The sequence below is a fragment of the uncultured Psychromonas sp. genome (genome assembly GCF_947489755.1).
Classification (GTDB): Bacteria; Pseudomonadota; Gammaproteobacteria; order Enterobacterales; family Psychromonadaceae; genus Psychromonas.
In genome coordinates, this window is the sequence record NZ_CANLFB010000019.1 from 1 (window position 1) to 57,671 (window position 57,671).

Here is a 57,671-nt window from a genome sequence, read left to right on the forward strand (position 1 = left end):
TTGCGCCTCCGTCCTTGTCTGTGCGGCGTATTATAGGGATAGCGAAACTATTCGCAAGCGTTTTATGATGATTATTTGTAAAAAAGTAACTAAATGGCTAATTAAACAACAAAGAGTTTGTTTTTCATTCTAAATAGTGGGATTTTTAGGTTTAAAGTGGAAGTTAATTGTATTTAATCGATATTAAAAATTAACTTTTATTGGCTATCAATGCTGATATTACAATAAATAATGCGTTATTCATTAATTTTAAAATAGTTAAACTTATAATTTAAGGCCTTTCACTTACATGAAAGACCTTAATGTCTATTAAGTTAGCTTATTGATCTAATGTTAATTGGTAAAAACTGACTTTTGCATAATCACCAGCTGCAATTCCATTGTTAGTACATTCAGATGATCCAACATTACATTGGTTATAGTTACCTGCTTTAAAGTACATCCAATCATTTGCATAACCTTCGTCGTATTCATTACCTCTATAATGTGGTTTCGACAAATCTATTTCTGCTGTTTTAACTTCTTCCCCTTGTTCTCCGATATTTTTAACAAAGGTTAAATGCATAATGCTATTTTCTACATTTACATTATATGAAAACACTTCACCTAACTTAATACCGTCCATTGGTTCAACTGAGCCTTCACGTAAATCATAAGCACCAAACACGTTATGATAAATATCTTTACGTTTTGAGTAATTATCACCTGTCGCATTTATTTCATAACGCCAATACAGTGAACCGTATTCATGACCGGGTAATTTACGGTATACAATTTTTAAAGGTTCGTTTTTTGAACCATGAATTTGGCCTATGACAGTAGAGAAAGCACCGTTTTTATCTGCGTTACCGCTCGTACTTACCCAATCTACTGATAATGTTGCAGATAACTCTCCACCGATTGAGCCATAATCTGCTGCATCGGGGTTAGCGGCGATTGCAAAATTGTTTTTTGGATCTTTATACGACTTGGCTAACATAGCACGTAATTCACTACGCGCATTTTTGCTGTTTGGTGTTGTCATTGCTTTGTTCGGAGTAGCAAAAACCATCGCCCCGGTTCTTGCATCTGTATAAAACCAATCAGAATGAGTATAAGGATTGGTAGTACTTCCTAGTTTTTGAGCAGAAATTTCCATGACTTTGCCTGCACGACCAGGTTTGTCATCTTCCATTGGTATATTAATTTTCCATTTTGTAAGGTCAAAGTTTTGAGATGGTGCTTTGTTAGGATCTAGTTTAGTAATTAATGCTGTTGTATTAGCAGATGGAGGTAAAGGCGTTGTTGCATTAGCAACTTGTCCTGTTACATAATCGCTTTTATTTACTTCATTAGCATCGTTACTTGCACAACCAACTAACAAACTTGCCACAAGCGCACTTAAATATATTTTTTTCATGAGAATGCCTACTCTATTAATATCAACAAAAAAACTTGAAAGGCAACTTATAATATTATTGTATTATTAATTGTGATCTTCTTGGAAAATATTAAGACTTAATATTCAATAGATAAGAGGTATATGATTTTTTGTTAACTGTGTGGCATTAATTATTTCTATTCAAAAAAGAAGAAGTAAATAAAAGCGAGGAAGGTTATTGGTTAGTAAAAAGGAGCCTAAGCCCCTTTATGATTTTCTAATATTAACAATGTGTTAAATATTATGCTTTATATAAGCAAAGGTAAGCAGTTTGAACGACAACTTTAACATCAAAGCTTGAATTTGCTTCTACTTCAAATGTTTCACCTGCTTTATAAGTTTTCCACTCAGTTGTATCAACTAAGCGCACTGTTAGGCTACCACTTACTACTGTCATATATTCATAAGCACTAGTACCAAATGTGTACTCACCAACTTCCATTACGCCTACTGTTGCAGGTAATGTTTCGCTTTGGAATGCGATTGATTTAACGTTACCATCGAAATATTCATTTGCTTCAAAACTCATTTTAATCCCTTTTTTATTTCATTTACTGGTGAATCATTGCGCAGAGAGTATGGCGAAGCTGCACCTAAAATTCAAGTTTCCAATTCTGATTGCAGTGTTTCTATCTGTTCTTGCGCATCCATCCATAATATTTCAGCTTCTTCCAACTGCTCTTTTACTTCGCCCTGCTCTTTTAAAAGATCGGTTAATTTCTTTTTATTCTCTTGCTCATAAAGCGAACTATCACTTAACTGCTCTTCAATCTCGGCTACACGAGCAGAATGAGTATCCATTTGCTTTTCAGCGCTGGTTAACTGCTTTTTAAAAGGCGTTAGTTTTTTACGAAATTCCGCTTCCAATCTTTTTTGATCTTTACGGTTTGCACTCACCGATACCACTTTTTCTTCACTTTGAGCGGCTTGTTTCTCAATACGTTGTTGGTCAGATAACCATTGATGGTAATCATCTAAATCACCAGAAAAAGGTTCTACTTTTTTATCGTGCACTAAATACAGGTCATCGATAGTTGTACGTAGTAAATGTCGATCATGCGAGACCACCACCATTGCACCTTCAAATGCTTGTAATGCGACGGTTAAAGCATGGCGCATTTCTAAATCAAGATGATTGGTTGGTTCATCGAGTAATAAAAGGTTAGGTTTTTGCCATACTAGTAAAGCTAAAACCAAACGTGCTTTTTCTCCGCCGGAAAATGGTGCAACAATATCAAAGGCTTTGTCACCTTGAAAACCAAAGCTACCTAAAAAGTTACGCAATGGCAGTTCTTTTTCATCTGGCGCTAAACGCATTAAATGCTGCATTGGGCTTTCGTCTAAATGTAAAAATTCTAATTGATGCTGTGCAAAGTAACCAATTTTTGCATTTGTGTTTATTTCAATCTTGCCGGATTTAGGCTGAAGCTGATTTGACAGTAATTTAACTAAGGTTGATTTACCCGCACCATTGCGACCTAACAAACCAATGCGACTACCAGGGACTAAGTTTAATTTTATTTCATCAAGAATTAATAGATCGTCGTATCCTGCACTGACTTTTTCCAATGTTAATAATGGCATTGGCAGTGCTTCAGGTTCTCGGAATGAAAAACTAAATTGATTATCGAGATGTGCAGGTAACAGCGCTTCCATTTTTTCAAGGGCTTTAATACGACTTTGCGCTTGCTTTGCTTTATTGGCTTTATAACGAAAGCGATCAATATAGCTTTGCATGTGATCCATTTGCGCTTGTTGTTTCTCGTAAGAAGATTGTTGCTGCATTAATTTTTCAGCGCGTTGACGCTCAAAGCTAGTGTAGTTACCGGTATATTCAAATAATTTATTTTGCTCGATATGAATAATTTTATCGACAATGCTATCAATAAAATCACGGTCATGAGAAATCAGTATTAATGTACCTTGATATTGGTGTAACCATTTTTCAAGCCAAATAACTGCATCTAAGTCGAGGTGATTGGTCGGTTCATCGAGTAATAATAAATCTGATGGACAAAGTAGCGCTTGCGCTAAGTTTAAACGCATACGCCAACCACCAGAGAAATCACTAACCGGCCTTCCTTGCGCTTGTTCGCTAAAACCTAACCCTGCTAATAATTCTGCAGCGCGAGACTCAATAGTATAACCACCAGCATTGTCCAATAAGATATGCATTTCAGCGATTTTAGTGCCGTTATCTTCAATTTCAGCCTGTGTTAACTTCGCTTGTAGGGCACGAAACTCAAGGTCACCATCGATAACATATTGCAATGCATTAGTATCTAAAGCAGGTGTTTCTTGAGCAACACTCGCTAAGCGCCAGTGATGTGGAATAGTTAAGTCGCCAGCATCAACTTGAGACTCTTGTTTTAATAAGGTGAAGAAGCTCGATTTGCCACAACCATTGGCACCGACTAAACCTACTTTTTGTTTTGGGTTGATGGTTGCACTGGCATTTTCAAGTAAGGCTTTTCCGCCTCGGATAAATTCGATATTAGTTGCAACAATCATAAATTCAGAGTCTCAATGTAAATCAGGTAAATTAGAGCAAGATAATAACGAACTTTACAAACTTGAGCCATAACTACTGAAAATGAGTGCTAATTTGTTTATCATTACGTACTTTTTGTCATTTGTGATTTATATATGCCTGTATCTAAAAATAAAAAACGCTTCATCGCTGGAGCTGAATGTCCACAATGTAAGACTATTGACAGTATTGCTTTGACACTGGAAAATGCAGTTGAGACTTTAACCTGCGTCGCTTGTGATTACACACAAACACAAACGCCTGATCAGGCTAAATCAGCAACACGTCAATTTGAACAAATAATTGGTGTTTTTGATCCCTCTGAACCCGATAAAGAATAGAGAGAAATAACAATGAAAATTGAAAAAAATTCAGTAGTAGCAATCCACTTTGGTGTTGCAGAAGTTGACGGTAATGCACTTGATAGTACAGAAAACGGTAGCCCACTTGAGTTTATTCAAGGTGCACAATATTTAGTACCTGGTTTAGAGAAAGAATTAGAAGGTAAAGAAGCGGGTTACAAATTTGATGTTAAATTAGAAGCTGAAGAAGCTTACGGCCCTTTCCAAGAAGAGTTAGTTCAAGAAGTACCTCGTACTTTATTTGAAGGCGTTGATGAAATTGAAGTCGGTATGTCATTTCAAGCAGAAACGGAGCAAGGTCCTCGTACTGTAGAAGTCACTGGCGTCACTGAAGAAAATGTAAGTATCGATGCAAATCATCCTCTAGCGGGTATGGCATTACAATTTGTTGGTGAAGTTGTTTCTGTTCGTGCCGCGACTGATGAAGAAATGTCACATGGACACATCCATTCAGCTGAAGGCTGTGGGCATTCTCACTAAATTTAATATCACTTTGATGATTAATAACTGCCTTATTAAATAGCTTTTATTAAATCACCTTAAAGTTATATTTAAAGCCTCTCATCTATACAGGTGAGAGGCTTTTTTTATGTCTATTAAAATAACGATAAAAAATGATGGGTAAACGGTTAGGTAAAGAAAAACTTATTAATAGCGGCTAAATACTGTGGCTCATCACAGGTTCAGGTATTGGTAATACAGCATTAGTATATTTAGCCTGAATCACTGACATCACTTGTTTGTAATCTGAAATACCACTTAACTCCACAGACAAAGAATCTATTTCCTGGGATGAAAGTTTCAATTTACTAGCAAAGAAAAAATCACGCCTTTGATTAGAATTAGTCGGCTGATCTTGTTGCTGAGAGCCTTTATGGTTGTCTTGAATGATTTGTGACGATTGATGGGCGACTTGTTCACGCTCTTGTTGATCTCGCATTTTAGCGTAAGCGTGTGCTTCTTCTGTTTTAGGAATAGCAGATTGTAAATGATTTTCTTGACGCAGTCCCTCGGCAGCTTGTGGAAAAGGCGCTGCAGCAATAGGGGGAAGTTGAACATTTACGTTAACCATAGTGGTTTAGGTTAAACGGACACATCGATAAGTGAACCAACCATTTCGTCAGCCGTCATAATGACTTTCACAGAAGCTTGAGCTTGTACTTCTGCCAATTTCATATTAATGACTTCTGCTGTAATAGGCCCAGAAACATAACTGTTTGCAGTTGGTGCTTCAGGCATCACATTTTGTGCTGTATTTTGGCTTGTCGGATTGGCAATACGCTGACTAGACTCAGTCATTTGTTGAGACGCATTATTCAAACCATTAACACCCGATGAAAATGCTGAATTTATTTCCATAAAGGACTCCTAATAAATAATAGCTATTACATTATGGCTATTATTTGAACAAAAATAAAGCTTAACTGTAAAACCTATCACTCAATAAAACTAATTAAAGTCGCTTTAAACAGATTAGATTCGCTGATAAATGGCATGTGGGAAGACCTCTCAAAAATAACCTGTTGATTAGATGGATTTAACTCAAGCAAAGTAGCCGCGTTATTCATTGGTACTAAATTATCTTTTTCCCCAAAAATACTTAAACATGGCATGGTTAATTCACTAAACTCCGTTCGTAAATCCACTTCATTTAATAAATCTAAGCCAGCAATGAGTGCAGATTGTTTAGGCTCAGGTTGATCCACTAATAGATTTTTAATCGTAGCAATATCGGTTTTAACGGAATCACTACCCATCGATTGTAAAGACAAAAATCGATTAAGCGTTTTTTGGGGCTGATTAGTTACCCCTACCTTAAATGCTTCAAATACTTCTTTTTTTACACCTGACCATTGCCCTTGCTCTACAAATTTTAATGATGCACAAACTTGAATCAACTTTTCAACGCGATCAGGAAAGTGGTAAGCGACATAAGTTGCTATTAACCCACCTAACGACCAACCACACCAAACGGCATTTTTAGGCAGTTTATCTAATAAGGTTTCAGCAATAGAAGCTAAGGAATAATCAGTCAATTCAGGCTGTTCACCAAACCCAGGTAAGTCGACTAAATGCACACAATAATGTTGGCTCAGTTGTTGAGCAATAGGTAACCAAACTGCACTATTAACACCCCAGCCGTGTATTAACACAAGATTTTGTCCTGAGCCTATTATCTTATAATTGACTTGCTGTTTTATCTGCTCATTAATTTTGTGTTCTATACTCACTATTACCTCATTCAATTATCACATTACTCAACTATTACCTAACTATCACTTTATTCAAAGGATCTGGTTTGCGATATTTTCTACGCCATGTTTATCAACAGAGTCGAAATTTATTGGAAGCTTGTTTACCAAGCCGCTGTCTACTGTGTCATTTATCGAGTAACCAATCACTTATCTGCCAATATTGTTATAGCGCTATATTAACAGAGAGACCTTGCTGTTTACATTGCGGTTGCGGATTAGTTAATTCGCAAGATTTTTGTGGGGAGTGTTTAAAGCATCCTTTTTATTTCCAACAACTACACGCGATCGCAAGTTATCAATCCCCCTTTCCTGAATTGATAAAACAATTAAAATATAACAATCAATTATTATATGCTGATCTATTGGGTTTATTACTCGCCAGTAGTATCAAACAACGCTACACCGCAGAGCAGCTCAAGGAAATTGATTTTATCATTCCAGTTCCTTTGCATATTACAAAGCAGAGAAAGCGAGGCTTCAATCAGGCACAGTTAATTGTTGATGCTTTAATTAAACACCTGCCTTTACCGACAATTGTTAACACACCACTTATTCGTAATAAATTGACTCATGCGCAAGAAGGCTTAAATCGAAAACAACGCACCTCTAATTTAAAGCATGCTTTTTCACTAAGCGAACAATCTTCGATAGCATTGAAGGGAAAGTATATTGTACTAATTGACGATGTAGTCACCACAGGTGCGACTATTAATAGCTTATGCCAGTGTTTATTAGCGGCTGATGTGAGTAGGATTGATGTATGGTGTATTTGCCGGACAGAGCTAGGGTAATCACACTAATCGATTGTATTAATAAAGAATACTGATTATAAAAGTGCATTAAAAGTCACTTAGAAAACAATCCTTTCTTTTATTATTTGTTGCAATTTCACTCTTTCCTTTCTTATTGTATTCAATTCTCGTTATAATGACCCAGTAAATTACTCAAGCATAAAGGTTTAACATGATCGAAATTACTCCAGTTGCACAGGCACACTTCGCAAAATTACTAGAGCCACAAAAAGAAGGCACTAACATCCGTGTGTTTGTTATTAATCCGGGCACACCAAAAGCAGAATGTGGTGTATCTTACTGCCCACCAGAAGCAGTTGAAAGTAGTGATACACGTTTGAGCTTTGAAAGTTTTGATGCATTAATTGATGAAGTTAGTTTGCCATTCTTAGATGATGCATTTGTTGACCTAGTTGAAGAAGACACAGGTACACAATTAACATTAAAAGCACCTAATGCAAAAATGCGCAAAGTAAAAGCAGATGCGCCATTATTAGAACGTGTTGAATACGTTATTCAAATACAAATCAACCCACAGCTAGCGAGCCACGGTGGTTTTATTAAGCTAATTGAAATTACAGAAGACAATGTCGCTATCATTGAATTTGGCGGTGGTTGTAATGGTTGTTCACAAGTTGATTTAACGTTAAAAGAAGGCATTGAAAAAGAGCTACTTGAAGAGTTTTCAGGTGAGCTAAATGCTGTACGTGATGTTACTGAACATGCTCAAGGCGATCACTCTTTCTATAAGTAATCCCTTAGCATGCTTTGATGCGGTTATTGGTTCTATAAATAGCCGCATAATATATTGCTAATATTGACACTAATATCAGTGCAAATATCATCTCCTTCCCCAACGCAATAAATAACACTAAGCAAGTGATACTTGCAATAACGGCCATCCACTTCCCTCTACCTTTTAACAATACAACGCCAGCAATACCAGCAGCTAAATAAATTAAAATAAACAAACCATTAGCATAAGCAATTAAAGTTTCTAATGAGACATCGAGAGATTGACTAGCCAACAACACGAGACAGCAAAGACTCACCGAAAAACTTAATCCCCAGTAAGCAACATTATGCTTATTGACACGGCTACAATTAGAATGAATTTGATCCTGTTTAGCCATGCTTTGTAATAAACGAGAGAAACCAACAAAATATAAGCTAATAGAAATAAAACAAGTACAGAAACCAACTAGGTTCACTAAGATATAACCTTTATTACCTAAGCTTGCTTCAACTAAATGAACAACAGAATTAAGATTTTTCTCTTGATCGCCATAAAATCCCATTTGCAATAAACTCAGACTGATCAATCCATAAACCACTAAGGTAATAGTAATACCGATAAATATAGTTAATGGAAAGTCTCGTTCTGGATGTTCAAAGTCATCGGCAATATGGGTAATGGCTTCAATACCTAAAAAGCACCAAAGAATAAAAGTCGCCGCTAATGCAATATCACTTATATTAAATTGAGTGTCAGGTAACTGTAATGAATGCGTGAATTGAGTATCAATAGAAGAAAATAGCAAAGTACTAACAATAACGACACTGAGTACAGATTGAATAATCGCCGCCGTTTTTAGCCCCAAGAGATTAATCATTAATACTAGAGACAAAATCGCTACCGCAATCATTAATCTAAAATCAGTTTCAATCGAGATAAGGCCGGCTTCTATTAAAGCATTCTGCAAAAAGTTAGACGCGGTCATAGTGATCACTGGCGTCCCTAACGCCACCACCCAAATAAATAACCAACTGACGAGCCTTGCACTACGTTCACCAAATGCTTGTTGCACAAAATAAGCGGTACCACCTGCATTAGGGTAAAACTTACCTAACTGCGCGAAGGTAAAAACAATCGGCACAATGAGAACGCCCATGATTGCCCATGCTAATAAAGACCAACTTCCTGCGATTTGTGCTGCAATGGCTGGAATAATAAAGACACCTGAACCTAATAATGCAGAAACCAGCATAGCAACACCTTGTGCTATCGATAACTTATGTGATGCTACTGCCACTTTTTCACCTATCCGTATGATTTAAAACGTTGCCTTTATAACCTACTTTGATATCAAATTAAATAAAAGAAAAATCAAGCGTTCCTCTAAATATAAAAACCACAATAAAATTATTGTAATTAATGTCCCTATACAGCAGTTAATTCATAAAAAACGTGCGGTTTGTCAAAATAAAGCGAGCATTTTATACACAAATACAGTAGAATGCGCCTCCCTCGCACACGGATCCATCTAAAGCGAAGCATAATATTCAGAGTAAACCTACTACGCGATTGATTTCGCAATAAATTAATGGACATGTTTAACGACATTTAACTTGTTAAACTGATGTAGGTATAGGCTGAATTTAACGCACATTCGAGTAATGTGCAGCATTTTATAAACTCATGAGGCCACTATGTCAGAGTCAGAAAACACACAAGTAGTAGAAGAAGTCGCAGGACCAACTTTTAAAGATTTAAACTTACCAGAAGCATTAGTTCAAGTTGTATCAGAAATGGGTTACGAAACACCATCTCCGATTCAAGCACAAACAATTCCTCACCTATTAAGAGGCGAAGATGTTTTAGGTCTTGCACAAACTGGTACGGGTAAAACAGGTGCATTTGCACTGCCTTTATTAGCAAACATTGATATCAGCAAGAATCACCCACAAGTATTGGTATTAGCACCAACTCGTGAATTAGCGATTCAAGTAGCAGAAGCATTTCAATCGTACTCTCGTCATATGCGTGGTTTCCACGTTATGCCTATTTACGGCGGTCAAAGCTACAACATCCAATTTAAACAACTAACTCGTGGTCCACACGTAGTTGTTGGTACGCCTGGTCGTATTATGGATCACCTAAAACGTAAAACATTAGATTTATCAAACCTAAAAACATTAGTACTTGATGAAGCTGATGAAATGTTACGCATGGGTTTCATTGATGACGTTGAAACGATCATGAAAGAAATGCCTGAAAAGCACCAAACTGCGCTTTTCTCAGCAACAATGCCTGATCAAATTAAACGCATTACTAAGCGTTACATGAACAACCCAACAGAAGTTAAGATCAAAGCTAAAACATCTACTGTTTCAAACATTGAACAAAAATGTTGGATCGTACGTGGTGTTAACAAGCTAGATGCATTAACACGTATGTTAGAAACTGAAGAGTTTGACGGCGTAATCATTTTTGCTCGTACTAAAACAGCAACCGTTGAATTAGCAGAACGTTTAGAAGCACGTGGTTACCGCAGTGCAGCACTAAACGGTGATATGAATCAACAAACACGTGAACGTACTATTGCACGCCTTAAATCAGGTGGCTTAGATATCTTAGTAGCAACAGATGTTGCTGCACGTGGTCTAGACGTTGAACGTATTAGCTTAGTAGTTAACTACGACATCCCAACAGATACTGAATCTTATGTTCACCGTATCGGTCGTACTGGTCGTGCTGGCCGTACTGGTAAAGCAATCTTATTTGCTGCACCACGTGAGCGTCGTTTATTACAAGCAATTGAACGTGCAACTCGCCAACCAATTACTATTATGGACCTACCAACACGTGATGAAGTAACTCAAACACGTATTGATAACTTCCAAAAAACATTATTTGCAACGTGTGAAAGTGAAGACTTAAGTTTCTTCCGCACATTGTTTGAGCAAATTAAAAATAACTCTGAAATCGATGAATCTGATATCGGTGCTGCATTGTTATTAATGGCTCAAAAAGAAAAACCATTACAACCGGTTGAAGAAAAATTTGTTGAACCTCGTAGTAATGATCGCAACGAACGTAGTGATCGCCCTCGTCGTGATCGCAACGACCGTAATGATCGTAGTGACCGCCCTCGTGGTGATCGTCCTGACCGTTCACGTAACGATCGCAACGAATCTCGTGGCGATGATAAACCGCGTGGTCGTGGACGTCCTACTGACGTTGAACTTGAAATGTTCCGTTTAGATGTTGGTCGTGAGCACGGTGTTCAAGTTAAAAACATCGTAGGTGCCATTGCAAATGAAGCAAATATCAATAGTCGCTTCATTGGTGATATTCGTCTAAATGACGATCACTCAACCATTGAATTACCAAAAGGTATGCCGGAAAACACATTAGCGCATCTTCGCAGTGTGCAAGTATGTAAACGTCCGTTAAACCTTAAAAAAGTCTAATTTAATTAGACTTTAGATGAAGGAGGCCTCGGCCTCCTTTTTTTATATCTGTCATTTCAGCTCTCCCTTTCAAACTCCCCTCTAGTCTAGACTCTCGATTTCTCATTAATTAAAATTGATTACGTAATTAATGATGCAACAAACAAGAATCAAAACCCCAAAAGAAAGTCGAATAAATATATCTATTAACCACAATCCAATAAAAAAGGCCGATAACCTACGTTACCGACCTTCTAAATATCTGACTAAAAGTGAAGTTTTATTTTTTCTTAACTGGACGCGTCCAACCTTCAATATTGCGTTGTTTAGTACGTGATACACATAATGTATTATCAGGAACATCACTCACGACTGTTGTTCCCGCACCTGTTGTCGCACCGTTACCAATCGTTACTGGAGCAACGATTTGACAATCACTGCCAACAAATACGTCGTCACCGATAATGGTTTGATGCTTATTAACACCATCGTAATTACAGGTGATCACACCTGCACCAATATTAACCCCGCTACCTACTTTACTATCGCCAATATAACTTAAGTGTCCACATTTAGTGCCAACGCCTAACGTTGATTTTTTCACTTCAACAAAGTTGCCAATATGTACTTCATTAGCAATCACAGTATCAGGGCGGAGTCGTGCGAAAGGCCCGATCGAAGCATTTTCACCAATACTGGCTCCTTCAATAATAGAGTTTGCTTTAATTTCAGTGTTATCAGCAATTTCACAGTTCTTTAGAATACAACCAGCACCAATTTTAACGCCATAACCTAACGTCACTTTACCTTCAATGATAACGTTGATATCGATATCAACATCTTGACCACACGTTAATTCACCACGTAAATCAAAACGAGTTGGATCACGTAACATCACGCCTTCTAATAATAAGTTATTCGCATTTTGTAACTGAAAAGCGCGTTCTAAATTAGCAAGTTGCAAACGGTTATTCACACCTTCAACTTCAAACGCATTTTCAGGCTGAACCGTTTCAATAGAACAGCCCGCTTCATGTGCCATTTTAATAATGTCAGTAATATAATATTCACCCGCCGCATTATCATTAGATAACGCAGGTAACCAACGGTTTAAATCGTTAGCGTTTGCGACAAGAATGCCCGTGTTCACTTCTTTAATCGCTAACTGCGCGGGGTTTGAATCTTTCTGTTCAACTATACCCACTACTTTATCGTCAAGACGTTCTATACGACCATAGCCTGTAGGATCGTCTAGCGTAATGGTTAACAATCCAATACCACCTTCTGGTTGTACTGCAATTAACTTCTCTAACGTAGTCGCTGATAATAAAGGCACATCACCGTAAACCATTAATATTTTTTCATCTGCTTTGAAGTGTGGTTGTGCAATTTGCATTGCATGTCCGGTACCCAATTGCTCAGTTTGCTCAATCCAATTTAAACGAGTATCTGCAATATTTTGCTTCATGATGTCGCCACCATGTCCGTAAATTAAGTGGATGTTGTCAGCACCAATACCTTTAACAGTATCGATAACATGTTGCACCATCGGTTTATCTGCAATTTTATGTAGCACCTTAGGTAAAAGAGAACGCATACGGGTACCTTTACCAGCGGCAAGAATAACAACACTTAAAGACATAATTGAAACCTTAATAAACGGAATAATAAAACATCTATTTTAGCTGAATTTCAACTAAGAACGTATAAGAAAATAAAATTAACAGGTTTGAATAAAGAACATAGAAGTTAAAAGGGGTCATGACCACAGAAACGTATTCCTGAACTCAAGCCATTCCCCTTTAAAAATAATTGAATAAAATGAGTTATAAAATATTAGAGAGGAATTTTTGTAGCCTTGGGTGATTTGCAACTTTACCAAAAATATTCTCTGGAATGTCATCAACCAATAATGCGCCGTCTTCCATAAAGATAACACGGTCTGCGACTTCATTTGCAAAGCCCATTTCATGCGTTACCACCACCATCGTCATACCTTCAGCAGCCAATGACTTCATTACATCCAACACTTCCCCTACCATTTCGGGATCAAGCGCTGAAGTCGGCTCATCAAATAACATCATATCTGGTTTCATTGCTAAGGCTCTGGCAATCGCTACCCTTTGCTGTTGCCCACCAGAAAGATGACTTGGGTAAATATCCATTTTCTCAGCAAGTCCAACACGTGTTAATAATGCTTCAGCTTCTAAAATCACCTCTGCTTTACTTCGACCCGTTACTTTCAATGGTGCTAACATGACATTTTCTTTCACTGAGAGATGAGGAAATAAGTTAAACGATTGAAATACCATACCGATATTTTCTCTTAACTTATTAATATTTGTTTCTCCACCGTACATTTTCACACCATCAACTATAATTTCACCGCTCGTGATAGTTTCTAATTGATTTAAAGTACGTAAGTAGGTGGATTTACCTGAACCCGAAGGACCAATAATCACAACCACTTCACCACGTTGAATATTGGTTGTGACTTTTTTTAATGCATGACAACCATTCGGATAAATTTTATCAACATCGACGGTCACAATCATATCGTTACCTTCATACTTTTTCTTATTAGTCATTAGTCGCTAACCTCTTTTCAATACGCTGAATGGCCCAAGATAACGTTGATGTTAATAATAAATATAACGCAGCAACCGTAAACCAAACCTCAAAAGTAGCAAAGCTACCACTCACTACTTCTCGTCCGGCTTTGGTTAGATCTGTAATTGAAATAACCGACACTAATGAGGAGTCTTTAATTAAATTAATCAATTGTCCAGCCATTGGTGGCAGTGTGCGTTTGAATGCTTGCGGTAAAATCACATACATCATCGCTTTAGGATAAGTCATCCCTAAAGATCGAGCAGCTTCCATCTGGCCAGCAGAAATAGACTGAATACCAGAACGTAAAATCTCAGCAACATAAGCCCCAGTAAAGACAGATAAAGCAACAACACCTGCCGTAAATCGGTCTAAATCAAAAATAGTGCCTAAGAAAAAGTAAACGATGAATATTTGCACCAATAAAGGCGTCCCTCGAATAACTTCTATGTATAAAATGGAGAGGTTCTTACTGAATGGATTATCTGAAATACGCATTAAAGCTGTCATCAAGCCAATCACAATGGAGAAAAACAGTGAGATCACTGAAATCTTCAACGTCATATATAAGCCATCAATTAAAAGGCCACTTTTGATGCTTTCAGAACGCGCAACAAGATCACCTTCAAAAATTAAATCACCATCATAAACAAGCACTTCACTTGCGTTAGTAATGATAGTGTCAGGGTCCCCATTATCATAAGTTAAGGTGATCTCTCCCTCAGCATTAATGGCTGCACTTGCATCACTTTGGGCAATAATATCAATAGGCGCTGTATCAACAATATACGGCCATACAAGATGCCATTGCCATTTATAATTAATACTTTGCGATGCAGAATAAATACCTGCAGCAAGTAGACCAATCGTAAAAATAAATAGCAGATGCCATTTTAATTTATTAGATTTTTCGTTCATTAAATTCACCGGTAACAGAAAAACAAAAACCAGAGATAGGCTCTGGCTTTAAAGGGTTTACTTAAAAGAAATTACTGAACTTGGCTTAACCAAGTATCGCTTTTAAACCATTTATCATAAATACGTTGGTAATCGCCATCGCCTTTAGTTTGTCTTAAGAAGTTATTAAGAAAATTTAAGATATCTGGATCGCCTTGCTTAACAGCCCAACCTAATGGCTCATAAGTAAATGGTTCAAGGATTGCCGTTGTTTTCCCTTCTGACTGCGCTGCATAAATTGAGATATATGGCATATCGTAAATCATTGCATCAGCTTTACCGTTAACCACTTCAAGTGCTGCATCTGTTTGTGTTTCAAAGGCATTGTAAGAGGCTTTTGACAGCATTCTTTTAATAGCTTGCTCGCCTGAAGTACCTAATTTAGCAGCAATAGTATACTCAGGACTGTTGAGGTCTTTATAGCTAAGTACTTTATCTTTATGTTTTGGATTCAATAAGATAGATTGCCCAACAACGATATACGGGTCAGCAAAGTTAACACGCATGTTGCGTTTTGCATTCACTGTCATACCGGCCATAATGATGTCACATTTACCCGTTAATAACGCAGGAATAATCCCATCCCATGCAGTATTTACAGGGACATATTTAACTCCCATTTGTTTCGCCATCAACTTACCTAAATCGATATCAAAACCAATGAAATTACCATTTTTAGCTTTCATTTCAAACGGCATATAACCCGCATCAAAACAGGCTCTCAACTCACCAGACTTACTTATATCATCTAATGTACCTGCATTTGCAAAGCCTGCCGATAATGCAAGAAAAGAAGTGGCTGTAACGAGTTTTCCAAGTTTGTTTTTCATTTAAAAAATCCTTTTTATTTTTAAGTTAAAATCAATAATACCGTTAAGCAAATGTGCTTTTTATTCAGTTTTTTTATTAATAGCAGCAATAAGCGCGCCAATAATAAAGGTGTTGCCATAGAAGTCATTGTTATAAATAATCAATTAAAATATCAAATTACGCAAGGTAAGAAGAATAAAAACTGAGCATAATCATGGATAATCTCAGTGTCACTCTACTACGTAAAAATGATTAACCTTTTACCTTAGCACCCAAAAGGTTCATACGCATCAATTCAGTGCGATCATTGTGAGGCAAAAGATCCAATGATGCGGATAAGCTTAGTTAATTAAAACGAGTTTTTCCTATAAAATAGAGTTATTTTTTTGCATAATAATTAATAACAACGCATTCACCTTCACACTAACGGACAACATCATGAAACAAAAAATACTGCAAGAGATGTGTGTTTTAGCAGACATCAATATAGAAAATGAAATTGAACGTCGTATTAGTTTTATTAAAAGCACACTAAAAAAAGCCTATTGTAAAACACTAGTCTTAGGTATCAGTGGTGGTGTTGACTCAAGTACTGCTGGGCGACTATGCCAGCTATCGATAGACCAATTAAATCAAGAAGAAGGCACTAACGACTATCAATTTGTAGCCGTTCGTTTACCTTACGCAGTACAGAAAGATGAAGATGAAGCACAACTAGCGGTTAGTTTTATTAAACCAACAAACTGCGTCACCGTTAACGTACAAACTGGCGCAGATGGTATCCATGAAACAACCGTAGCCGCTTTACAAAACAGCGAAGTAAAATTGGCTAACAATGCTAATTTTGATTTTGTAAAAGGTAATGTGAAAGCGCGAATGCGTATGATTGCGCAATATGAAATTGCAGGGTTAACTGGAGGCTTGGTTGTTGGGACCGACCACAGTGCAGAAAACATTACTGGTTTCTACACTAAACATGGCGATGGAGCTTGTGATTTAGCCCCTTTATTTGGTTTAAACAAACGTCAAGTCAGATCCCTTGCCAAGCATTTAGGCGCACCTAGCCTATTAGTTGAAAAAGCACCGACAGCAGATTTAGAAGAAGATCAGCCACAACTTGAAGACGAAATTGCATTAGGCATGACTTACGACCAGATTGACGATTTCTTAGAAGGCAAAGAAGTGGCAAAAGAGATTGAAGATAAACTCATTGCTATTTATTTACGCACTCAACATAAGCGCCAACCTATTCCAACAATTTACGACTAATAAAAGTCACTTTAACGCTGAATAGTTAATCATATTTATTCGCTGATATTAACTATTTTCAGCACACAGCTCCTAGCTTACCTTGATGATTTGATAAAAATTAAGCAATCGAGGTAAGTTTCTGCACTTTTTCCCCCGCAAACCATCAAATAACTAGCCTTAATCACGCCTCTAATGATAGATTCTCTGTTCGGTTAATGATTAACCGTTTTATTTAAACTAAAAAATTTAAGGAAATATAGACCATGAAAAAAGTGGGTTTAGTTGGTTGGCGCGGTATGGTTGGATCTGTTCTTATGCAAAGAATGCGTGAAGAGAATGATTTTGCAACGATTGAGCCAGTATTTTTCACCACCTCACAAGTTGGTCTAGCTTCTCCAGATATTGGTAAACAAACCGAAACCTTAAAAGATGCCTCTTCAATTGAAGACTTAGCAAAAATGGATATCATCATTACTTGTCAAGGTGGTGATTACACTAACGCTGTTTACCCTGCATTACGTGCAAGCGGTTGGGATGGTTACTGGATTGACGCAGCCTCTTCATTACGCATGAAAGACGACAGCATCATCGTATTAGATCCTGTAAACAAAGATGTGATTCAACAAGGCTTAGCTGACGGCGTAAAAACTTACGTTGGCGGTAACTGTACAGTTTCACTAATGTTATTAGCATTAGGTGGTTTATTCGAAGCAGACTTAATTGAGTGGGTTTCTCCTCACACTTACCAAGCAGCTTCAGGTGCTGGTGCACGTAATATGCGTGAATTAATTAGCCAAATGGGTGCAATTGAATCATCAGTAGCGGATGAGCTAGCAGATCCAGCTTCTGCTATTTTAGAAATAGACAAAAAAGTCGCTGAATTCATTCGTAGTGATGCATTACCAACTGAACAATTTGGTGCACCATTAGCAGGTAGCTTGATCCCATGGATTGATGTACCAATGCCTTCTGGTCAATCTAAAGAAGAGTGGAAAGCACAGGTTGAAGCGAACAAAATCTTAGGTACCTCTGACAACCAAACGCCAATTGACGGTTTATGTGTACGAATTGGTGCAATGCGTTGTCATAGCCAAGCAATCACAATGAAACTGAAAAAAGACGTATCAGTAGCTGAAATTGAAAAAATCTTAGCTTCTCATAACGAGTGGGTTAAAGTGATTCCAAATGAACGTGAAGCAACGGTTTCTGAGCTTTCTCCTGCAAAAGTAACAGGTACATTAAGCATTCCTGTTGGTCGTATCCGTAAACTAGCAATGGGGCCTGAATATATCAGTGCATTCACTGTTGGTGACCAACTACTATGGGGTGCTGCAGAGCCACTTCGTCGTATGTTGAACATCTTACAAGAAGCTTAATTTACATTAACTTTCTGAATTAAATTAAAAAAGGCCTCGAATGAGGCCTTTTTTGTATCTAGCTTTTAAAAACCAAAGTTAAACGCTTAAAGAAACGAGATGTTATTCGCCTTTCTTACTGCGTGATAACAAGTCCATCGCCGCTTCTTTTACCGCTTTACCTTGATAAAGCACGTAATATATTTGCTCACAAATCGGCATTTCAATATTAACGCGTTTAGCAAGATTATAAACTTCTTCGGTATTACGGTAACCTTCAACCACTTGGCCAATTTCAACCTGTGCTTCATCAATACCTTTACCAGATCCTAATGCTAAACCAAAACGACGGTTACGAGATTGATTATCTGTACAAGTTAAGACCAAATCACCTAAACCTGCCATGCCCATAAATGAAGCTTCCGTAGCACCTAAAGCGACACCTAAACGTGTTAACTCCGCTAAACCACGCGTAATTAAAGCAGTACGTGCATTTGCACCAAACCCTAATCCATCGGCTAAACCTGCGCCAATGGCAATAACATTTTTAACAGCGCCACCTAATTGCACGGCAGTGAAATCTTCCGAAATATACGTTCTAAAATTACTATTATTATGGAAAAGATCCGCAATATGTTGGGTAAAGTGCGTATCAGACCCTGCTACAGCAACCGCTGTTGGCAAACCTTTAGCCACTTCCATCGCGAAAGTAGGACCTGATAAAACAGCAAGTGGATAATGGTCACCGACGATATCTCTTGCGACTTCTTGTAATAAACGACCTGTTTCCGCTTCTAAGCCTTTTGTTGCCCAAGCAATACGATGCTCTGGACGCAATAGCGGTTTAACTTGAGATAATACCAAACCAAATACATGGCTAGGCACCACCAACAAAATAGTATCTGTTGCGGCAATACATTTTGCTAAATCACTTTCAGGTTGGAGACGTTCAGGAAATGTAACTCCTGGTAGAAATGCTTTGTTTTCACGATCGGTTTGTAGGCGTTTAATGTGGTCATCTGAGTGACCCCAAATTAACGTGTTATGTCCGTTACGAGCCAATGATACAGCAAGAGCAGAGCCGTATGACCCTGCTCCTAATACTGTAATGGCAGTTTTTTCAGCCATTAGATTACCTATTTAAGAAAAGACTTAATTAAGAGTTTAGTGTTTCTACTTCAGCTTGCTTACTTGCCATTGCTTGTTGAAATAAAGCATCAAAGTTTACAGGCGCTAAGTTTAACTGTGGGAAAGTACCACGTGTTACTAAGCTAGAAACGGCTTCACGAGCGTATGGGAATAAGATGTTTGGACAAAATGCATTCAAGCAATGAGCAAGTTGTGGACCTTCAAGGTCTGAAACAGAGAAAATACCTGCTTGTTGTACTTCACATAAGAACGCAACTTCGCCTTCAACGCTAGCTGTTGCTGTTAATGACAATGTCACTTCGTATACACCTTCTTCTAATTTCTTAGATTGTGTATCGATGTCCATTTTCACTTCTGGAGCCCATTCTTTTTTGAAGATTTCTGGTGAATTTGGGCATTCAAAAGAGATATCTTTAACATAAACACGTTGGATATTGAATTCTACTTGTTTTTCTTGTTGTTCTGGCATGATCTTCCCTTAATCGTTAAAAATATTTAATCGTAGTAAATTAGCTTAATAGTTTATCAAGTTCATTAGCGCGTTCTAAAGCGTATAACTCGTCACAACCACCTATCGGCTTATCATTAATGATAATTTGCGGAACCGTTGTACCGCCAGTGATTTTTGTCATATTAGGGCGAAGAGAACGATCTGACACATCAATTTCTTGATACTCAACTTCTTTGCTGTCTAATAATTGCTTTGCACGCATGCAATATGGGCAATACGGTGTAGTGTAAATAGTAATAGTAGCCATAATATAATTACTTCTTAGTTGTTGGTAAGTTCGCAGCCGTCCAGCCACTCATACCTGAAAAAAGATTGTTTACTTGCTCAAATCCAGCTTTAGCTAATTTATCGCCTGCTCCACCTGAACGAGTACCTGTTGCACATACAACTATAATGGGGGCCTGTTTGTCATTTTCAATAGCAGCAAACTTTCCTTCGTCGATTTGTGACACAGTTATGTTTTTAGCATTAACAATGTGGCCTTTTTTAAATTCTTCAGCAGAACGAACGTCAACAACGATAGCATCTTGTTTGTTGATTAATAATGTCGCTTCCTGAGGATTAATGTTATTTGTTTTACTTAACTTCGCTTTTACTACGCTATGGATTAGCATTGCGGCAATCACTACCCAAGCACCAGCTAACATTGGGTTATTAGTAACAAAATCAATATACTCTTGCATAACTTGTTTCTTCTTCTGTAAGGATAAATTCGAGTCTGAGTATACCCTGTGGAAAACAGAATATCAGCCTTGAGATTTAGAATAATAAATGAAAATGTCTTTTTTTTGTCTATTTCAACTTGCTTTGATCTAACACTAGGCTTTTTCAGTGACAAGCCGCACAAATGTTGTAAAATCAACAGCAGATAATTTGAACAATAAAGAGGTTTAATATGACAACTCCTAAGAAACCATTAGTACTATTAATTCTAGATGGATGGGGCTACCGTCCTGATATGCCAGATAACGCAGTATCAAATGCTAAAACACCTGTTCTAGACCAACTATGTAAAGATTATGCAAATAGTCTTATTTCAGCTTCGGGCATGGATGTAGGTTTACCAGACGGTCAAATGGGTAACTCAGAAGTAGGCCATACTAATATTGGTGCGGGTCGTACTGTTTACCAAAACCTAACTAAAGTGACTAAATCTATTGCTGACGGTGATTTTTTCGAAAATGCTAACTTTGTTGATGCAGTAGATAAAGCCGTTGCAGCTGATAAAGCAGTTCACATCATGGGCCTAGCTTCACCTGGTGGCGTTCACTCTCACGATGACCATATTTTAGCGGCAATTGAATTAGCAGCAAAACGCGGCGCGAAAAAAATATTCGTACATGCCTTCCTAGATGGCCGTGATACACCACCTCGTAGTGCAGCGGGTACACTGGCTAAATTCGAAGAAAAATATAAAGAAATGGGTGTCGGTCGTACGGTTTCATTAATCGGTCGTTACTTTGCAATGGATCGTGACAATCGTTGGGATCGTGTTGAGCAAGCTTACAGCCTATTAACAGAAGCAAAATCAGAATACACAGCAGAAAGTGCATTAGACGGTCTTGAAAACGCTTACGCTCGTGACGAAAATGATGAATTTGTTAAGGCAACAGTGATTGGCGAAGCAGCGCCAATGTCAGACGGTGATACGGTATTATTCTTAAACTTCCGTGCTGACCGAGCGCGTGAAATTACTTACACATTTACTGACGAAAAATTCAGTGGTTTTGAACGTGCTGTAACACCTAAGCTTAACTTTGTAACATTAACTGAATATGCAGCTAACATCACAGCGCCTGCAGCTTACCCAAGTGAAGAATTAACGAACACTTTAGGTGAATGGTTATCGAAAGAAAACAAAACACAGCTACGTATCTCTGAAACTGAAAAATACGCACATGTGACTTTCTTCTTTAACGGCGGCGTTGAAGATGAATTTTCTGGTGAGCACCGTACGCTAATCAGCTCTCCAGCAGTGGCGACTTACGACCTACAACCCGAAATGAGTTCTGTTGAATTAACAGAGAAACTAGTCAGTGCAATCAAGAGCAGCGAATACGATGTGATCATTTGTAACTACCCGAATGGCGATATGGTTGGTCATACTGGTATTTATGAAGCAGCAGTAAAAGCATGTGAAGCTGTTGATGCATGTATTGGTGAAATCGTAGGCGCATTAAAAGAAGTGGGCGGAGAATGTTTAATCACTGCTGACCACGGTAATGCAGAGCAAATGATTGACCCTGAAACAGGTGGTATCCATACTGCACATACTAACTTACCAGTACCGTTCATCTATGTTGGTCGTGAAGCAACTATCGCTGAAGGCGGTCGTTTATGCGATATCGCACCAACCATGTTATCGTTGATGGAAATGAATATTCCAGAACAGATGACAGGTAAGCCTTTAATTACCATTAAGTAATTAGCTTATTGTTAGATGCTCTATGTTTAATAGAGCATCTAAATTCGACCTTCCACCCTACGATAAATGATATTCAACTTAACTTTCACTTAATCACAACAATTTTTTCTTCCATCTAATACAATAGTCCTTTAATCTCAATTATTTTTAACTAACTTTTCCAAAATTTATTAGTCATATTTTGAAAGGGCTTGATTGATAATTTAATTATTAACCTACTTTAAAATATTGTTTCCGTTTATAAGGTCAAAAATTACAGTGATATTTAATCTACTTTCTTTAAATAAGCTAGGGCGTGTAAGCCAATTAATCTGTATCCCTTTTCTGATAGCAACTCTATTTAATGCTCAAGTCTCAGCTGCTAACCTGAATAATTTGCAGCAACAAATAAACGAAAGTAAACAAACAAAAGCACAAAAACTAAAACAACAAAGGTTACTTGAAGAAGCACTGTCCGAAAGTGAGCAAACGATTGCTAAAGTGTCTCAACAAGTTAACGAAACTAAAAACACCATCGAAGAAAAACGTGCCGCCTTAATTTCTTTAAAAAAGAGCACAGAGCAACTTGAAGAAGATAAAATAAAACAACAATCATTATTACAGCAGCAGTTAGTCAGTGCTTATATGACAGGTCAAAATGACCTCATCAAACTCATGCTAAATCAAGAAGACCTAAGCAAGATCGTCCGCGCTAAAAGCTATTATCAATACCTTAATGAAGCACGTGTAGACAGTATAGAATCCTTACACTCCACACAGCAAAAACTAATCAATAATGAAAAAGAGCAAAAAGCCACACTCATTACATTAGAAAAAATGTACCAAACTCAGAAAGAAAGACAAGAAACAGTGAGTACTCAAAAAAATAAACGAGACAAAGCACTGAAGTCATTAAGAAATGATATTAATTATCAAAATAAAAAACTAGCAGAGCTCGGAGATTCAGAAAAAGCATTACGCGAACGTCTCAAAAAAGCAGCTGAAGAACGTAAAATGCAAGCATTAGCAGCTGCTAAAGCACAAGCAGCTAAAGAGCTTGAAGATCAGAAGAAAGCAAAAACACAGTTTCTCTCACAAACAAAACAGAAGACTATCTCTAAGTTAGCTAACCAAAAAGGCAAATTACAATGGCCTATCCGTGGTAGTGTTTTACACCGTTTTGGCAGCTCACGCAGTCGCAGCAGCCAAGTAAAATGGAAAGGGATAGCAATAGCCGCGAATGAAGGTGAAAAAGTCAGAGCAGTGGCGACGGGGCGAGTGTTATTTGCAGGTTACTTTAAAGGTTACGGAATGGTCATCGCACTTGACCATAGTGATAATTACATCACTCTATACGGTTACAACCAAACAGTATTACAAAAAGCCGGAGATGTAGTATTACAAGGTGATGCTATTGCATTAGCAGGACACAGTGGTGGGCAAGACAGAACAAGCTTATATTTCGAGTTAAGCCATAAAGGCAAAGCAGAAGATCCTTTACGCTGGTTAACGAGAAACAAATAAGTGCTAACATTTTTTAATATAATGAAGAAAATACTATTCTGCTTTTACTTATTGAGTTGCACAGCTAATACAGCAGCGGCAGCAACAATAGGTAAAATTGCGATTATTATCGATGACATGGGCTACAACCGTCATAACCAAGCATTTGCTAAACTCCCTAATCCGGTCACTTTTGCGATTTTACCTTTCACACCTTACTCTCAAAAAATAGCTAACGCGGCTCATCAGCAAAAAAGAGAAGTCATATTACATATTCCTATGCAGGCACAATCCCACAATCATTTGTTAGGAAAAGGTGCATTAATGGTACAGATGACTAAGCAAAATTTTCAACATGTATTAAGTCATGGCTTAGCCGATATTCCCTATGCGATTGGCGTTAATAATCACATGGGCAGTAAACTGACCGAAGAAATCATTCCGATGCAATGGACAATGGAGTTGCTGTCTAAACGTGGTTTATTCTTTGTTGATAGTCTCACCACTGCACACAGTGTGGCAGAAAGTAGTGCCGTATCCGCTGGATTACCATCATTAAGAAGACATATATTTTTAGATAACATTCGCACGTCTGCAGCAATGGATAAACAGTTTCAACAAGCCATTGCTCATAGCTTAAAAGCGCCCTACACCATTCTTATTGGCCACCCTTACCCTGAAACGTTACAGTACTTGTCTCGACGTTTAGGTGCACCTAATAAAGATTTTCAGCTGGTCAAGTTAAGTCAATTAATCCCAGAAAAGCAACGTGTCATGTTAGAAAATAAAAAAGAACAATATCAACAAACAAAACAATTTAACCCGCTTTACCCAATAACAAACATCGAAAAAATCCAATAATATAATAGTGAGTTCTCCATGCGATTATCCGTTTTTATTGCCAACACCGTATCAACCCAACTGGTTATAGATTTACAAAAGATCTATGCAAATTACCTCCCTGAAGCATCATTAACAGAGCAAGCACTTGCTCAGCTTGTAACACAAACAACCTCTCGACTTTATATGACGATGTTTAACGAACGTCATATTGGTGCCGTTAAAGTGCAAATAAACGCAACTCAAGCAACCTTGTCGCAATTAACCATTAGAGATCTAACTCGTCGTCGTGGCGTCGGTAAAAACCTGTTAAAACAGCTAGAAAAGTCTTTAACGACAGAAGGAATTACTGATATTGAATATAACTTGGAAGAAGTAGCAGAAGTTGAATTGTTAGCAACCCAAGCATTTTTATCAGATAGCGGATATCAACTGAATAACCATATCGCAACTAAAAAATTGTAATAAAAACGCTAAACACGATCCATAAAAAAACCACACAATTGTGTGGTTTTTATTAACAGTATGATTGAATAAGCTTTAATGACTTATTGACCCGCTTCAGGAAAATCTTTCAGCATCATATTTAAAATCCCCTGCATCCGAGTTGAACCAGACTCCACTCTATCTTTCTCTAAATCCACAAATCCTTGAACGGCTGATCGCCAATAAATAGTCTTTTGCTGATTATCTAACACCGTTAATAATAAAGAACCTTTTTCATAACGAGGGTCGCTCGCTTTAGCACGTCTCAAACCAGGCAACAAACCAAAACGCTGTTGAATAGTTTGGTCAGCAATCGCATCCTCTAACGCAAACAAAAAACCAACAACAACGTCAGCTTGTTGAGGATCTGCTTTATATTCGTAGCCTTTAGTACTTAAATAAGCTTGTATTTGTTCGCGAATATAAGCCTTAAACTCTTGTTTATTTTGCCCTGGAACACTCGATAAAACCTGATTGTATTCTTCACTCCAACTGTAAGTCGTAAATGCAGGTAATACCTTAGAAGGTTTACCACTACTTACAATCATTAAACGTTGTGTCTCAACTTTTTCTTGTACTTCTTTTACTGGTGTTGACGCTGTTTGCGTACTACAACCAACAAGGGTAAGTTGCATACCAACTAGTACGAATAAAAAATATAATTTCTTCATATTATGACCTTATTCTTCGTTAACAAATGACGCCGCTTTTTGCATTACTTCAATACCTGAACCTGGTATATGGCCATTTTCACTTAGATGGCGTCGCCACGCGCGTGCGCCAGGTAAACCTTGAAACAATCCTAACATATGTCGAGCAACTCGGTTTAAATGTACACCATCAGTCAATTGAGATTCAATATAAGGGTACATTTTTTCTAATACTTCAAAACGAGTTAATGGCACTTTATCACAACCAAATAACTGTTGATCGACTTGGCTTAGAATATAAGGATTAGCATAAACCTCTCGCCCCAACATCACTCCATCAAGGTGTTGCAGATGTGTTTGACAATCATCTAAGGTTTTAATTCCACCGTTAATAGCAATTGTTAACTCAGGGAAGTCACGTTTCAGTTGATAAACACGTTCATAATCTAACGGTGGCACATCACGATTTTGCTTCGGGCTTAAGCCGCTTAACCACGCTTTACGGGCATGAACGATAAACGTATCACAACCTTGCGCTTTTACTTTTTCAACAAAATCACATAAAAACTCATAAGAATCTAGATCATCAATACCAATACGAGTCTTCACTGTAACGGGTAAACCACTGGCGTCTTTCATTGCTTTAACGGCTTCGCCAACTAGCGCGCCTTCCGCCATTAAACAAGCACCGAAACGCCCATTTTGAACGCGATCTGATGGGCAACCTACGTTTAAATTAATCTCATCAAAACCACGGTCAGCCCCTGCTTTAGCAGCTTGCGCTAAATCTAAGGCTGCAAAACCACCTAACTGTAATGACACTGGATGTTCAGCTTCATCTCGTTGTAAATAATCGCCTTTGCCATATAAAATCGCGCCAGTCGTCACCATTTCAGTATACAAGAGTGTATTTTTACTCATTAAACGATGGAAATAACGACAATATTGATCAGTCCAATCAAGCATAGGAGCAATAGAGAAACGGTTTGTAGGGAAATTTTGCATAAAACACCAGATTAAAATAAAAGACGATCAATAAGCCAAATCAGAGTGTTATATCGTCCACATTAAAAATGTGATTACGACTAACCTTCAACTGGCATTTTAAAAGCCGAATTATAACAGAAAATCATGACTTAAAAATGCCATTTAATAACTGTTTAAAGCCATAAAAAATGCCCCGTACCATCATCAATAAATAAGGAGCAAGCAGCAGAAGCCCTTTTTCAATAATCACTGACCACATAGTGAATAAACTAAATGGTTAAACTAAATGAATGAAAACAGTTAAAAACACAGCCTTTCAAAGATATAAAAAACACTTTAACGCGCTAATAAATGCCAAATGTTACACTTTTATGCGCATTAAAGTGCGACAACTTGCTTTTTTATGCGCATTAAAGTGTAATAGCACAAATAATTGGGGTAAGGTGTCGATATGAAAAGATCACGCATAAATAGATTAATTGAGTGGAAAGAAAAGGAAACACGTAAACCTTTATTAATCGATGGCGCTCGTCAAACAGGTAAAACTTATCTTCTACAACGTTTATTCGGTAAGTACTTTGATAATGTACTGCGCATCGACTTTCTTGAATCACCAGAAATGGCAGATGCTTTTGCAGACTCATTAACACCTGAAGATATTATTTCCAATATTGAACTGCTTACCAATAAAGTATTTAACCCTAGCACTGACTTATTGATACTAGATGAAATTGGCGAATGCCAAAGAGCCGTTACCTCGCTGAAGTACTTTGCAGAAAAAGCACCAACCATGTATGTCGCGGCCAGTGGTTCTAACATCGGGCTATTAAACTCATTCCCAGTAGGAAAAGTTGAACAATACAACTTACGCCCTTTAACATTTTACGAGTTTTTACTCGCTTCGGGAGAAACGCCGTTAATTAAAGCATTTGAAAAAGCCACAAACTCATTGCCTGTACATAATAAGTTATTCGACAAATTAACAGACTATTACTTCACTGGCGGCATGCCAGAAGCAGTTGATACTTGGTTTGCATTAAAAGACCAAAGTATTTTAGACCGCGTCCAAGCAGTAGAAAATATCCATAAAAATCTTATTACAGGCTATACCCGAGACTTTGGTAAGTACTCAGGTAAAGTCGATGCTGGACTCATTGAATCCGTCTTTAACAACGTCCCTTCACAACTCGCCGCAGTGATAGATGAGTCCGTAAAACGCTTCAAATTTAAAGAAGTACATGAACGAAAGTCTCGTTATGGCGACTTTGAAAGTGCCATCACTTGGCTAGATAAATGTCGCTTAATTTTAAAGAATTACCCAACAGAAGGCACACCTCGTAGCCCTTTAGCAGCCTATCAAAAAGACAATAGAATAAAACTGTTCTTATTTGATGTAGGGTTATTGAACAACATGTTAGGAATAAGCTACAAGGAAGTTAAGCAACAAGGCTTTGAGTATAAAGGTTATATTGCAGAAAACTTTGTACAACAAGAGTTTGCCGCCCAAGAAATAGATCCTACATTTTCATGGGGAGATGCACGAGCGGAGATAGAATTTATAGCAACCGATCAACAAGGGCGCATTATCCCAATCGAAGTTAAAAGTGGTAAACGTACACGAGCCAAGTCTTTGCAGTCCTATATCAACAAATGCCAACCACATAAAACAATCAAACTAACGGGTACGCAAGGCTCTTCTGCATTAGAAAAAGAGCACATAGTTTTACCGCTTTATTATGCGCAGTATGTCGTCAGTCAGCATTTAAAATCGACCTAATAAGTGATTCAAATATGCTGGATATACTGTTCCAGCATATTAATAGTTCAAAATTAAGCGACACAATGGAAGTTAACTTTTCATTGGATAATGTTTTATATATCTAATCACTAAGTCGCTTTCGCACCCTTTGCGAGTTATGAAGCTAAGGCACTATCGCCTCCATAGCGACTTAGTGAACTACAAATTTGTGGCCAATATTTCTTAGCTGCAACAATACAATACTATTGAAACACGAACTTTATTTATCATTTATTAACCACAGCAGTATAGCGACTAAAATTATCACTCCACCTGAAATACCATAAGATACGATAGGCGCAACAACTTTACCTAATAGTGGCCATGTATGTTCCACGAAAGGGTGAACCGCAAACTGGGCGAGGCTTGCTACCCCCACCAAGCCAAAAACAAAAGTAAGCCATCTATCACTTCGGCTTTTCACTTTATCAGCATTATACCTTAACTCATCAAGGTGATACCTTGCTGATTCTTTACCTGAGTTAATTAATCCTGTGGTTCCAAAGTTTTTCATAAAGTATGATAGGGAGTCAACAATTTCCCCTGAGCTACTACTTTGATGAATCATATTATCTGAGCTTGCAAGAACTTCATAAGCATAGAGTAAGTGATCTTGACTACGAGGTTTCTGAGCCCAAGTACACGCCCTAGCAACCTTTAAGTTGTAGTACTCTATGAGCTCTGTTCTTGCTTGGTTTCCAAAGAGTGTTGAGGCGGTGTTAGGGTTATCCCAAACATTTTCATAACTATTTTTAGCTCTCAACCATGTCCATAAAAGTATAGAACGATTGCCATGTAAGCAAAAATCATCAAAGACTCTTAAGTCGGGAGGCAGGTCTGCTCGCTTAGTAATGTTATCTGCCCTGAGAAGGATTTTTGAAATAGAATGAGAAAACATTTTATACAGCTCATCTTTGTTTTCTGGCTGATCTTCAAAGCGAAGTAATGTGATCGATGGACGTCCCTGCCACATAAATTGCCCAAATGATGTCTTTCTCTCTTTTTTCTCACTTACTAAGAGACTACTTACAGCATTGCAATATATAGACCGACATAGCTCTATAGTAAGTTCCTCTAATTCACTATTCTCTGCCCCTGCTATTTGATGTAGTTCCCAACTACCGCCCCCCTCACCAAAGTCAAAGTATTGCCCTTCAACATTTAGAGTTTCATCTAAATGCTCCTGAGCTTTTCGTTTGCTTTTTTTTATAAATTTGTTGATTTCCCAGCTAGTTAGAGCCTTGCCTCCAATTGAAAACATACCTTCATATGCATTATTTAAGACAACTTTAGCATCAAGCTTTTGTAGCCTAGAATCTACCCATATTGATTTAAAATAGTAATTATACATGTTTACAATATCGGATAAGAAGCGTCCCTCTTCTAGTCCATTCCATGTAGCATCAAGTTGGAAGCTAAGTATTGCAATACCGTCAGAATAAATTTTTACAGATACAAAAAGAGGAAGTTGGCATTCCTCATTATCCAAGAGTATTGGAGGTAAACAAACGCGTAGATATGGCATTCCTTCGTTTTGAATTCGATTTTCATGAAATGCAATCTCGCAAGACTGCAACAGTTCGGAAGCAACAGATTTCGGCATGTCATCACTAAATTCTAATTTCCAATTTGGATCAAAGTTACGTCCTGTTCGTGAAATCACCTCAATCTTTTTACTACCTGATTTATCAATATACATACACTTAAAGTCAGAGAAAAATACTGAATTAGATATTCCCTCTTTAAGAAACTTTGCTCCCGTTTTTAGTAAATCAATGCCTGCTGAATCAAAACCAAGAACGTAGTTATAAAAAGCATTAGCTTGTTTAACCTTAAGGAGATTACTTGTCACTTTGTCATTGATTGAGTTAGGCATCACTTGGGCTCATAAGATGGTTTAATTAAATATATGTAGTTGTTCAAATACTATAATTTTTATATACAAATCAGAATGATAACTATCTCACACCCGAAGTATTGGAGAAAGTCAGAACAATGGGGAGGCAAGTTTTGCCTTTTACCATTATTTAGCTGAAAGCGATTAGTTATCCAGATAAATAAGCTAAAATTTCTAATTCGCTATGTGCCCCGAAGTGCCTCTGAAACCTATAGAAGAGTGTCGAATATTACTTAGCCACAAAAAGCAATAACAGTAATTGGTATTTTAACAAGTTACGATGATTTATTTTAAATAGTAATATTGAATATGCTTTTTAAATCAGATTTAAAATTAGCCGGGCAATCGCTTATGGCTTGCCAGTATTTAGCAATACTCTTAACTTTAGCTATATCAATGTGCGAACTATCTAGCATTAATTTCATCAAGTTAAGAGTTAATATGGCTTCAACATCTTGATCTACTGCTAACTTGATCATGTTCTGATCATCTGTTACCACTGGAATTTCCAACTCAATTCCATGAGCAATATAGCTAGTGTCTACTTTTGATGGATAAAGCTCATTCGCTTTTACATATGCCCACAAAAAATCAAACGTTTCCGTTAGAGATTTTTTTTGTTTCCTACTCATATTGGGAAAAACACTACGATTTTCAAAGTAATTAGGTTGTTGAGTCCATGAGAAGCTTGATTTGAGCTTGCGATTAGATAGCTCATCATTTAATTCAGGCAATGCATATAAACAATATTGTTCTACACCAAACTCTTGTAATAGCAACGGATCAATCGATTGAGCTAACCTTAAATATGAATTTGTATCTACTATAATTTTAGCTTGGGCCATTTAGTTCAACTCTGAATATATTTCTCGTGCATCAAGTAGAGGCATGTCAGTTATCATTTGAATGTATCCAATACCTTTATCATCTTTTTTCAAGCATTGTCTTACTGCATCAAAGAATGGGGTTTCGAAGTTGCTTTCAGTTTTTTCTATAAACTCTTTAGCATCAACATTGTCTAGGTCTTTAAAAAACATTTCACTGACGTTTTTATAACCTCTATTGAAGTTGGTAATCCATGCATACAATTGACGACTAAAATCAATTTCAGAATATCCATGATGTCTCGCATAATTATTAATCTGAAGTTGAATAGTTGCAGGTGAGACCACTTCTTTTTTCGCTAATTCCATTAAATAACTAAGCTTAGATTTGATGGTTGTTTTAATTGATAATTCATCATAAGCATTTTTTGCTTTTTCATAAGGAAATAATAATACTCCTGCAAACGCATCAGCAAAATTTTCAGCTTCATCACCAGATAAAGATGGAGATAAGCAATGGCCTAACTCATGTGCCATCCAAAATTTAAAGTCATGAATATTTACATCGAGGTTTAAATATATCCAAGTCGTATTTGAATCTGGTAAATGTATGTGGACTGCATTTTCATGCCTTTTTTTAGCTCCCCATAACACAGGAACTATTACTGCTTGTAAGTTTTTAAAGCGAGTTATTAAATGATTAAAGCCAACAATTTCATTTTCTTCTAGACCAATATCATTACGAACTTTATCTGTGGCTTTATGCAAGTAATCATATTCACAATTTGGAGCTTGAAAAACAGTAGGGGTCTCAAGGCAATCAAAAGGTAAGAATTCTACTAGTGGGCGTAAATAACGGCCCATATCTTTAGCTTTTTCTATATGTTCAGGCTTAGTCTTATAGTTACCTGCTTTTCTAAAAGCAATTCTTGGCTCATCAATTTCTTCTATAATAGTTAGCTCACTAAATGACAATTTTAGTAATTTAGCTAACTTCAGCAGTTTATTTGGACGAGGAAATGCCTTAGCATTTAGCCACTGAGAGACAGCTTCTCTTGTAACATCAAGATGCTCTGATATTGCTGTTTGTGTTAATCCAGCTAATGCCATTGAGCTTTTGATTTGTTCAATATTTAATAATGTTTTCATTTTTTTATTATAATCGCGTGTCAAGTTTAGTCAAGTTACTTACCGCTAATCTTTAATATCCCGCGGGTAGATCTTTCTTTTGCCATTTTAAATATTTATCATAGGAGAATATGTTTACTGCGTAATTGGTCGGACACTTACGTTCATATTCTCGATTCCCTTTCCTTCTTATCAAACATCACGAAATTTCATTCAAGAGAACAATGTAAAAATAGACTTCGTTGAGGAAACTTTTAGCAGCAGGGCTGAGTCGATAACAATCAATAACCTATAAAAAAGACCGTTATCAAGCTTATTACTTAAATGGCACCTAGGCATTTTCATTCGTTCTTAAATATAATCAGCTATAAATGAAAAAACTCCCTTATACCGAGTACAAGAGAGTTTCATTATACAACCCCAATATCAGCCAAGTGTTTGCTTTTGGGTTTACTTATGACGTTACTTTTCTTTTTATTTAATCGTAGCTTTCGGTTTATCTAACTCTGTTAGTAACCCTTTAATTAAGCTAACGCAACCAAGCAGTAAAATGAGAGTAAACGGCAGCGCTGCAATAATAGTAATTGATTGCAGTGCTTGAATAGACTCAGTTCCGCCAATCCATAACATCACCATCGCTATCAGGCCTGAAATAATAGCCCAAACTACTTTTTGTTTCATGGGTACATCCATCTTGCCACCAGCAGTCATGCTGTCTACAACAATTGAGCCTGAGTCTAATGTAGTAACAAAGAAAACAATGATTAAGACGATAGCGATAACAGAAAGAATATCGCCCATCGGGTAAGCATCTAACATATAGAAGAGGCTTAAAGATACGTCTGTAATACCTTGTTCCGCACCTAATATTCCGACTTTATCAATGATTTGTTCAATGGCAACACCACCAAAAATAGACATCCAAGCAGTGGTCACTAAAGTAGGCATAAGCAGTACGTAAAGGAGGAACTCACGAATAGTACGTCCTTTAGAAATACGCGCTACAAACATACCAAAGAATGGTGCATATGCTACCCACCAAGCCCAATAGAACACAGTCCAGCCATGCAACCATGTTGTGTCATCACGGCCAGAGGTTTGACTTAAAGGGATAATATTTTTCACATAACTAATAATGGCAGTAGCAAATGAATCAAGTACTGTTGTGAAGTTTAATACCGCAATTAATCCTAGAAAGATAAAAGCAATGACCATATTCAAGTTACTTAACAGCTTAACACCGCCATCCATACCACGCGTAACAGATAGAATAGCGAGGCCCATAATCAATACAATCACAAACTGTTGAAGGTAAATACTATTTTCAAAACCGAAAACATGACTAATACCACTAGCGGCTTGTGTACCACCTAAACCAAGTGATGTTGCTAAACCAAATAGGGTCACTAATACAGTCATGATATCAATGATATCACCGGTTATTCCCCACACTCTGTCACCTAAAATAGGATAAAAAACAGAACGCATTGAGAGTGGAAGTCCTTTGTTATAAGCAAAGTAAGCTAAACACAAAGCAGTCATGCCATAGATAGCCCAAGCATGTAATCCCCAATGAAAAGCCGTCGCACCTAATGCCAATTCACGACCTTCTGGTGTAAACGCTTCTGCATTTAAAGGTGTACCGTACCAATCCGTATAGAAAGCGGTAGGCTCTGCGACTCCCCAAAAAATTAACCCAATCCCCATACCGGCTGCAAATAACATTGCGATCCATGACACGGTTGAATAATCTGTCTTCGCGTTATCGCCACCTAAACGAATTTTACCGAACGGTGAAAAAATTAAAGCGACTGCAAATAATAATAAGATATTTGCACCCCACATAAATAGGAAGTCAAAGTTAGAAAGAACAGCGCCTTTAATTGAATCAATACCCGCTTTTGCAACGGCAGGATCTAGCACCAGTAAGGTAACAATAAAAAGGAGTGATAAACCTGCGGAGAAAGTGAAAACGGTGTTGTGGACATCAAAGCCCCATTTATTAATATTGTCTTGACCGATTTGATAATCAGTAGAATCTATACTGTATTTTTTAGATTTAAATTTCATAGCTTCTGATACTTAACTACCCGCCATCGCAAATAGAAATATCAGCTCCATATTTAATTAATATTTGATTAACTAGTCCATACCATAAAAAACGATGGTCAAACTGTTCCTATTAAAATGAGTTTAGGCATCATGCTAAGCTCAGTGGCGCACTCTACCATAAAAGTCTGTATTCACAGGTGCTAACTACCTCCCAGAGCCAAATAGATAGATAAATTAAAAGAAGAAAAATTTAAGAAGATAATTACAAGAAGTACATAAAGAGAAGGGATAATTAATCACGTTTTAAGCTCATATTTATTACGTTAGCTTTACACGTAAAATGACATTAAGAATAATGTGTAACTGATCATCGTCTGTCGGGGGAGTTAATCAAAAGAGGTGAGTTAGTGTGATGGATATAAAGAGCATAATCAATATAACCACTCGTCATCGAAAGATTGATGACGAGTGGTTATATTAACCTAATGCTTTATGCGCTAACGGTTTGGCCAGTGCCTTTATCTGTATTACCTAATGCAGGGCCATCCTTGTCACGACGTCGACGTTGTAGAGTAATAATTAATCCCAGCAATAATAATGCAGGAATAAAGAACCATTGTTTAGCAGGTCGTACAACAGGTACACCGACATCAACAATAATTTGGTCGAAATCAAAACCAACCTTTTCAGCTGGACTATCGAAACCAATTCCATCAACCATGATTGAACCATCACTCTGAGGAAGCAACTCTAAGCCATAGTTTTCTAACCGTTCTTCACCGGTTGCGCCTTCACCGACTTCCATCAACATCGTTAATGTCACTGGGTCACCAACGTCATTTTGACCATTTACTAGAATACGGAGCTCTGTGCCAGGTTCAACTTCTGACATGACGTTTACTAACTCAGTGCCTGCTTTCTCATCATAAGGCGGAATGACATAATCCAACCAAAATCCAGGACGGAATAGCGTGAATGCGATAATTAATAACGCAAAAGATTCCCATAATTTTGACTTAGCAATAAAGTAACCTTGGGTGCCTGCAGTAAATATCAGCATTGCCACGGTGGCGATAATAAATATCGCAATTCCTTGCATAAAGGTGACATCCATTAGCAATAAATCAGTGTTAAAGATGAATAAGAAAGGCAATAAGGCGGTCCGTAACGAGTAAAAGAAGGCGATAAATCCGGTCTTCATCGGGTCACCTCCGGATACTGCCGCTGCGGCAAAGGATGCTAAACCAACAGGAGGCGTCACATCGGCCATAATACCAAAGTAGAACACAAACATATGCACAGCGATAAGCGGTACAATCAAGCCATTTTGTTGCGCTAAACTAACAATAACTGGTGCTAGTAAAGAAGAGACAACAATATAGTTAGCCGTCGTTGGGAGCCCCATTCCAAGTATTAAACTAAGAATACCCGTCCACAATAGCATCAACATAATGTGGCCCATCGATAGGAACTCAACCAATGCAGCCAGTTTTAGACCAATACCTGTTTGCGACACAGCACCCACGATAATACCAGCAGCAGCGGTCGCAATCGCGATACCAATCATATTTCTAGCACCCGTAATTAAACCATCAACCAACTCATTAAAGCCTTGTTTGACCATGCCTGACGTTGCTTGTTTACGGAAAAATGCAAATAAGTGACGCTGTGTTAATAGAATAAAAATCATCAAAGACGTAGCATAAAATGCAGAAAGTCCCGGCGAGTTTCGTTCAATCATTAAACACCAGATCAATACAACAACAGGTAGCAGGAAGTGCAAACCAGATTTCACGGTCGGCCCTGTTTCTGGAATACTTAACACGGGTGAATTGGGATCATCCATCACTAAATCAGGATAAGCAGAACTAATTTTAGCAAGTACAACGTAAGCAATCAGTACGAGTACCGCGACAGCCCAAAACATAAAATCAGGCGCTACAAAAGATTTTAAGATGCTAATTAAGAAGAACAAACCAAAGGCACCAATCACCATGTTACCTAATACAATTGCGCCCGTTGAAATGGTTTTAGCTAACTTATCTTTACTTGCTTTGGTCTTCAATTTTTTCAAAATAAGGTATTGAATGGCGATCACGGCTAATACAATGCCAAGTCTTGCTTCAGCTGTTGCTAACGCTTGATAAAGCTCTGAGAGATAAAAAGCACCACCAGCAAGCGCAATAATAGGTAATAACGTCATTGCCCATGAAAGTAATACATCTTTAGCACTTTTAACATGGCCTTCGCGTGTCAGACCTTGCATGTTCAGTTTAACCGCTTCTAAATGTACGATATAAACCAACGCGATATAAGAAATAATGGCTGGTAAAAAGGCATGTTTAACAACATCAAAATAAGGAATATTAACGTATTCCACCATTAAGAAAGCAGCAGCTCCCATCACTGGCGGCATAATTTGGCCATTTACTGATGAAGCGACTTCAACGGCACCGGCTTTTTCTGCAGAGAAACCAACACGTTTCATCATTGGAATAGTAAAAGTACCCGTTGTGACTACGTTAGCAATAGACGAACCTGAAATAAGCCCTGTCATACCAGATGCGACAACCGCAGCTTTTGCAGGGCCACCACGTAGATGCCCCATCAATGAGAAAGCAACTTTAATGAAGTAATTACCGGCGCCCGCGCGATCTAATAACGCACCAAATAATACAAACAGGAATACGAGATCCGTTGAAACACCTAACGCAATACCAAAGACACCTTCAGAAAATAACCATTGGTGATCCATTACGCCACCAAACGATGACCCTTTCCAAGCAATCAACTCAGGTGCATAAGGCCCTAAGAATGTATAACCAAGGAAAATCATCGCAACAATCATTAAGGGTAAACCTAATGCACGTCTTGTTGCTTCTAATAGCGTTAACATACCAATAATGGCGACACCAATATCAAATGTATTTGGTGCACTTGGGCGATCACTCAAACGCATGCCAAATAAATTATCAACTATCGCTAAGTCAGCGATAAGCGGATAAAGCGCACAAAGGCTGGCAATAATAGCTAACGCCCAATCAACTTTCGGTATCTGATTTCGCGATGAGGCTTTAAAGGCAGGGTAAGAAAGAAAAGCTAAGAAAATAGCAAATCCTAAGTGAATCGATCTCGCTTCACCGCTTGAAAAAACACCCCAACCAAATGTAAATGGTAAAGGGGAAGCAATCCAAATTTGAAATAGCGACCAGGCGAGAGCAACCCCAGCCATCAGTTTTACGATTGAGTTGCTCGTTGGGTTTCGCCCACCGGTATCGGTAGAAGCGACAAGATCTTGCAATTCCTCGTCGTTCATTAACGTTTTTTCAGTCATCAGAAATTTCCTATTGATACGCATATTTCTGCGATTTTTTAAATTAAATCACTCTACATAATGCGTGTTTGATGCTTTTAGATTATCTATATGTATACCTAAGCCACTTCGAATACGACTTCAAATAAAGTAGCTTGGGTATATTTTCATTTAAAGTATGTTTGAAAATGTTGTTCTTAAAATACTCTTTTTTAAAAATGTTACTTTTAATATTTTTACCTGAATATTTTTATCTTAAAACTTATCGACGTTAAACCTATCGCCTTAAAACCTATCACTTTAAAGTCTATCACCTTAAAACCTATTACCTTAAAACAACACAGCGGAAGTATCGCTACTTCCGCTGTTATTAATTTAAGGTTGGATTACATCCAGCCTTTTTCTTTGTAGTAACGAATTGCGCCATCATGAAGAGGTGCTGATAGATTTTTTGTGATCATATCGCTCTCTTTCAAGTTTGCAAATGCAGGGTGCATTTTTTTGAAACGCTTAAAGTTTTCAAATACAGCTTTAACCATTTGGTAAACCGTTTCATCATCAGTTTTAGTTGAGCTAACAAACGTTGCAGCAACACCAAAAGTCGCAGTATCTGTATCTGTACCATTGTACATACCAGCTGGAATGCTAGTCATTGCATAATATGCATTATCAGAAGCTAATTTTTTAACCGCATCATTATCAACAGGGACTAAAACAGCATCACAAGAAGTTGTTGCTTCTTTAATTGATCCATTCGGGTGACCTGCAACAAATACAATCGCATCAACTTTTCCATCACATAAAGCAGCGGCTTGCTCAGATGATTTAAGCTCTGAAGCAACAGCAAAATCATCTACTGTCCAGCCCATTTTTGCCATTAATATTTCCATTGTGCCACGTTGGCCAGACCCTGGATTACCAATATTTACTTTTTTACCTTTTAAATCATCAAAGGTTTTAATACCAGAATCACTACGAGCAACAACGGTAAACGGTTCTGCATAAACAGAGAACACTGAACGTAATTCTTTAAAAGCACCTTCTGGGAATTGATCAGGTGCAGTACCGTTGTATGCATGGAATTGCCAATCTGATTGAGCAACACCCATATCTAGATCGCCAGATTTAAGACCATTGATGTTAGTCACTGAACCACCTGTTTTATGTGTACAGTTGATTTCATGTTCAGCTGTGCCTCTATTCACTAGACGACAAATAGCACCACCAACCTGATAATAAACACCAGTTTGACCGCCAGTTCCAATAACAACGTGCTTAGTTTCTGCAAAAGCAGATGTTGTCATTAACGTTGCGCCAACAGCAGCAGCCATCGCCAATTTTTTAATAAACATAGTTAACTTCCTTTTAGGGTTTTATTTCAGTGCTACTTTCCTATATAGGCAAGCAAGAATCAAGCCTGCGAGCTAAAATATGTGGTCTCTCAAACACTTAGTTTTCACACTGATTTAAAATTAAACATACTGACCATTAATCAACCACTTGAAGTGTCTTTTTTTGGTGCATTTTTTATTCTTTTGCTACAAAATAGCGCACTATTTTTTAACTATTAATGTTATTTTTGAGAGCTGAGTATTTTATTTTTCGAGAATAAAAAAGTTCGAACAATATTATCTTAAATTAAACGCCCTAACTTACCCTAATAAAATGTTTAATCTCTTCATTATTTTCCAGAAATACAACTTGCTTAAGTCACTGTTAAAAGATTAACTATGCTCGATTAACTATGCACGATTAAATATGAAAAACTCAGGAGAAAACTCAGTGCTGAACAACACTAATTTACCATCAATAAAAGCCTTACGAACTTTTGTTGCCGTGGCAGACAATATGAGTTTCTCTAAAGCCGCACAGGAGTTATTTGTTAGCCAAGGTGCCGTTAGTAAAAATATTTCAGCACTAGAAAAGCAATTAGGTCAGCCACTTTTTAATAGGCGCTTAAATGGAATAGAGTTAACCAGTGCCGGCGAGCAATACTTACCTAAAATAATTGAAGCACTGGAGATTATTCAATACACAACAGAGAGTTTAGTATTGATAGATCAAGTTGAAGAAGTGCTGTCGCTAAATGTGACTCCTTCATTTGCAAGCTTATGGCTCATTCCTAAAATAGAACAGTTTTATGAGTTAAATAAGAACATTCGGGTCAGAATAAAAACCGGCGATGGCATTATAAAAAAAACCAATGGTGAAAGTGATATCGCAGTACGTTGCCTTGCTATATCGACACATTATGAAAACGCGACATTGCTAAGAAAAGAAAAACTCGTTTTAGTCGCCTCTCCTAAACTACTCGAAAAGAATCCGATAACTACCATTGAAGATATTCAACATCATGCTTCTATTTTTCATATTACTCGTCCGCAGCTTTGGGAACAGTTTAAAAAACAACAAGGTTTGGTCTATAACAGTACTTACAGCTGTACTGGATTTGAACATTTTTATATGTCATTAGAAGCGGCTAAGGGCGGCTTAGGTTTAGCCCTATTACCCGATTTTATGGTGAGTAAATTAATAGAAAATAATGAGTTGGTAAACCCACTTAATATTTCGATGGAAACACATTACGCTTATTATGTTTTTGTACCGAGTTATCGATTATCTTCAAGGAAAATTTATGAGTTTAAGAAATGGGTAACAGAAAGTTTAGGCGATAATAGCCCCCAATAAATCCATTATTCATTAGAAAAAAGAGCAGGTTATAAACCAGCCCTCATTCACTAACTAACTAACTAAGCAAAGCCTCTCGGAAACTTTTGGCATTATGTAAGTTGATATTCAATAGCCCTGTTACCGCTTTTATGTCTAAGACTTGTTGAGCATTACTTTTGGCCATCAGTCCTTGGCTATCAAAGTGATTATTCTCAAAGCCTACTCGAACATCTCCTCCCATTAACATCGCACTGATTAAGCACTTTTGCTCTTCAGGGCCAAAAGCACAGGTCGCCCAACGTGTATTTCCGGTTAATAATTGATCGCTGAGAAATGGTGCTAAATCAGTTGGCGTGGACTTCAATTGTTTATGATAACGGCCTAACACTAATAAAATATGATGATTTTTATTAGGTAATATTCCTTGCTTAATCAATGAAAAGTAACGCTGAACATCTTCCACTGAATACAAAATATATTGCGCAATAATCCCACTGTCAGCGACCCAATGGAAAAATGTTTCTGCGACTGATAAATATGAATCATCAGGCACCAATTCTTTTAATGCAAAAGAAGCCGCTTCAGGCACTGTTTCGCGAATTAATTGCATCTGATGTGGCGGTTGATATTGCCCCACTGCTTCAGTTGTTAATTGAACAATAATACTGTCACCAACGGCAGATTTAACGGCTTCGAAGGTTGATAAATTGTCATCAATGTCGAGAGAGTGTAAGCCATTTTTATCTCGTGCGTGTAGATGAACCATTGCTGCACCAGCATCTCTACAAGCAATCACATCATTCACGATCTCTTCAATCGTGATAGGCAAAGCAGGGTGATCTAATTGTGTTTTTCTTGCGCCATTCGGAGCAACTATGATCGCAGACTTCTGATTTTGTTCATGCAGATCTACATTTAGTGTTGCATCTAATTTCTGTGGTTCAGTCATTATTTTGTCCAATCAGCTGCAGCTTCAATTAAAGCTATTTTTAATTTACTCACTAACTCATCTAATTGTTCATCATTAATAATAAAGGGTGGCGCAAGCAATATATGATGTCCAGCTCGGCCATTAATAGTACCCGCCATTGGATAACACATTAATCCATGTTTCATGGCTAGTTGCTTAACCATTTTATTGGCTTCAGTGGTGGCTGGTAAGGGAGTTTTTGTTAATTTATCTGCCACTAATTCAACACCAATAAAGAGCCCTCTTCCTCTGATATCACCGACATAATCTAAAGGTAATAAAGCGTCTTTTAATTTACGTTGTAATTTTTCACCTTGGCTAACCACTTTCTCTAATAGATTTTCTGACAAAATAGTTTTAATAGTCGCTAAAGCAGAAGCACAGGCGATTGGATGCGCCATAAAAGTATGCCCGTGCTGGAAGAAACCACTGCCATTGGCCATTGCATCGTAAATTTTATTGCTCACAACAACGGCACCGATCGGTTGATAGCCTGCGCCTAATCCTTTAGCAATCGTCACTAGATCGGGCACAATTTCATCTTGTTCAAAGGCGTAAAAAGTCCCCGTACGGCCAATTCCACACATCACTTCGTCAAGAATTAATAACACATCATATTTATCACAGATCTCGCGGATACGTTTAAAGTAACCAGTTGTAGCAGGAACTGCACCAGTCGTTGCGCCAACAACTGGCTCAGCAACAAATGCCATGACATTTTCAGCCCCCATCGCTAATATTTTACTTTCTAGCTCATCGGCAACACGATGTGAATACGCTAATTCAGTTTCATTTTCTCGTTGGTCACGATAAGCATAACAAGGTGAGATATGCTCAACTTCTGCCAATAAAGGCCTAAAGTTCTCTTTTCGCCATTCGTTACCGCCCACTGCAAGCGCACCTAACGTATTACCATGGTAACTTTGACGTCTCGCAATGAATTGTGTTTTATTAGGTTTACCTATTTCAACAAAATACTGGCGCGCCATCTTTAAAGCAGATTCCACCGCTTCAGAACCGCCACTCACGAAATAAACATGATCAAGGCTATCAGGTGCTAAATCAGTTAATAACTTAGCGAGCTCTTCACTTGGCTGATTCGTAAAAAATCCAGTATGAGCGAAAGGAATAGCTTCAACTTGATCAATAATGGCTTGTTTAACTGCGGCATGACTATGGCCTAAATTAGACACTGCAGCTCCACCGCAACCATCCAAATATTTTTTACCTTGTGTATCAAATAAATAAACTCCCTCACCTGATGAAACAGTCGGTAAGTCAGCATGACAGTGGCGATGTAAGATGTGCGTCATTTTATAAACCTTGTGTGGTACCAAACCGATTGATTAATTCACTAATAAATAACGCGTTAGTAATCAATAGAGGTAGTATGATGGTCGAATGAATAAGCATAGATATTCATCCTTTTTTATTCATTTTACAAAGGAATTAAAATTGAGGGGTATGAGCAAGCGGAATAGCCTGACTCATATTAAATAAAAGCGATAAAGCTTTTCTTATAAAGCAGATTTTGCAAGATACGACGCCATCTCTTTTTGCGGCACCATACCACCGCCAGTAGCCCACACAAGATGAGTCGCATTGTTCATTTTTGCGTCGTCAAAACCAAGGCGTTCTTTATATTCTTTATTTTGTGTAACGATAATCGGTCCAATTACGCCAGCTAATGCTGACGGTTCTAATTGAATATTCTCTAATTGATTCATATCGCCTAAGTAGCGATACATACGCTGATCTGAAAGCGTGTAATAACCATCTAATAATCGTTGCATTGCTCTCCCAACAAAACCAGAAGCGCGCCCTACCGCCAGCCCATCGGCAGCAGTAATATTATCTATTCCAATGTCTTGCACTGAAATCGCATCTTGTAATCCTGTATGTACACCTAACAACATACAAGGTGAATGTGTCGGTTCAGCAAAAATACAATGTACGTTATCGCCAAAAGCCATTTTCAACCCAAAGGCAACACCGCCAGGCCCTCCACCAACACCACAAGGAAGATAAACGAATAACGGATGTTGTTGATCAACCTTAATATCCATATCATCAAACTGTTGCTTTAAACGTTCGCCTGCGACAGCGTAACCCAGGAAAAGTGTTTGTGAATTTTCATCGTCGATAAAGAAACAATTAGCATCGCTTTCAGCCTCTTTGCGGCCTTGTTCCACTGCCACACCATAATCTTGTTGATACTCAACGACGTTAACACCATGTGAACGAAGCTTATCTTTCTTCCATTGGCGTGCATCCGCTGACATATGCACAGAAACGGAGAAGCCTAATTGAGCACTCATGATACCGATAGATAGTCCCAGGTTACCTGTCGACCCGACTGCAATGCTATAACCATTGAAAAAACGCCTAAATTCATCGGTATCAAGTTTACTGTAATCGTCTGATTCTTGCAGTAAACCGGCTTTTATTGCTAACTTTTCAGCGTGAGTAAGTACTTCATAAATGCCACCACGTGCTTTAATAGAACCGGATATAGGTAAATGACTATCTTTTTTCAACATCAATTGACCTTGAATAATGGTGTCATATTCTTGTTCTAATTTGGCTTTCATTTTGGGGATACTAACAACATCAGATTCAATAATGCCATTAGTCGCAGCGGTTTCTGGAAATACTTTTGCTAGATAAGGAGCGAATCTTTTAAGCCTATCGCTTGCGGCTTTAATGTCATGATCATCTAACCCAACATAGGGCAAACCATCTTTTAAACTAGTGATATTTGGGTTAAACCAACTGATTTCTTGCAGTTTTATCAATTTTTTAAGTAAAGGGAATTCATTAATAAGCTTTGGAAGATTGAGAGTCATTATTTTTGAGACCTTAGATTCAACATTATTGTGCAATAGCTATCTATCGCAGCTTTAAAAGGTGGTAACCTTTAATCAAATCAGGATATGAAGAATAAATTTAGACTACAGATTTATACCAATTCCATCAAGTATGTGAGTTAAATTTCACGCAGTTAACACAACTAAATTCAAGGCATAAGTTAATGTAGATGGTTGTGCCCTTTACGAAACCTACATCACTAAAGTGAGTTATTTTAACCAGTAAAATAGATCCACTATTTAATGGAATGGGTATTATCATGCGAAAAATAAGGTGCTAAGTCACATTACTTTTTGTTATACATCGATTGGCCTATTTTATCTTGATCTGACCAAAAATTAATATTGAACTGTGCATCTTCACTTAACTCTACTCGATGCCAATATTGTGGAGGACTCGTTGCAAATTGTCCGGCTTCGATAACCACCGTGACTTCTGGCTCAGTCGCCTCGCTATCTGCAAAACCAAAATAAGTGACAACGCCTTCCATGACACATAATTGTCCGAACACATCTGCCGCTGTATTATGATGAGTTAATAATGCTTTTGGCACAGTATCAACAGTGAAAAAAGGAGTTGAACGCTGAATTGTCCAGTTTGCTGGGATTCGTAGATGACTCATAATATTCTCCTAATGTTATTTGGATTACGCTATTTGGATTCAAATAATAAGTGAGGTTTTATCTGACAAAACCAAACCTAGGTTTTCATTGTATAAAGCTCAAAGTACCGCAGGTAATTCTCTCAATAATGGAAAAGCTTTTTTCATGTGCCCTTCTGTTACGATAAACCCAATCATTTTTTTATCTTGGTTATACGCCTTTACTGAGCAGCCCTCGGTATCGATATCCGCTTGCCAAGCAGTGACACCGTTTACCATATTGCCACCTAACTGCATTGGCATTTTCGGTGTTTTTACTTTAACTAACATTGCCGGCAAGGTGACTTCTGTCGCTTGTCCTAATAATGTTTTAGCTAACGCATTCGCACTTAACATGATGGGTTGTAAGTACGACATCACCTTGCCATTTATCTCAGCACAATCTCCCAAGGCATAAATATTGTTAGCAGATGTTTGTAACTGCACATTAACAACCACCCCCTTGTTGACGTTGATACCTGATTTTCGTGCTAAGCCTGTGTTTGCTTTTAAACCTGCCGCAGAAATAACACAATCAACAATCTGTGTTTCACCTGAGCTAAGCGTGACACAAATACCTGTTTCGCTTGTATCTAATGCGTTTTTTTCTGATAAACAGTTATTCAATGAATGGACGGTTTTTCCCAATTCAAACACTACACCTGCGTCAGTCATTTTATTGCGAAGTTGATTCGCGACTAAGTCTGGTAGCATATTTGCCATCAAACCTTTACTAGGGTCAACCACCAGCACCTTTTTACCGCTACTCGACAGGTCCATCGCAATCTCAGTGCCGATTAACCCGGCACCAATAACTAAAACACGTTGAGCTTGCTGCAACTGTTGTTGTGCACTTTCAAACTCACGTAAACTATTAAGCGTGATCACTTTGTCCGTTGCATCGCCTAGCATGGTCGGAATAAAGGCCCGCGCTCCCGTAGCTAAAACCAGTTTTGAATAAGGATACGCGACACCTGCAACCAAAATGTCTTGGTGTTCGCAATTGATCTGTTCAACTTCAGTAAATGCATGTAAATCAACATTAAATTCAGTGGCAAAGGCTTCTCCAGTTAGTCGGATAAGGTCTACGCTACTCTGTTTATTAGTAAATACATGACTTAGATCTGGTTTGTTGTAATCATCGCCTGTATCAAGGGTAAAAACTGAGATCGCTATTGTTTGATCCGTGCGTCTAATGGTTTTGATTAACTGGTAAGCGGCAAAGCCGCTACCAATAATAATGATCGGCGCACTCATGATGCTTTACTCTGTGCAACCGCAACAAACACATCTTTACCTAATCCACATTCAGGACAAAGGAAGAAGTCCGGCACATCGTTCCAAGCGGTACCCGCTGCAACATCTTGATTTGGCTCACCAATAGCAGGTTCATAAACCCAGTTACAAACTGTACATAACATGTTTTGAGCATCATCAACTTGAACAACTTCAGTTTTAGAAGACGCTACTTGAATTGTGGAAGGCGTTACTTGAGGTGCTGGATCGCTCTGGACACTGGCCTGTACATTAGCCTTTACAATAGTTTCTGTAATAGGTTCTGCAATAGGCTCTGCAATAATAGGTTTGACAGTCATAGGTTGGTTAGCAGTGATAGACTGAATATTACTGATATCATGTAATGCCCAGCTTTTTGCAATACCACGGCCGTATTCACGACATGTATTCATTGCTTTACCATCAGGTCGCCATTTTGTTTTTAAGCTGTCAGCAGTTTCAAAACCAGCATCCATTAAACGTATATTAATACGGTCAACGGCACCGCCATTCCAACCATAACTACCAAATGCAGCGGCTTTTTTATCTTTAAAACGTAATCCTGTTATTTCTTCTAACATCGCAGCGATTTGCGGCATCATCACGTTGTTCATACTTGGTGATCCCACTAATACACCCTTAGAGCGGAACACATTAGATAATATTTCGTTTTTATCTTGGCGTGAAACATTGAATACTTTAACCGCAACACCTGGGTCAACGTCATGAATTCCCTGAGCCATAGCGTCAGCCATCATGCGTGTATTGTTAGACATAGAGTCGTAAAAAATAGTAATGCGGTCTTCTTGATAGTTATCTGCCCACTCTAAGTATTGATGAATAATTTGCGTAGGGTCATCGCGCCAAATAACACCGTGAGCGGTTGCAATCATATCAACAGGTAGGTTGAAGCTAAGTACCTCTTTAATCTTGGCAGTCACTAGCGAGCTAAAAGGCGTTAAAATATTTGCGTAATAACGTAAACATTGTTCTTTTAATTCATTTTGATCAACTTCGTCATTAAACAAATGTTCATCACAATAATGTTGACCAAATGCATCGTTACTAAACAGCACGGCATCATCGGTCAGGTAAGTCATCATGCTATCTGGCCAGTGCAACATAGGCGTTTCTACAAATATCAATTGTTTGCCGTTACCAATATCCAATGCGTCACCGGTTTTTACGATATTAAAATTCCATTCAGGATGATGATGCTGACCTGTAATTGAATCAATTGCATTTTCTGTACAGTAAATAGGGGTATTAGGGATTTTTGCCATTAGCGCGGGCAATGCACCTGAGTGATCTTCTTCTGCATGATTAATGACAATGAAATCAATCTCATTTAGATCAATTTCCATCTCTAGATTTTGCACAAACTGTAAGCTAAAACGATGATCAACCGTATCAATCAATACATTTTTTTGTTCACGAATCAAATAGCTGTTATAGCTGGTACCTTTTGTTAATTTGAATTCCATACCATGGAAGTTTTCTACTTCCCAATCACGTTGTCCAACCCAATGAATGTTATTTTTAATGTGAATAGTCATATTGTTACCTGCATAATTTATAAAAGATTTAAAAAGTTATCTTCTATTTTGCAGATTACATGCCAAAACATAAGCACTTGATTTAATGAAACTTATAATTTTAAACTGTCATTATGACACTATTTAAACAATGTCATTTAAACAATTAAAATGTCATAATGACAATAGAGAATCACTTTGATAGTAGGTTTAATATGAGCAATAAATATCAAGCATTAACGCAATTAGCGATTGATTTAACGGTCAGTGTTTCTAGTCAGGATAGATTTGATCGTCTGCTGTCAGTTATCCGTAAACTATTTAATTGTAATGCTTCAGCATTATTAGCTTTTCAGCACCAACAATTTTCCCCGCTAGCGATTAATGGTCTTTATGATGAAGTATTAGGACGACGCTTTAATATTCAAGAACACCCTAGATTAGAAGCAATTGCTAGAGCGGGCGATGTTGTTCGCTTTCCTGCTGACAGCACATTACCCGATCCTTATGATGGGCTTATTCCGAATCATCAGGGGGAATTAAATGTTCACTCTTGTATTGGGCTGCCATTACTTGCCAATGATCGTTTAATTGGCGCATTAACCATCGATGCTTTCGACCCTCACCAATTTGATCAATTTAGTGATGATGACCTACGTATTATCAGTGCCCTAGCCGCCGCAAGCTTGCATACTTCACTGTTAATGGAGAGGCTAGAAAACCAAGCTGGCGTGTTCAGCAATAGCGATCCTCTTGACTCTTTTACATCACAGACAAGCGGTATGATTGGTCAATCACAAGGGATCTTAGATCTTAAATCACAGATTAAAGCGGTAGCTGATACTGAACTGTCGGTTTTAATTACTGGCGAAACAGGTGTGGGCAAAGAGTTAGTCGCCTCTTCCATACATCAGCAGTCAACGCGTTGCGATAATAACCTGATTTATTTAAACTGCGCAGCATTGCCAGAGTCGGTCGCAGAGAGTGAATTATTTGGGCATGTAAAGGGCGCGTTTACTGGGGCGATAAGTGATCGTAAAGGTAAATTTGAACTTGCTAATAACAGCACACTTTTTCTAGATGAAGTGGGTGAGTTGCCGCTATCACTACAAGCAAAGTTGCTTCGTGCTTTACAGTACGGCGATATCCAACGTGTTGGCGATGAAAAAAGTTTAAAAGTTAATACACGAATTGTTGCAGCAACTAATCGTACACTTCATGAGGAAGTCAAAGCAGGACGCTTTCGTGCTGACCTTTACCATCGTTTGAATGTATTCCCTGTACACGTTCCCCCACTACGAGAGCGAGATAATGATGTCGTATTATTATCAGGATTCTTTGCTGAACGATGCCGTGCAAAATTAGGTTTTAAACGTTTAACCATTGATCCCGCTGCTATCAATATTTTACAACAGTATTCGTGGCCGGGTAATGTGCGAGAGTTAGAGCATGCCATCAATCGTGCGGCGGTGATTGCAAAATCACAAGCAGCAGATTCATACCTACAATTAAAAGCAAACCACTTTCAACTCAATGCAGAAAACCTTGCCACACAGAACCAAACTTCAATAAATATAACATCAGCTAAAAATAATAAATCATTTTCCACTGAACATGATCAAGGATTACGTGAAGCAACCAATAGTTTTCAAGCCGCAGTCATTAAGCAGACATACCAAGAAAATGATAATAATTGGGTCTCAACAGCAAAGCAGCTTAAGCTCGATACCGGTAATCTCCATCGCTTAGCTAAACGACTTAATTTGAAATAATGTGACATATTCTATTAGGCCCAAAGGTTTTAAATTATTTGGTTTTATACATAATATTCGGTACAGGCCATCAATGCTTTTTATAACGCGGTCCAATCCGTTCCCCCAGCAACAGTGCCTTTAATAAAAGGATCATAAAAGTGTTCAAGCGAGAGGAAATTCGACATAAAATAGTTAGCTAACTATTACAGCATTCCGCTATATAAGCCTAACCATAAAGGACTAAAATAAATAAAAATAAAAATAAATGATGCAAATTCAAACAACTGAAGGTAGTTTATTTAAGTAGTTGACTGCTCGGTCAGCTTAAACGTCGCTAATAACATTAAATTTATCTTTAATGTTAGGTTTTAACTAATCTGTCATCTTGCATGTGTAAATTGCGCTAGCGAGATAACACTATCTAATTTCATAACATCGAAATAAATAAGAATTAGTAACTATAAAATAATAAAAGCATATTAAAAATCTAAGGGAATACAATGTTAAACAAAAAAGTAAACGGTATTACTTGTGCCTTGCTAGCAGCAGGCATTTTATCTGGATGTAATAGTGATAGCACTGACAATACGGACATAGAAGTCCAAGAAAAAGTTACATTTACTATTTTACACACCAATGATAACCACGGTCGCTTTTGGCAAAATGACGATGGCGAATACGGCATGGCCGCGCGTAAAACATTAATCGATACGATACGTGCTGAAGTAGAAGCAGAAGGCGGTGTTGCACTAGTATTCTCAGGCGGTGATGTTAACACTGGTGTGCCAGAATCTGACTTACAAGATGCAATACCTGACTTTGTGGGTATGAATGCAATTGCATATGATGCAATGGCTGTGGGTAACCATGAATTTGATAACCCACTAGAAACATTAGAAACACAAAGAGACTTAGCAGAGTTTCCAATGCTTTCAGCTAATATTTATAACGCAGACGGCAGTCGCTACTTTGATGCCTACAAAACGTTTGATATCAATGGTGTGAGTTTAGCCTTAATTGGTTTTACAACCGATGATACTGCTAAATTGTCTAACCCTGAATATATTGGCGATTTAACGTTTACTGATCCTCAAGATGAAGCACCGACATTAATCAATGAACTTAGAACTGATGGTGCTGATATTGTAATGGCCGTAACACACATGGGTCACTATGCTGATGCTGCAAGTGGTAGTAATGCACCGGGTGATGTTGCACTAGCGCGTTCATTAACTGAAGGTCAACTTGATGCGATTATCGGTGGTCACTCTCAAAATCCAGTATGTATGGAGCCAGGTGATAATACTGTTTATGCTGACTTTAATCCAGGTGATGATTGTGTACCTGATCAACAAAATGGTACTTACATTGTACAAGCACATGAATGGGGTAAATACGTTGGTCGTGCTGACTTCACCTACGACAATGGCGTATTAACACTAGATAGCTATGCGTTGATTCCCGTTAATTTAAAAGAAGAAGTAGCGGTACTTGATGAGAATGGAGACCCTGTACTTGATGAAGAGGGTGAAGCAACAACTGAACTTGTATTTATTCAAGATGAAATCACAAAAGACGCAGACTTATTAGCAACATTACAAGTATACCAAGATGCAGGTGAAGCGGGCTTAGATGAAACATTAGCAACGCTAAGCGGCGATCTAAACGGTGAACGAGCGGATGTCCGTAGCATGCAAACTAACATGGGCCGTTTAATTGCTATCGCACAAAGTGAGCGTGTTAATGCTGACTTTGGTGTAATGAACTCTGGTGGTGTACGTGCTTCTATTGCCGAAGGTGATATTACTTACCGTGACGTATTAACTGTTCAGCCTTTTGGTAATACAGTGACATTAGCAACGATGACCGGTGCAGAAGTTAAAGAGTACTTAGGTACTGTCGCAACGTTCACACAAGGTGCAGGCGCTTACGCGCAAATTACCGATGTAAAAATGGAAGTTAACTGTACTGCTGGGTCAGTAGATATCACCAGTATTGGTGGTGAAGTATTCTCTGAAACAAATGAATACACTTTCTCTATCCCAAGCTTTAATGCAGCAGGTGGTGACGGTTACCCTGAACTAGAAGTGATCGACGAAGGCACGGTTGATGCTGATGCTTTACAAGCCTTCTTTGTAGAGCAAGGTAATGTAGTCGCAATTGACTATGATCCGATTGGTGATATTGTTTACACTAACTCTACCAGTACTGAAGGTTGTGCAGCTGAATAAGCTATTTAATGTATAAAGTTATTATCGAGTTAAATCGATAATAAACAAAAAGCCTCAATTTTAATAAAATTGAGGCTTTTTTAACTTCTAAAGCCTTTCAAATACCATCACAAGTTACAATAACAACCTGATGCATCATTTAAAATTAAGTCCGAACGATAACCTTTAGCATAGTTATTCATCACCGTTTCAACATATCCATTAGATTCAGTACAAGCTAAACCAATTGAATAAGGCCCCAAATACAATAATGTTTGTGTGTCACTCACAATCATTATGGAAGGTGTTGATGGGATGATTGTTGATAGGTTTGCAGGTAAATTGACATTAATAACCTTAAACCCCGTTAATCCTGCTTGTTCATTAATATCTTTTTTATGCGCTTCAGAATATTGTGTGCAAGAACAATGATCACTAGTGAAATGAATAATAGTGTCGCTTAGATCTACATTTTTAAGTTGAGCTATTTTCCTCAACTCCTGCATTACAAAAATACTATTTTGACCTGTTAGCTTTTCTTCTGGATCGTAACTGATTAAACGGCCACTAATAAAATAGATAGCCGTCAAGACAGTAAAAACAAGCCACAAAATGAAAACAGCATAATGGACACGCGTTATTTTTTTATTTGAATCTTGCAATGCTTGATTCTAATAAAGTAACAGAATGAGAGATGTTATCGGCTTCTTGCGCTAACATATCTACTTTTTTAGTATCATCCTTACTTAATGAACTCACCTTCTCTGTGCTTTGTGCAATATCATTGGTCGCTACTGACTGTTCTTCCACAGCAGATGCAACTGAATGCGCTATATCACTAGATAATGACACTAACGCTGAAGCATTAATGATTTCTTTATTCGCTTGGCCTGCCACAGAAATTACAATATCAACGGCATCAATACATTGCACCATTGATTGAGTAGATGATTGTGAATGATTTACAAGTTGTACTAATGTTTCATTAACTTGTTTTGTGCTGTCTTTGGTTCGATTAGCAAGCGCTCTTACTTCATCTGCTACCACCGCAAACCCACGCCCTTGTTCGCCCGCTCTAGCGGCTTCTATCGCAGCATTAAGTGCTAGTAAGTTAGTCTGATCTGCAATACTGGTTATTTCAGATAAAACCTTGGCAATAACGTCACTCGCATTAGCTAACGCGGTTATTTCAACACTGGTTTTATTCAATGCACCAGTCAATTGGGCATTTTTAAGATTTATTTCTTCAATGTAGTCATTGGCTTTTTGGGTTGAAGACGTGGCATCTCTCATTTGTAAACTTAACTCATTGGTATCTTTAGCTATTGAAGCGACGGTTACCGCCATTTCTTCAACGGAAGAAGCAATATTCTCAGTTTCTGCTTGTCTGTCATTTGCAGATATTTCAAGTTCAGTCTTTGCTGAAACCAAATTATTAGCGTTAACAATAAAATCAGTCGTTTGATTCTTAACACCTGTCACAACATTGTCGAGTACAATTAAAAGTTCATTAAAACCAACCAACACAAGATTACCATCAGCATTAGCACGTACCTTTAAATCCAGTGAATCTTCATTCTCTGTTAATATTTTTGTGACTCGTGCTAACTCTTTACCAACTTGGCTATCGTCGTATAATATTTTTGCAATATAACCAGCAATAATGGCTTCTACCACAGCGTAAACAGCGTGAATAATAACCGTGGAGAAGTATAGTCTGTCTAGATCAAATATATAGACACCAGACCCACTCACTTGTAGAAAATAGAAAGAGAGATGGTGTACTGCAATTAACAAAGCAGCTGAAATAAAGACTTTCCAATCGCTAAAAATGATCAGAATTGCCATTAAGATGAATATTTCAAAATGGGCTTCTATCAAGCCATTCATTTGATGTATATGTAAACAAGCAAAGATCATGGCTGATAGTGCAGAAGCATGCTTGGTTAGTGTTGCATTAGGTGCAGTTTGCATTAACCATAGCGGCATTAGCATCGCTGGCAAACCTATTAATATTGCTTCAATAAAAGTCCCGTAGATGAATGCAAGTCCTATTGACTCAACAAACAGTAATACGAGAACACTGGAAAACGCTTTATTTACTTTATTCATTACTTACCTTTGCATATTTTCAATAAAATATGCATTTCACTAATATGTTCAAAAAGGAAGCAGATGATACGGCATTAACTATGTTCTAGATCATTAAATCGCCAAAAAATACCTAAATATGATTAAATTAATATAGAGGTGATAATTATTTAGGAATAATTTATTGATTAATAATATGAATTTTGAAGAGTGTGATGATGAAAGTATTCATAAAGTTCAATAGAAACAAGTAAGTAAAGGTATTTAGAGATGACTAATATGAAAAAACCTATCTTATTAGATAGGTTTTAATTAATTGAGATTGAACGCCTTAATATTTAATTAGTTACAAGCTCATCTTCAGCACGAGACAACATCGCAAACTCTTCTTCAGCAGAAGAAGCTACTAAATTGTTTCTACCGACTAAAGCGTAATACGCCATACCGATAACAAAGAGTACGAATGTAAAGTAGAACGCTCTTACATCGTAAGCATAAACACCCGTTAATGCGATTAAAGACAATACGAATGAAATACCAGAAGTCACCACACCACCCGGTGTTTTGTATGGGCGATTAAGATTTGGTTGTTTTATACGTAATAGGATGTGGCTACCAGACATCATTGCGTATGATACTGTTGCACCGACAACGGCCATTGATAACATTAAGTCACCTTCTCCCGTTAACGATAATAGAAAACCTAATATGCCAGGTACAATAAGTGCACCTACAGGTACTTTACGTTTGCTAGTTAATGACAGTTTCTGTGGTAAGTAACCTGCACGAGATAATGCAAAGACTAAACGGCTATAACCATAAATAATAGAGAAGAATGACGCAACCAAACCCGCTAAACCTAATACATTCACCATAGTCGCAATATTTGGGTTACCCGTCATTTTTAATGCATCAACTAATGGTACAGCACTACCTGCAGTCACTTGTGCACCAGCGGCACCTGCCACTAAAACAACCACTAAAATGGCAGTAAATAGTAAGAAAATCATCGCAGCAATAATACCTTTAGGCACATCTTTAGCGGGATCTTTTGCTTCTTCTGCTGCAAGCGGTACACCTTCTACGGCAAGGAATAACCACATTGCAAAAGGTAAAGCAGCCCAAACACCGTAATACCCCATTGGCAAGAACTCTGTACCGCCCTCTGATGGGATAATATCGAATAGGTTATCAACATTAAACTCAGGTAATAACACAACGCCTGTTGCTATGATTGCTAATACCGCTAATGCACTGATCACCATCATCACTTTTAATGCTTCACCTGCACCAAAGATATGGATACCAACAAAAACAAGATAGAAAGCAGCATAAACAAGCGGCCCATCAAGCCCTAATAGTTCATTAACCGAAGAACCAATGAAAATAACAATCGCAGCAGGCGCAAGTGTATATTCAATCAATACCGCTAAACCTGTGAGATAACCTCCAGCCGGCCCCATTGCTTGGCGAGCAAAACTATAACCACCACCTGCTGCAGGAATAGCTGCTGACATTTCAGCAAGTGATAACACCAGTGTTAAGTACATCACGCCCATTAATACAGCAGCAATGACAAAGCCACCCCAACCTGCTTGAGCAATACCAAAGTTCCATCCAGCAAAATCGCCTGAAATAACATATGAGATCCCCAAACCGGCAAGCAAGATCCAACCTGCCGCTCCTTTTTTTAATTGTCTTTGAGCAAGATACTCTTCGTTATTAGACATAATAGTTCCTTTTTTATTTTGGTTAGATAGTTAAAATTAATTGTTGTTTATTGAAGCAATAGCGGATTAAACCGTTAAGCAAAATTGTTGTGTATCATCGGTATCAAGTAATGAATCTTCAGAACGATCTTTTAAATTTACTCCCGTTAGCTCAAGGCGATGAGATTCAGTGAGTAAATAATGTCCCTTGTGAACTGCAGCTTGGTACTTCAAACCTTCAGGACGAATATTTGAAATACAATTACGTAATGAATCTTCAATACCGCGCTTAGCATTCCATGTTAGATACATTCCCATACTGTCAGGGGAACTTAATCCCGGACGTTCGCCAATCAGAAGTACGACTTGTTTCGCATTTAAGGCTTCACAAACATCGTCTCCCACGGCAACACGGCCTTGTTGAACGACACAGATAGGGGCGATATTTAATTTTTTATTGGGTTCTTCATTGAGGCGGCTAATGAAAAGCTCAACAAAGTGTTTAGCATGGTGACTAATCGCGTAAGAAGATAAACCGTCAGCAAGCACAAACACTAAATCGTAGCGTTCACCTGCCGCAGGCTGTAAAGAAGAAATAGACTGTTCGTCCAATTGACGACCTAAATCTGGACGTTGCAGATATTCCATGCGATCACGTGCTTTGCTATGTAACTTTTGTATTGGTAAGTAAGGTTTTAATATTTCAGATTCTGCAAATTGTTCACATAATTTATCGACATCCAGTGGTACATGAACCGCATCAATAGCTTGCGCATGAGAAAGCTGAAAACGCAGTAGTTCAGATGTTGGCAGACTTGTACCCACACGCCCTAAACCAATACGCGCATCAGTAAATTGACGTAATTTTTCCCACGGGTCTTTATGGACTATTGTTGAGTCATTGGGTTTAATGTCACTCATGAAAGCTCCTTGATCATATTTAATGGATGAGCAAAGCAATCAGGTAATGTGTTACTTAATTGGGTTAGGTTATCCGCAGGAGCCAATTGCATTTTTTTAAACCATTGATCGAACTCTGGTGCAGGACGCAGTCCTAATACCTGACGCGCATAAAGAGCATCATGAAATGAGGTTGTTTGATAGTTAAGCATGATGTCATCAGAACCGGGAATGCCCATGATAAATGAACACTCTGCAACTCCTAATAGCGTTAGTAAGTTATCCATATCATTTTGATCGGCGTAGGCGTGGTTGGTATAACAGATATCACACCCCATCGGTAAACCCAGTAACTTCCCACAGAAATGGTCTTCTAAACCTGCTCGAATAATTTGCTTCCCATCAAAAAGGTATTCAGGGCCTATAAAGCCAACCACAGTATTCACTAATAAAGGTTTAAACTTACGTGCGACTGCGTAAGCACGTGTTTCACAGGTTTGTTGATCCACACCGTGATGGCCGTTAGCAGAAAGCGCACTACCTTGACCTGTTTCAAAATACATGACGTTATTGCCGACAGTTCCGCGCTTCAACTCTAATGCGGCTTGATGTGCTTCATTTAATACGTTGAGATTTACACCAAAACCTTGATTGGTTGCTTCAGTACCGCCAATAGACTGGAAAACCAGATCCACAGGCGCGCCAAGTTCTATTGCTTCGATGGTGTTAGTAACATGCGTTAATACACAAGACTGTGTTGGTATTTCATAATGCTGAATAACGTCATCCATTAACTTCATTAATTTCACTGCTTGTGAAACGCTATCAGTGGCAGGGTTAATCCCTAAGACAGCATCGCCACTGCCATACATCAAACCATCAAAAATAGTTGCTGCAATACCGTTTACATCATCTGTTGGATGGTTTGGTTGTAAGCGTGTAGATAAATGCCCGGGTAAGCCAATAGTGTTGCGGAATTGAGTAATAATATTG

The 57,671-nt window shown here is 37.9% G+C and carries 49 protein-coding genes (1 of these 49 running past the window's edge); 15 read left to right on the top strand and 34 right to left on the bottom strand.

Annotation, left to right across the window (positions count from 1 at the left end; genetic code table 11):
* Positions 1–319: 319 nt before the first annotated feature.
* From Q0794_RS11660 to Q0794_RS11670, 3 genes are all read right to left on the bottom strand, one after another.
* Entirely contained in the window at positions 320–1,399 is a 1,080-nt protein-coding gene (locus Q0794_RS11660; RefSeq protein ID WP_298942078.1) for a polysaccharide lyase family 7 protein, read from the bottom strand.
* 262 nt (positions 1,400–1,661) lie between these two features.
* On the bottom strand, positions 1,662–1,949 hold the full coding sequence (locus tag Q0794_RS11665) for a pyrimidine/purine nucleoside phosphorylase (RefSeq protein ID WP_113819433.1): 288 nt from the start codon (positions 1,947–1,949) through the stop codon (positions 1,662–1,664).
* Between the two features lie 71 nt (positions 1,950–2,020).
* On the bottom strand, positions 2,021–3,931 hold the full coding sequence (locus tag Q0794_RS11670) for an ABC transporter ATP-binding protein (RefSeq protein ID WP_298942083.1): 1,911 nt from the start codon (positions 3,929–3,931) through the stop codon (positions 2,021–2,023).
* Positions 3,932–4,066: 135 nt separating this feature from the next.
* On the opposite strand from Q0794_RS11670, the gene Q0794_RS11675 reads away from it, so the two are divergent.
* Both Q0794_RS11675 and Q0794_RS11680 read left to right on the top strand, forming a co-directional pair.
* Positions 4,067–4,291: a YheV family putative zinc ribbon protein gene (locus tag Q0794_RS11675; RefSeq protein ID WP_298942085.1), complete on the top strand. Its 225-nt coding sequence runs from the start codon at positions 4,067–4,069 to the stop codon at positions 4,289–4,291.
* A gap of 12 nt (positions 4,292–4,303) precedes the next feature.
* Positions 4,304–4,792: a peptidylprolyl isomerase gene (locus tag Q0794_RS11680; protein ID WP_025563584.1), complete on the top strand. Its 489-nt coding sequence runs from the start codon at positions 4,304–4,306 to the stop codon at positions 4,790–4,792.
* 178 nt (positions 4,793–4,970) lie between these two features.
* On the opposite strand, the gene Q0794_RS11685 is transcribed toward Q0794_RS11680, so the two are convergent.
* The 3 genes from Q0794_RS11685 to bioH form a co-directional block, all read right to left on the bottom strand.
* Entirely contained in the window at positions 4,971–5,384 is a 414-nt protein-coding gene (locus Q0794_RS11685) for a hypothetical protein (RefSeq protein WP_298942088.1), read from the bottom strand.
* Between the two features lie 11 nt (positions 5,385–5,395).
* Positions 5,396–5,671, bottom strand: a complete 276-nt coding sequence (locus Q0794_RS11690) for a hypothetical protein (protein ID WP_298942089.1) — start codon at positions 5,669–5,671, stop codon at positions 5,396–5,398.
* Positions 5,672–5,748: 77 nt separating this feature from the next.
* Positions 5,749–6,543, bottom strand: a complete 795-nt coding sequence (bioH, locus tag Q0794_RS11695; RefSeq protein ID WP_298942090.1) for a pimeloyl-ACP methyl ester esterase BioH — start codon at positions 6,541–6,543, stop codon at positions 5,749–5,751.
* Between the two features lie 68 nt (positions 6,544–6,611).
* Here bioH and Q0794_RS11700 point away from each other — a divergent pair, with 68 nt between their 5' ends.
* Both Q0794_RS11700 and nfuA read left to right on the top strand, forming a co-directional pair.
* Positions 6,612–7,358: a ComF family protein gene (locus Q0794_RS11700; RefSeq protein WP_298942091.1), complete on the top strand. Its 747-nt coding sequence runs from the start codon at positions 6,612–6,614 to the stop codon at positions 7,356–7,358.
* A 172-nt stretch (positions 7,359–7,530) separates the two neighbouring features.
* Entirely contained in the window at positions 7,531–8,112 is a 582-nt protein-coding gene (gene nfuA, locus Q0794_RS11705) for a Fe-S biogenesis protein NfuA (protein WP_298942092.1), read from the top strand.
* Between the two features lie 4 nt (positions 8,113–8,116).
* On the opposite strand, the gene yjeH is transcribed toward nfuA, so the two are convergent.
* A complete protein-coding gene (gene yjeH / locus Q0794_RS11710; protein WP_298942093.1) occupies positions 8,117–9,391 on the bottom strand; it encodes an L-methionine/branched-chain amino acid transporter in 1,275 nt (424 codons plus the stop codon).
* 397 nt (positions 9,392–9,788) lie between these two features.
* Here yjeH and Q0794_RS11715 point away from each other — a divergent pair, with 397 nt between their 5' ends.
* Positions 9,789–11,552 carry a DEAD/DEAH box helicase gene (locus tag Q0794_RS11715; RefSeq protein ID WP_298942095.1) on the top strand — a complete coding sequence of 588 codons (1,764 nt, stop codon included), beginning with the start codon at positions 9,789–9,791 and terminating at the stop codon, positions 11,550–11,552.
* 259 nt (positions 11,553–11,811) lie between these two features.
* Here the strand turns inward: Q0794_RS11715 and glmU are convergent, their stop codons facing one another.
* The 4 genes from glmU to Q0794_RS11735 all read right to left on the bottom strand — a co-directional run bounded on the left by glmU (position 11,812) and on the right by Q0794_RS11735 (position 15,928).
* Positions 11,812–13,173, bottom strand: a complete 1,362-nt coding sequence (gene glmU, locus Q0794_RS11720; RefSeq protein ID WP_298942096.1) for a bifunctional UDP-N-acetylglucosamine diphosphorylase/glucosamine-1-phosphate N-acetyltransferase GlmU — start codon at positions 13,171–13,173, stop codon at positions 11,812–11,814.
* Between the two features lie 184 nt (positions 13,174–13,357).
* Positions 13,358–14,086: an amino acid ABC transporter ATP-binding protein gene (locus tag Q0794_RS11725; RefSeq protein ID WP_298942211.1), complete on the bottom strand. Its 729-nt coding sequence runs from the start codon at positions 14,084–14,086 to the stop codon at positions 13,358–13,360.
* Between the two features lie 25 nt (positions 14,087–14,111).
* The gene (locus tag Q0794_RS11730; protein ID WP_298942097.1) at positions 14,112–15,059 is read right to left on the bottom strand and encodes an amino acid ABC transporter permease; all 948 of its coding nucleotides are present in this window, start codon (positions 15,057–15,059) and stop codon (positions 14,112–14,114) included.
* 71 nt (positions 15,060–15,130) lie between these two features.
* Positions 15,131–15,928 (bottom strand): transporter substrate-binding domain-containing protein, encoded by a 798-nt coding sequence (locus tag Q0794_RS11735; RefSeq protein ID WP_298942099.1) that lies wholly within the window; start codon positions 15,926–15,928, stop codon positions 15,131–15,133.
* Between the two features lie 418 nt (positions 15,929–16,346).
* Between Q0794_RS11735 and nadE the strand changes: the two genes are divergently transcribed.
* Both nadE and asd read left to right on the top strand, forming a co-directional pair.
* Positions 16,347–17,177, top strand: a complete 831-nt coding sequence (gene nadE, locus Q0794_RS11740) for an ammonia-dependent NAD(+) synthetase (protein WP_298942101.1) — start codon at positions 16,347–16,349, stop codon at positions 17,175–17,177.
* A 245-nt stretch (positions 17,178–17,422) separates the two neighbouring features.
* Positions 17,423–18,535, top strand: a complete 1,113-nt coding sequence (gene asd / locus Q0794_RS11745; protein ID WP_298942103.1) for an aspartate-semialdehyde dehydrogenase — start codon at positions 17,423–17,425, stop codon at positions 18,533–18,535.
* Between the two features lie 102 nt (positions 18,536–18,637).
* Here the strand turns inward: asd and gpsA are convergent, their stop codons facing one another.
* The 4 genes from gpsA to Q0794_RS11765 are packed head-to-tail and all read right to left on the bottom strand — an operon-like array spanning position 18,638 to position 20,857.
* The gene (gene gpsA / locus Q0794_RS11750) at positions 18,638–19,642 is read right to left on the bottom strand and encodes an NAD(P)H-dependent glycerol-3-phosphate dehydrogenase (RefSeq protein ID WP_298942105.1); all 1,005 of its coding nucleotides are present in this window, start codon (positions 19,640–19,642) and stop codon (positions 18,638–18,640) included.
* Positions 19,643–19,670: 28 nt separating this feature from the next.
* Positions 19,671–20,132, bottom strand: coding sequence for a protein-export chaperone SecB (secB, locus tag Q0794_RS11755; protein ID WP_025563746.1), 462 nt, complete (start codon positions 20,130–20,132; stop codon positions 19,671–19,673).
* 40 nt (positions 20,133–20,172) lie between these two features.
* Positions 20,173–20,421, bottom strand: coding sequence for a glutaredoxin 3 (gene grxC, locus Q0794_RS11760; RefSeq protein WP_025563744.1), 249 nt, complete (start codon positions 20,419–20,421; stop codon positions 20,173–20,175).
* Positions 20,422–20,428: 7 nt separating this feature from the next.
* Positions 20,429–20,857, bottom strand: coding sequence for a rhodanese-like domain-containing protein (locus Q0794_RS11765; protein ID WP_298942107.1), 429 nt, complete (start codon positions 20,855–20,857; stop codon positions 20,429–20,431).
* Between the two features lie 212 nt (positions 20,858–21,069).
* Here Q0794_RS11765 and gpmM point away from each other — a divergent pair, with 212 nt between their 5' ends.
* The 4 genes from gpmM to panM all read left to right on the top strand — a co-directional run bounded on the left by gpmM (position 21,070) and on the right by panM (position 25,386).
* A complete protein-coding gene (gene gpmM, locus Q0794_RS11770) occupies positions 21,070–22,599 on the top strand; it encodes a 2,3-bisphosphoglycerate-independent phosphoglycerate mutase (RefSeq protein WP_298942109.1) in 1,530 nt (509 codons plus the stop codon).
* A gap of 258 nt (positions 22,600–22,857) precedes the next feature.
* On the top strand, positions 22,858–24,102 hold the full coding sequence (locus Q0794_RS11775) for a peptidoglycan DD-metalloendopeptidase family protein (RefSeq protein ID WP_298942111.1): 1,245 nt from the start codon (positions 22,858–22,860) through the stop codon (positions 24,100–24,102).
* Positions 24,103–24,123: 21 nt separating this feature from the next.
* A complete protein-coding gene (locus Q0794_RS11780) occupies positions 24,124–24,942 on the top strand; it encodes a divergent polysaccharide deacetylase family protein (RefSeq protein WP_298942112.1) in 819 nt (272 codons plus the stop codon).
* 18 nt (positions 24,943–24,960) lie between these two features.
* On the top strand, positions 24,961–25,386 hold the full coding sequence (panM, locus tag Q0794_RS11785; protein WP_298942113.1) for an aspartate 1-decarboxylase autocleavage activator PanM: 426 nt from the start codon (positions 24,961–24,963) through the stop codon (positions 25,384–25,386).
* 83 nt (positions 25,387–25,469) lie between these two features.
* Here the strand turns inward: panM and Q0794_RS11790 are convergent, their stop codons facing one another.
* A complete protein-coding gene (locus Q0794_RS11790) occupies positions 25,470–26,078 on the bottom strand; it encodes a DUF4136 domain-containing protein (protein WP_298942115.1) in 609 nt (202 codons plus the stop codon).
* Positions 26,079–26,087: 9 nt separating this feature from the next.
* Complete coding sequence (gene dusA, locus Q0794_RS11795; RefSeq protein ID WP_298942116.1) at positions 26,088–27,062, bottom strand: tRNA dihydrouridine(20/20a) synthase DusA; 975 nt, start codon at positions 27,060–27,062, stop codon at positions 26,088–26,090.
* Positions 27,063–27,495: 433 nt separating this feature from the next.
* On the opposite strand from dusA, the gene Q0794_RS11800 reads away from it, so the two are divergent.
* Positions 27,496–28,821, top strand: coding sequence for an AAA family ATPase (locus Q0794_RS11800; RefSeq protein ID WP_298942118.1), 1,326 nt, complete (start codon positions 27,496–27,498; stop codon positions 28,819–28,821).
* 241 nt (positions 28,822–29,062) lie between these two features.
* Here Q0794_RS11800 and Q0794_RS11805 read toward each other — a convergent pair whose 3' ends face one another.
* The 6 genes from Q0794_RS11805 to Q0794_RS11830 form a co-directional block, all read right to left on the bottom strand.
* Positions 29,063–30,718: a hypothetical protein gene (locus Q0794_RS11805; RefSeq protein ID WP_298942120.1), complete on the bottom strand. Its 1,656-nt coding sequence runs from the start codon at positions 30,716–30,718 to the stop codon at positions 29,063–29,065.
* A 311-nt stretch (positions 30,719–31,029) separates the two neighbouring features.
* On the bottom strand, positions 31,030–31,584 hold the full coding sequence (locus Q0794_RS11810; protein WP_298942122.1) for a DNA-binding protein: 555 nt from the start codon (positions 31,582–31,584) through the stop codon (positions 31,030–31,032).
* The gene (locus Q0794_RS11815) at positions 31,585–32,712 is read right to left on the bottom strand and encodes a helix-turn-helix transcriptional regulator (protein WP_298942123.1); all 1,128 of its coding nucleotides are present in this window, start codon (positions 32,710–32,712) and stop codon (positions 31,585–31,587) included.
* A 453-nt stretch (positions 32,713–33,165) separates the two neighbouring features.
* On the bottom strand, positions 33,166–34,761 hold the full coding sequence (locus Q0794_RS11820; RefSeq protein ID WP_298942124.1) for a BCCT family transporter: 1,596 nt from the start codon (positions 34,759–34,761) through the stop codon (positions 33,166–33,168).
* A gap of 472 nt (positions 34,762–35,233) precedes the next feature.
* Positions 35,234–38,077 (bottom strand): TRAP transporter permease, encoded by a 2,844-nt coding sequence (locus Q0794_RS11825; protein WP_298942125.1) that lies wholly within the window; start codon positions 38,075–38,077, stop codon positions 35,234–35,236.
* Between the two features lie 365 nt (positions 38,078–38,442).
* Complete coding sequence (locus Q0794_RS11830; protein ID WP_298942126.1) at positions 38,443–39,408, bottom strand: TAXI family TRAP transporter solute-binding subunit; 966 nt, start codon at positions 39,406–39,408, stop codon at positions 38,443–38,445.
* Between the two features lie 406 nt (positions 39,409–39,814).
* Between Q0794_RS11830 and Q0794_RS11835 the strand changes: the two genes are divergently transcribed.
* Positions 39,815–40,744: a LysR substrate-binding domain-containing protein gene (locus tag Q0794_RS11835; protein ID WP_298942128.1), complete on the top strand. Its 930-nt coding sequence runs from the start codon at positions 39,815–39,817 to the stop codon at positions 40,742–40,744.
* A gap of 58 nt (positions 40,745–40,802) precedes the next feature.
* Here the strand turns inward: Q0794_RS11835 and Q0794_RS11840 are convergent, their stop codons facing one another.
* The 6 genes from Q0794_RS11840 to norV all read right to left on the bottom strand — a co-directional run bounded on the left by Q0794_RS11840 (position 40,803) and on the right by norV (position 48,035).
* A complete protein-coding gene (locus Q0794_RS11840; protein ID WP_298942130.1) occupies positions 40,803–41,675 on the bottom strand; it encodes a 3-keto-5-aminohexanoate cleavage protein in 873 nt (290 codons plus the stop codon).
* On the bottom strand, positions 41,675–43,009 hold the full coding sequence (locus Q0794_RS11845) for an aspartate aminotransferase family protein (protein WP_298942132.1): 1,335 nt from the start codon (positions 43,007–43,009) through the stop codon (positions 41,675–41,677). Before Q0794_RS11845 ends, Q0794_RS11840 begins: the two co-directional genes overlap by 1 nt.
* Before the next feature lie 204 nt (positions 43,010–43,213).
* Positions 43,214–44,542, bottom strand: a complete 1,329-nt coding sequence (locus tag Q0794_RS11850; protein WP_298942134.1) for a D-serine ammonia-lyase — start codon at positions 44,540–44,542, stop codon at positions 43,214–43,216.
* Between the two features lie 308 nt (positions 44,543–44,850).
* Positions 44,851–45,186 carry a DUF1971 domain-containing protein gene (locus Q0794_RS11855; protein ID WP_298942136.1) on the bottom strand — a complete coding sequence of 112 codons (336 nt, stop codon included), beginning with the start codon at positions 45,184–45,186 and terminating at the stop codon, positions 44,851–44,853.
* A gap of 99 nt (positions 45,187–45,285) precedes the next feature.
* Positions 45,286–46,461 (bottom strand): NADH:flavorubredoxin reductase NorW, encoded by a 1,176-nt coding sequence (norW, locus tag Q0794_RS11860; protein WP_298942138.1) that lies wholly within the window; start codon positions 46,459–46,461, stop codon positions 45,286–45,288.
* The gene (gene norV, locus Q0794_RS11865) at positions 46,458–48,035 is read right to left on the bottom strand and encodes an anaerobic nitric oxide reductase flavorubredoxin (protein WP_298942139.1); all 1,578 of its coding nucleotides are present in this window, start codon (positions 48,033–48,035) and stop codon (positions 46,458–46,460) included. The genes norW and norV overlap by 4 nt, the downstream gene beginning before the upstream one ends.
* Before the next feature lie 194 nt (positions 48,036–48,229).
* Between norV and norR the strand changes: the two genes are divergently transcribed.
* Together norR and ushA are read left to right on the top strand one after the other, a co-directional pair.
* Entirely contained in the window at positions 48,230–49,786 is a 1,557-nt protein-coding gene (gene norR, locus Q0794_RS11870; protein ID WP_298942141.1) for a nitric oxide reductase transcriptional regulator NorR, read from the top strand.
* Positions 49,787–50,268: 482 nt separating this feature from the next.
* Positions 50,269–51,999: a bifunctional UDP-sugar hydrolase/5'-nucleotidase UshA gene (gene ushA / locus Q0794_RS11875; RefSeq protein WP_298942143.1), complete on the top strand. Its 1,731-nt coding sequence runs from the start codon at positions 50,269–50,271 to the stop codon at positions 51,997–51,999.
* A gap of 107 nt (positions 52,000–52,106) precedes the next feature.
* Here ushA and Q0794_RS11880 read toward each other — a convergent pair whose 3' ends face one another.
* The 5 genes from Q0794_RS11880 to Q0794_RS11900 form a co-directional block, all read right to left on the bottom strand.
* Positions 52,107–52,640, bottom strand: a complete 534-nt coding sequence (locus Q0794_RS11880) for a DUF6436 domain-containing protein (protein ID WP_298942145.1) — start codon at positions 52,638–52,640, stop codon at positions 52,107–52,109.
* Positions 52,624–54,090, bottom strand: coding sequence for a methyl-accepting chemotaxis protein (locus tag Q0794_RS11885; protein ID WP_298942147.1), 1,467 nt, complete (start codon positions 54,088–54,090; stop codon positions 52,624–52,626). Before Q0794_RS11885 ends, Q0794_RS11880 begins: the two co-directional genes overlap by 17 nt.
* A gap of 317 nt (positions 54,091–54,407) precedes the next feature.
* Entirely contained in the window at positions 54,408–55,799 is a 1,392-nt protein-coding gene (gene eat / locus Q0794_RS11890; protein WP_298942149.1) for an ethanolamine permease, read from the bottom strand.
* Between the two features lie 66 nt (positions 55,800–55,865).
* Positions 55,866–56,699 carry an ethanolamine ammonia-lyase subunit EutC gene (eutC, locus tag Q0794_RS11895; RefSeq protein ID WP_298942151.1) on the bottom strand — a complete coding sequence of 278 codons (834 nt, stop codon included), beginning with the start codon at positions 56,697–56,699 and terminating at the stop codon, positions 55,866–55,868.
* Positions 56,696–57,671, bottom strand: the 3' portion of a protein-coding gene (locus tag Q0794_RS11900) for an ethanolamine ammonia-lyase subunit EutB (RefSeq protein WP_298942153.1). The gene runs 425 nt beyond the window's last position; only the last 976 of its 1,401 coding nucleotides appear in the window; the start codon falls outside the window, past its right edge; it ends in the stop codon at positions 56,696–56,698. The genes eutC and Q0794_RS11900 overlap by 4 nt, the downstream gene beginning before the upstream one ends.

Coding starts and splice junctions, on each gene's coding strand:
- Q0794_RS11660 (WP_298942078.1), bottom strand. CDS start 1,399: ATGAAAAAAATATATTTAAGTGCGCTTGTGGCAAGTTTGTTAGTTGGT.
- Q0794_RS11665 (WP_113819433.1), bottom strand. CDS start 1,949: ATGAGTTTTGAAGCAAATGAATATTTCGATGGTAACGTTAAATCAATC.
- Q0794_RS11670 (WP_298942083.1), bottom strand. CDS start 3,931: ATGATTGTTGCAACTAATATCGAATTTATCCGAGGCGGAAAAGCCTTA.
- Q0794_RS11675 (WP_298942085.1), top strand. CDS start 4,067: ATGCCTGTATCTAAAAATAAAAAACGCTTCATCGCTGGAGCTGAATGT.
- Q0794_RS11680 (WP_025563584.1), top strand. CDS start 4,304: ATGAAAATTGAAAAAAATTCAGTAGTAGCAATCCACTTTGGTGTTGCA.
- Q0794_RS11685 (WP_298942088.1), bottom strand. CDS start 5,384: ATGGTTAACGTAAATGTTCAACTTCCCCCTATTGCTGCAGCGCCTTTT.
- Q0794_RS11690 (WP_298942089.1), bottom strand. CDS start 5,671: ATGGAAATAAATTCAGCATTTTCATCGGGTGTTAATGGTTTGAATAAT.
- nfuA (WP_298942092.1), top strand. CDS start 7,531: ATGATCGAAATTACTCCAGTTGCACAGGCACACTTCGCAAAATTACTA.
- Q0794_RS11715 (WP_298942095.1), top strand. CDS start 9,789: ATGTCAGAGTCAGAAAACACACAAGTAGTAGAAGAAGTCGCAGGACCA.
- glmU (WP_298942096.1), bottom strand. CDS start 13,173: ATGTCTTTAAGTGTTGTTATTCTTGCCGCTGGTAAAGGTACCCGTATG.
- Q0794_RS11725 (WP_298942211.1), bottom strand. CDS start 14,086: ATGATTGTGACCGTCGATGTTGATAAAATTTATCCGAATGGTTGTCAT.
- Q0794_RS11730 (WP_298942097.1), bottom strand. CDS start 15,059: ATGAACGAAAAATCTAATAAATTAAAATGGCATCTGCTATTTATTTTT.
- Q0794_RS11735 (WP_298942099.1), bottom strand. CDS start 15,928: ATGAAAAACAAACTTGGAAAACTCGTTACAGCCACTTCTTTTCTTGCA.
- nadE (WP_298942101.1), top strand. CDS start 16,347: ATGAAACAAAAAATACTGCAAGAGATGTGTGTTTTAGCAGACATCAAT.
- asd (WP_298942103.1), top strand. CDS start 17,423: ATGAAAAAAGTGGGTTTAGTTGGTTGGCGCGGTATGGTTGGATCTGTT.
- gpsA (WP_298942105.1), bottom strand. CDS start 19,642: ATGGCTGAAAAAACTGCCATTACAGTATTAGGAGCAGGGTCATACGGC.
- secB (WP_025563746.1), bottom strand. CDS start 20,132: ATGCCAGAACAACAAGAAAAACAAGTAGAATTCAATATCCAACGTGTT.
- grxC (WP_025563744.1), bottom strand. CDS start 20,421: ATGGCTACTATTACTATTTACACTACACCGTATTGCCCATATTGCATG.
- Q0794_RS11765 (WP_298942107.1), bottom strand. CDS start 20,857: ATGCAAGAGTATATTGATTTTGTTACTAATAACCCAATGTTAGCTGGT.
- gpmM (WP_298942109.1), top strand. CDS start 21,070: ATGACAACTCCTAAGAAACCATTAGTACTATTAATTCTAGATGGATGG.
- Q0794_RS11780 (WP_298942112.1), top strand. CDS start 24,124: ATGAAGAAAATACTATTCTGCTTTTACTTATTGAGTTGCACAGCTAAT.
- panM (WP_298942113.1), top strand. CDS start 24,961: ATGCGATTATCCGTTTTTATTGCCAACACCGTATCAACCCAACTGGTT.
- Q0794_RS11790 (WP_298942115.1), bottom strand. CDS start 26,078: ATGAAGAAATTATATTTTTTATTCGTACTAGTTGGTATGCAACTTACC.
- dusA (WP_298942116.1), bottom strand. CDS start 27,062: ATGCAAAATTTCCCTACAAACCGTTTCTCTATTGCTCCTATGCTTGAT.
- Q0794_RS11800 (WP_298942118.1), top strand. CDS start 27,496: ATGAAAAGATCACGCATAAATAGATTAATTGAGTGGAAAGAAAAGGAA.
- Q0794_RS11805 (WP_298942120.1), bottom strand. CDS start 30,718: ATGCCTAACTCAATCAATGACAAAGTGACAAGTAATCTCCTTAAGGTT.
- Q0794_RS11810 (WP_298942122.1), bottom strand. CDS start 31,584: ATGGCCCAAGCTAAAATTATAGTAGATACAAATTCATATTTAAGGTTA.
- Q0794_RS11815 (WP_298942123.1), bottom strand. CDS start 32,712: ATGAAAACATTATTAAATATTGAACAAATCAAAAGCTCAATGGCATTA.
- Q0794_RS11820 (WP_298942124.1), bottom strand. CDS start 34,761: ATGAAATTTAAATCTAAAAAATACAGTATAGATTCTACTGATTATCAA.
- Q0794_RS11825 (WP_298942125.1), bottom strand. CDS start 38,077: ATGACTGAAAAAACGTTAATGAACGACGAGGAATTGCAAGATCTTGTC.
- Q0794_RS11830 (WP_298942126.1), bottom strand. CDS start 39,408: ATGTTTATTAAAAAATTGGCGATGGCTGCTGCTGTTGGCGCAACGTTA.
- Q0794_RS11835 (WP_298942128.1), top strand. CDS start 39,815: ATGAAAAACTCAGGAGAAAACTCAGTGCTGAACAACACTAATTTACCA.
- Q0794_RS11840 (WP_298942130.1), bottom strand. CDS start 41,675: ATGACTGAACCACAGAAATTAGATGCAACACTAAATGTAGATCTGCAT.
- Q0794_RS11845 (WP_298942132.1), bottom strand. CDS start 43,009: ATGACGCACATCTTACATCGCCACTGTCATGCTGACTTACCGACTGTT.
- Q0794_RS11850 (WP_298942134.1), bottom strand. CDS start 44,542: ATGACTCTCAATCTTCCAAAGCTTATTAATGAATTCCCTTTACTTAAA.
- Q0794_RS11855 (WP_298942136.1), bottom strand. CDS start 45,186: ATGAGTCATCTACGAATCCCAGCAAACTGGACAATTCAGCGTTCAACT.
- norW (WP_298942138.1), bottom strand. CDS start 46,461: ATGAGTGCGCCGATCATTATTATTGGTAGCGGCTTTGCCGCTTACCAG.
- norV (WP_298942139.1), bottom strand. CDS start 48,035: ATGACTATTCACATTAAAAATAACATTCATTGGGTTGGACAACGTGAT.
- norR (WP_298942141.1), top strand. CDS start 48,230: ATGAGCAATAAATATCAAGCATTAACGCAATTAGCGATTGATTTAACG.
- ushA (WP_298942143.1), top strand. CDS start 50,269: ATGTTAAACAAAAAAGTAAACGGTATTACTTGTGCCTTGCTAGCAGCA.
- Q0794_RS11885 (WP_298942147.1), bottom strand. CDS start 54,090: ATGAATAAAGTAAATAAAGCGTTTTCCAGTGTTCTCGTATTACTGTTT.
- eat (WP_298942149.1), bottom strand. CDS start 55,799: ATGTCTAATAACGAAGAGTATCTTGCTCAAAGACAATTAAAAAAAGGA.
- eutC (WP_298942151.1), bottom strand. CDS start 56,699: ATGAGTGACATTAAACCCAATGACTCAACAATAGTCCATAAAGACCCG.